The sequence below is a fragment of the Actinomadura sp. NTSP31 genome, from assembly GCF_041951385.1.
Taxonomy (GTDB): domain Bacteria; phylum Actinomycetota; class Actinomycetes; order Streptosporangiales; family Streptosporangiaceae; genus Spirillospora; species Spirillospora napierensis.
Genome location: NZ_JBGNUT010000005.1, coordinates 284,947 through 340,365, shown reverse-complemented (window position 1 = coordinate 340,365; position 55,419 = coordinate 284,947). Strand labels below are relative to the sequence as shown.

Here is a 55,419-nt window from a genome sequence, read left to right as displayed (position 1 = left end):
CTTCGGCCTGCTGGCGTCGATCGCGCTGCACGAGCTCGGGCACTTCAGCTTCGCCAAGCTCTTCCGGGTCCGCACGACGCAGTTCATGGTCGGGTTCGGCCCGACGATGTGGTCCAGGCGCAAGGGCGAGACCGAGTACGGCGTCAAGTGGATCCCGCTCGGCGGCTACATCCGCATGATCGGGATGCTGCCGCCGCGCAAGGGCGACGCCCCCGGCACCGTCCGGCAGATCAGCACCGGCCCCTGGCAGGGCCTCATCGAGTCCGCGCGCGGCGCGGCGCTGGAGGAGGTGCGGCCGGACGACGGCGACCGCGTGTTCTACGCCAAGCCGTGGTGGCAGAAGCTGATCATCATGTTCGCCGGCCCGGCGATGAACCTGGTGCTGGCCGTGGTCTTCTTCTCGATCCTGCTGATGGGCATCGGGCAGCAGACCCCGCAGCCGGTCATCCAGCAGGTGTCGGCGTGCATCGTCCCGGCGAGCCAGTCCGACCTGACCACGTGCCCGGCGGGCGCCGTGCCGACGCCCGCGCACCAGGCCGGGCTGCGGCCCGGCGACCGGATCGTGTCCTACCAGGGGCACGAGATCGGCGACTACGACCGGCTGCAGAAGCTGATCCGCGACTCCGGCGGGCAGACCGTCGCCATGACGGTCCGGCGCGACGGCCGCGACATGACGCTGAACGTCCCGATCGTCCGCAACCAGATGCACGACCTCCAGGACGACAAGAAGATCGTCAACGTGGGCTTCCTCGGCATCACGCCCACCGAGGCGATGGAGCGGCAGGGCCCCGGCGCCGTCGCCGACGCGATGGCGTCCATGACCAAGCACACCGCGGGCGCGCTCGTCCGGATGCCGCAGAAGATGGTCGGCGTCTGGAACGCCGCGTTCGGCGGCGACGAGCGCGACCCGAACGGACCGGTCGGCGTGGTCGGCGTCAGCCGCATCGGCGGCGACGTCGCGGCCTCCAAGGCCCTCTCGACCAGCGAGAAGGTCTGGTACTTCGTGATGCTGCTCGGCTCGCTGAACCTCGCGGTCGGGCTGTTCAACCTCATCCCGCTGCTCCCGCTGGACGGCGGCCACATGGCCGGCGCGCTGCTGGAGGCGCTGAAGAAGGCGTTCGCCCGGGTGTTCCGCAAGCCCGACCCCGGCTACGTCGACGTCGCCAAGGCACTGCCCGTCACCTACGTGATGGCGGCCGTCCTGATCGTCATGGGCGGACTGCTCATCTACGCCGACGTCTTCAACCCGATCCGCTTCAAGGGCTGATCAGACGGCGACCGGCATCTCGCCGGTCTTGAGGAACGCCTCCAGCGCCGCCTCGTAGGGGGCGATGTCCAGGCCCTGCGCCGCCAGCCACACGTCGGACCCGTAGGTGCCCGCGTAGCGCTCGCCGCCGTCGCAGATCAGCGTCACCACGCTGCCGCGCTCCCCGCGCGCCCGCATCCGCGCGATCAGCTCCGCCGCGCCCCACATGTTGGTGCCGGTCGAGCCGCCCACGTCCCGGCCGCTGACCCGGCTCGTCCAGCGCATCGCCGCGACGGACGCCGCGTCCGGCACCTGGATCATCCGGTCGATCACGGTCGGCAGGAAGGACGGCTCGACCCGCGGCCGGCCGATGCCCTCGATCCGCGAGCCCGCCGCGGTCCGCTCCGGGTCGCCGTCGGCGAACGAGCCGAAGAACGCCGAGCCCTCCGGGTCGACCACCGCGAGCCGCGTCTGGAACCGCCGGTACCGGACGTACCGGCCGATCGTCGCGGACGTCCCGCCGGTGCCCGCGCCGACCACGACCCAGGCCGGCTCGGGGAACCGCTCCAGCCGCATCTGCTCGAAGATCGACTCGGCGATGTTGTTGTTGCCGCGCCAGTCCGTCGCCCGCTCGGCGTAGGTGAACTGGTCCATGAAGTGGCCGCCGCACTCGGCGGCGAGCCGCCGCGACTCGTCGTAGATCGAGGACGGGTCGTCCACCAGGTGGCACCGGCCGCCGTGGAACTCGATGAGGCCGATCTTCTCGGGGCTGGTGGAGGCCGGCATCACCGCGACGAACGGCAGCCCGAGCAGCCGCGCGAAGTACGCCTCCGACACCGCAGTCGACCCGCTGGACGCCTCGATGATCGCGGTGCCCTCGCGGATCCAGCCGTTCGCCAGCCCGTACAGGAACAGCGACCGCGCCAGCCGGTGCTTCAGCGACCCGGTCGGGTGCACCGACTCGTCCTTCAGGTACAGGTCGATGCCCCATTCGGGCGGCAGCGGGAACACGTGCAGGTGCGTGTCGGCGCTGCGGTTGGCGTCGGCCTCGACCTTGCGGATCGCCTCGGCGATCCAGGCCCGGCACCCCGGGTCGCAGCGGTCTGCGGTGCGGCTCACTGTGACCTTCCCCCCGATCGTCGTCGATCGTCCGGGTCCCACGATATCCCCGCATGTCACCGGGCATTATGGTGCACGGCAGGGGGACACATGATCGACCTTTTCCGGCAGCGCGTCGTGGAGACCGGACGGCTGCCGCTGTTCGGCTTCTTCACCGCGTTCATCGTCACGTTCGTGCTGACGCGGGTGGTCGTGCGGCTGATCCGGGCGAACGTGAGCGGGTGGTTCGGCAACGTGCGGGCCGGCGACACCCACGTCCACCACGTCGTGTTCGGCGTGGTGCTGATGCTGGTCGGCGGCATCGCGAGCCTCGCCACCCCGGACGCCTACGTCGCGCTCGACTGCGTCGCGGCCGTCGTGTTCGGGGCCGGCTCCGCGCTCGTCCTGGACGAGTTCGCGCTGCTGCTGCACCTCAGCGACGTCTACTGGACGGAGAAGGGCCGCGCGTCCGTCGACGCCGTGTTCGTCGCGATCGCCGTCAGCGGGCTGCTGCTGCTCGGCATCCGCCCGTTCGGGTTCGCCGACGCCGTCCCCGACCCGGCCGGCAGCGTGCTCGCCCGGACGTACTTCGCCTCGACCGTCGCCAACCTCCTCCTCGCCGTGATCACCCTGCTGAAGGGCAAGATCTGGACCGGCCTGATCGGGCTGTTCCTGCCCGTCCTGCTGGTGGTGGGCGCGATCCGGGTGGCGCGTCCGGGCTCGCCGTGGTCGCGCTGGCGCTACGATCCGGACTCGCGCAAGTACCAGCGGGCCGTCCGCCGCGAGGTCCGCTTCCGGCGCCCGCTGATCCGGGCGAAGATCTGGGTGCAGGAGTTCATCGCGGGCCGGCACGACCTCATCCCGCCCGAGTTGCTGCAGCGCAGCGCGGACGCCGCCGAGCGCGCCCACCGGCGCAGGCTGGCGCGCGCCGCCCGCAGGGCGGCCGCCCGTGACCGCCGCCGCGCCGTGGCCCGTGACCGCCGCCGCGCCGTCGCCCGTGACCAGCGCCGTGCCGCCGCGCGGGACGAGCGCCGCGCAGCGGCTCGCGGTGGCCGGGGCGTCGCCGACCGGCTCCAGCGCCGCGCCTTCGCGCGCGGCCTCGCGGTGTCCCGTCTGCGCACGAGCGCGGCCGCTCGCCGGCTGGCCCGCCGCCTCGGTCCCGAAGAGCCCCCGCAGTCGCCCTCGCCGCCCCGCCGCAAGCTCCCCACCACCCGCCGCTGACCTCCTGCGCGACAGGCCCGGCCGCCGCCCCGGCCCCGCGCTGACCGGAGCCGTCGCGATCGCGAGCGAAGCCGGATGCGAGCGGAGCGAGAATCCGATCGCGCAGCGAGCCCCTGGGCGAGTCGGAGCGATGCAGCGATCGCACGCAGTGCCCGTTGAAGGGAGGGCGTCCAACGCCCGACCGCCGAGGGCACTGCTAATAAACAGGAGCGACGGCGCGGACGGTGTCGATGGTGTCGGCTTCCGAGGCGGTCTTGTCGGGGCGGTAGCGCAGGACGCGGGCGAAGCGCAGGGCGATGCCGCCGGGGTAGCGGGGGCTCCGCTGGACGCCGTCGAAGGCGAGCTCGACGACGAGCTCGGGCCGGACGTGCACCGTCCAGCCGTCCTCGCGGACGGCGAGCTCGCGGAGCTTCCCGGTCTGCCAGGCGAGCAGCTCGTCGGTGAGGCCCTTGAACGTCTTGCCGAGCATCACGAAGCCGCCGGTCTCGGGGTCGCGGGCGCCGAGGTGCAGGTTGGACAGCAGGCCCTGGCGGCGGCCGTGGCCCCACTCGGCGGCGAGGACGACGAGGTCGAGGGTGTGCCGCGGCTTCACCTTGATCCAGCCGGCGCCGCGGCGGCCGGCGGTGTAGGGGGTGTCGAGGGACTTGACCAGGACGCCCTCGTGGCCGCGGGCGACGGCGTCGTCGAAGAAGTCCTTGGCGGCGGCGGGGTCGGCGGTGACGACGCGCGGTATCCGCAGCTTCTCCGGGACGACCCGCACGAGCGCCGCGTTGCGCTCGGCGCCGGGCGCGTCGAGCAGGTCGCCGCCGGTGTCCCCCGGGAGGGGACGACCTCCCGGGGCGCCTTCGGCCTCCTCGAGGTGCATGACGTCGAACAGGAACACCGTCAGCGGCACGGGTTCGGCGGTCCTGGCGGTGCGGGTCGCGGTGCGGGCGGCGGTGACCTGGAACGGGTGCGGCGCGCCGTCGGGACGCAGCGCGATCACCTCGCCGTCGAACACGGCCTCGCGGACGGGCAGGCCGCGCACGGCCGCGACGACCTCGGGCAGCCGCGCGGTGATGTCGTCGAGGGTGCGGGTGAACACCCGCACCTCGCCGTCGCGGACGTGGATCTGGGCGCGGACGCCGTCGAGCTTCCACTCCACGGCGGCCTCGGCCTTCAGCTTGGCGAACGCCTCCTCCACCGACGGCGCGGACGCGGCGAGCATCGGCTTGACGGGGCGGCCGACCTCCAGCGTGAACTCGCGCAGGGCGCCGGCGCCGCCGGCGAGGGCGCCGGCGCCGCCGGCGAGGGCGGCGGTGGCGACGGGGCCGAGGGAGCCGCGCAGCATGAAGGCGCGCCGCACCTCCGCCGCCGGCACCCCGGCCGCTGCGGCGATCGCCTCGGCCATCACCCCGTCGAGGGCGCCCTGGCGCAGCTCGCCGGACAGCAGCCGGATCAGGAAGCCCTGCTCGTCGCGGGTGGCGCGGCCGAGCAGCGCGGCGACGAGGTCGCGGCGGCGGGCGACGGACCCGGCGCCCGCGACGGCGCCGATCCCGGTGAACGCGGCGTCCACCTCGGGGACGGTCAGCGACGGCTCGGCGGCGGGCGGCGGGACGTCGCGCAGCGCCGCGTACCCCACGCCGATCTGCCGCTGCGGCAGTTCCCCGGACAGGTAGGCGACCACGGTCGCGGCCTCGCCGGGCTCGGCGGCGCGCAGGCACTCGGCGAGCGCCGCGACCTTGGCCTTGCGGCCGGACGTGCCCGCCACCGCCCGCGACGTCCGCGCGATCTCCGCTATCAGCATCGTCCCATTGTGACCAGCGGGTCCGACGATCGGTCGGGGCGGGACCCCTGGTCAGCGACGGCGGCCCTGACTACCTTGACGAGTGGCGGGTCGAAGACGCGCGGGGGAGTGAGGAGCGGGGCGTGGGGCTGCAGCGCGAGCCGTTCCACCGGGTGTACTCGGCGCCGGAGCCGCCGTCGCCGTCGCGCCGGCCGCGGCTGCTGGCGCTGCTGGTCGCGCTGGTGGCGTTCGGGAGTGCCGCGGTGGCGGTGTTCCTGCTGGTGCCGGGGCACGGCGAGGACGAGGCGGGTCGAAAGTCGCCGCCGCGCGGCGCGAGCACGCCGGCGGGGACGCCCGGCCGGTCGTCGGGGCCGGTCAGCCCGTCCACCACGCCCATGCAGGAGCAGACGATCGCGTCGCTGCCCAGGCCGTGCGCGATGGTGTCGGACCGCACCGTCCGCCGGACGATCCCGGCGGCCAAAGAGGCGGAGAGCGCCAACTCGACGTTCACCACGTGCACCTACACGGCGCGGGGGCCGCGGTTCCGCTGGCTGCGCGTCGAGGTGAACCTGCACGCGCCCGCGAAGACGCCGACGCCGGTGCAGGACGCGGAGGGCGACTACCGGGCGTCGTGGACGCAGGCGCACAACGCGCCCCTGGTGCGGACGATCAGCCTGCGGCGGCAGGGGGGCATCGGCGACGAGGCGTACCGGTGGTTCAAGGCCGACGACGGGCAGCCGACGGTCGTCGGCGAGGTGACGGCGCGGCTGCGGAACGTGCTGGTGACGGTCAGCTACAGCGAGCAGGCGGCCGCGGGCCGCGCGGACGCCCGGGAGGAGGCGTGCCTCGGCACGGCCGAGGGCGTCGCCCGCGAAGTGCTGAGCACGTTGACGCATTTCTGACCTGAATCGGCCGATCATGGCTTATTTTCTGTCAGGACCTTCTAAGGTGTTTCCGGTAAAGGGGAGGAAGTGCACCGGTCGTGCTCCCACTCGCATCCGGCGGCCGGCGTGCTTTGCGGTGCATGGGGAGGAGGAGGTCGACGACGTGATCGTGCAAGCGGTTGGAGTGTCCTGGGTGAGGTGATCTCCAGGTCAGCAGCCCGTCCCCGTCGAGTGGGCCGTGGAGTGGACCCCACTCCGCGGCCCTTCGCGTTCCGTTCCCGGGACCACTGGAAAACCGTGCGGTATTCGGTCGTGGCCATTGTGCGGGAATTCGTTTCGGCGCCGAGCTGAAAGGCCTCGATGTAGAACCGGTTATGGTTTCAGTAGTCCCGCACGAACCCACACGTCACGGGCCCGTCCGTCCAGGAATCCGACCTCGTCGAAGAACGCGGTGCACTTGCGGAACGCCCACGTCATGGTCTCCCGGCGGTGCTCGCTGCGCGCGGCGACCCGGCGGGCGAGCTTCGGGTCCAGCCCGACCGCCGTGTAGCACGACGGGTGGATCACCTGCGCGGCCATCAGCCGGGTGGCCTGCGCCAGCGCGTACGCCGCCGCCCGCCGCCGCACCGGGGAGGCGTGCGCGACGAGCCGCTTCAGCTCCTCGCGCGCGTACTTGATGTGCCGCGCCTCCTCGATGACGTGGATCCGGGTGACCTGCCGGATCACCGGCTGCACGCCCTCGTCGGGGAACGTCAGCCGCTGGAACGCGTCGGTGAACTCCTCCACCACCAGCGTCCCCGCGAACATCGGCATCGGGTCGTACACGGCGCCGAACAGCTTGGCGAAGTGGTACTCCAGGGCCCGCGGGCGGTGCGTCCGCAGCCCGCACGTCCGCACCATCCGGCCGAACATCTTCGAGTGCCGGCACTCGTCGGCGATCTCCGTCAGCGCGTAGGCGACGTGCTCGCTGTCGTAGCGGCGCCGGTAGGCGTGCTGCACGAGCGCCTGCATCAGCAGCATCTCCGACCAGATGCCGAAGGAGGCGATGCTGCACATCTCCCGCTTGGTCAGCTCGACCCGCTGCCGGTGCGTCAGGCCGTCCCACAGCGGCGTCTCGTAGACCGACACCAGCTGCGGCGGGGCGTACCAGACGTCGGGGTCCTGCGGCGCGTCCCAGTCGACGTCCACGTCCGGGTCGAAGGAGTGCTTGCGGGACGTGCGCAGCAGCCGCTCGGCGACGACCTCCCGGTCGGTGAGCTCCAGCGCGTGGTCGCCGTCCTTGCAGCGGATCCGCGCCGTCCACGTCGTCGGACGGCCGGTGAGCAGTTCGGGGGGCATCGGTCCTTCTCCTCTCCTGGGGAGTCGAGGAGGGCGGCGCGCGGCCGTGCACCGCACGGCGGGGCCCGCCCCTATCGCACGGGGATTCTGGCGAGCAGGCGCGTCGACGCGGGGGAGACCCGGGACAGGGCGTGCAGCAGGTGGCCCTCGAAGTTGACCGGGACGACGGCCTTGTTCTTGATGATGGCGTTGACGACCCGCTCGGCGACCTTCTCCGGCGGGTAGTTGCGGAGCTTGAGCGCCTTCTGGCCCCGCGTGCGGATCCGCTCGCGGTCCGCCGCGTCGCCGCCGACGAACGTGCCGTTCTTGACGATGTTGGTGTTGGCGAAGCCGGGGCACACGGCGGTGACGCCGATGCGCGAGGACGCCAGCTCGGCGCGGAGGCACTCGCTGAGCATCAGCACGCCGGCCTTGGTGGTGCAGTAGGCGGGCAGCGAGCGGGTCGGCGCGTACGCGGCGGCGGACGCGATGTTGACGATGTGCCCGCCGAAGTTCGGCTTGTCGGGCTTGTTCGGCAGCGCGTTGACGCGCTCGACCATCTGCTTGCCGAACAGCCGGGACCCGTGGATGACGCCCCACAGGTTCACGCCGATGATGCGGTTCCAGTCGTCGACGCCGTGGTCGAGGAACGGGCCGCTGACGGCGATCCCGGCGTTGTTGACGACGATGTCGGGGACGCGGTGGGCCTGCTTCACCTCGGCGGCGAACGCCTCCATCGCCGCGGCGTCCGCGACGTCCACCTCGTAGGCGGCGCCGCCCGGGCCGAGGGTCTTGGCGAGCGTCACGGTGCGCTCGGCGGACGGCAGGTCGATGTCGGCCGCCAGGACGGTCGCGCCGCGTTCGGCGAGGGCCAGCGCGATGGCGCGGCCGAACCCGCTGCCGGCTCCGGTGACGACGGCGAGGGCCCCGTCGAAGTGCGCGAGTGGCATGCAGACCTCCGAGATGTCCCGAGCGGAATGATCCCCAACCGTACTCAGCCCGCCGCGGCGTCCGCGATGACGGCGTCGACCTCCGCCTTCCGCTCGGCCTCCTCGGCGGCGAACCGCTCGGTGTCGAGCTTCTCGGCGATGTCCTCGTCCTGGTTCATCAGGGCGTCGAGGTCGGCCTTGGACATGTCGAGGACGCCCATGTCGTCGTAGGTCCGCTGGATGCGCTCGCTCCACAGGCCGATGTCCTTGACGCACGGGACGATCCGGCTGAACAGCAGGCTCTGGAACATCTTCATGTAGGGGGAGTTCTCCACCATCTCGTCGACCTCCTTGGGGTCGATGCCGAAGTTGGTCCAGATCTCCCGGCCGCGGATGCGGTCGCGCATCAGGTAGCAGCCCTCGATGACGAACTCCTCGCGCTCCTTCAGTTCGGACGTGGAGAGCTGCTTGTAGTAGTCGCGCAGGGCGAGCCGCCCGAACGCGACGTGCCGCGCCTCGTCCTGCATGACGTAGGCGAGGATCTGCTTGGGCAGCGGCTTGGTCGTGATGTCGCGGATGACGCCGAACGCGGCGAGCGCGAGCCCCTCGATGAGCACCTGCATGCCGAGGTAGGGCATGTCCCAGCGGGAGTCGGTGAGCGTCTCGTTCAGCAGGTCCTGCAGCTTGGTGTTGATCGGGTAGACCATCCCGACCTTGTCGTGCAGGAACTTCGTGAAGACCTCGACGTGCCGGGCCTCGTCCATGGCCTGGGTGGCGGAGTAGAACTTGGAGTCGAGGTCGGGCACCGACTCCACGATCCGCGCGGCGGTGATCATCGCGCCCTGCTCGCCGTGCATGAACTGGGAGAACTGCCAGGACGTGGAGTGCTGACGCAGTTCGCCGCGCTGCTTCTCGGTCAGCTTGTCCCAGTACTTGGTGCCGTAGATGGCGAGGGACTGGTCCGGGACGCCGAGGACGTCGTGCGGATCGACCTCCAGGTCCCAGTCGATCCGCTTGACCGAGTCCCACTGCTTGTCCTTGCCCTTCTGGTACAGGGCGAGGAGGCGGTCGCGGCCGTCGTCGTACTCCCAGGTGAACCGGGCGTCGCCGGTCATCGGGACGTCCCAGGTGGACGTGGCGGCGGGGTCGGTGTAAAGGTCATGGGTCGACACGGGCGTTCCTCCCCGGGGGCGTTCACGTACGATGTACGTAAGACGTACGTTGTACGTACCGTGTCACGGTGCACTTACAGGTGTCAACGGCCGGAAGGGGCGGGACCGATGGACGGCGACGTGACGTCCGACACGCCGGCGCCGCGCCCCGTGCTGACCCGGGCGCGGATCGTGCAGGCGGCGGTCGGGCTGATCGAGCGGGAGGGCGCGGACGCGCTGTCCATGCGCCGCGTGGCGGCCGAGCTGGGCGTCGCGGTGATGTCGCTCTACAACCACGTGCCGAACAAGGGGGCGCTGCTGGAGGGCGTCGCCGAGCACGTCGTCGCCGGCCTGGAGCTGGAGGACGACCCCGGCGAGCCGTGGCAGGACCGGGCGCGCGCCCTCGTCCGCGCCTTCCGGAAGGTCGCGCACGACTACCCCCGCTGCATGACGATCGTCCTCACCCACAAGATCGACACCCAGCTCGGGCTGCGGCCGGCCGAGCGGGCGCTCGCGCTCGCCGACGCCGCCGGGTTCGACGGCCCCACCTCGGTGCGGATCATGCGGGCGCTGATGGCGTACGCGCTGGGCGCGCAGCTGCGCGAGACCGGCGTCGTGAAGACGCTGGACAACCTGGTGGAGACGCAGGCCGAGTCGTGGGCGAAGCTGGACGCCGCCGAGTTCCCGCACGTCGTCGCGCTCGCTCCGGAGCTCGCCAGCCACGACCCGGAGACCGACTTCGAGTTCGGCCTCGACCTGCTCATCGGCGCGCTGGACGCGCTGCCCCGCGCGTCCCGGTCGTGAGGGTTGCCGGGGTCGTAGGGGTCACGCCAGGTAGGGGCTGAGTCCCTTCCAGCAGAAGTCGGTCATGTGCCGCGCCGCGTCCTCGACGCTCACCTCCGGATGCCACGTCCGCCACTGGGCGAGCCGCTCGCTCGCGCCGATGATGATCTCGGTGAACGCGGCGATCGCCTGCTCGCCGGCGGACGGGGCGAACGTCGCGAGCACCCCGGAGATCAGCTCGCTCTGCTGGCGGCGGGTCGCCTCCACCGCGTCGACCGCCTCCTGGGACGCGGCGGCCGGCTCGCGCAGCAGCATCGCGAACGACTTGCTGTGCGCGTCGATGAAGGAGAAGTAGGCGACCATCCCGCGCCAGAGGATGTCCTCGGGGGTCGCGGCGCCCGCCATGGCCTTCTGGGTGACGTCCAGCAGCTCGGCCTTGGACCGGCCGACGCACGCGACGAGCAGGCCGTCCTTGGAGCCGAAGTACTCGTACAGCATCGGCTTGGACACGCCGCAGCGCTCGGCGATCTCGTCCATCGAGGTGCCCTGGTAGCCGCGCTCGCCGAACACCGCCTCCGCCACGTCCAGCATCTGCCGTTCGCGGTCCGCGCGCGACATCCGGCGGCGGCGCGGCGGGGGCTGCGGTGTGGCGGCACTCACAGGAGAATCCTCTCTGTTGGACCTACCGTCAGTAATCTACTCATAGTAACTTACTCCGAGTAGGTTACCGTGAGAGGACGGCTAATGAGCGAGCGTGCCCCGGCGATCGTCATCATCGGGTCCGGCTTCGCCGGGCTCGGCATGGCGATCCGGCTGAAGCAGTCCGGCTTCGACGACTTCGTGATCCTGGAGAAGAGCGGCGCCCTCGGCGGGACGTGGCACGACAACACCTATCCCGGGTGCGCCTGCGACGTCCCCTCGCACATGTACTCCTTCTCCTTCGAGCTCAACCCGGGCTGGACGCGGATGTTCGCGCCGCAGCCCGAGATCCGCGCCTACATGGAGCGCACCGCCGACAAGTACCGCGTCCGCGAGCACATCCGGTTCCGCAGCACCGTGGACCGCATGGAGTACCAGGACGACGCCCGCCGCTGGAACGTCACCCTCGCCGACGGCACCGTCCTCACCCCCAAGGCCGTCGTCTCCGGCATCGGCGCCCTGCACATCCCCTCCTTCCCCGACCTGCCGGGCATCGAGCGGTTCCAGGGCACCGCGTTCCACTCCGCCGAGTGGGACCACTCCTACGACCTCGCCGGCAAGCGCGTCGCCGTCATCGGGACGGGCGCGTCCGCCATCCAGTTCGTCCCGCGGATCGCGGAGAAGGCCGGCGAGCTGGTGCTGTTCCAGCGGACGCCGCCGTGGATCCAGCCGAAGCCCGACTTCACCTTCCCCAAGCCCGTCCGCACCGCCTTCGGCAAGGTGCCCGGCGTGGCCCGCGCGTTCCGCAACGGCATCTACTGGGCGCTGGAGGCCCGCGCGGTCGGCTTCACCATCGACCCGCGGCTGTCGCTCCCGCAGGAGGCGCTCGCCCGCCGCCACCTGGAGAAGCAGATCCCCGACCCGGAGCTGCGCGCCAAGGTCACGCCGGACTACACCATCGGCTGCAAGCGCGTCCTGCTGTCCAACGACTACTACCCGGCGCTCACCCGGCCCAATGTGACCGTCGAGACGTCCGGGATCGCCGAGGTGCGGGAGAACTCCGTCGTCACGAAGGACGGCGAGGAATACGAGGTCGACTGCATCGTCTACGGCACCGGCTTCAAGGTCGTCGACGCGCTGAACGAGCTGCGCGTCACCGGCCGGAACGGCGTCAAGCTCCAGGAGATCTGGGCGGACGGCATCGAGGCGCACCGCGGCACCACCATCCCCGGCATGCCGAACTTCTTCATGCTGCTCGGCCCGAACACCGGCCTCGGCCACAACTCGGTCGTCTTCATGATCGAGGTGCAGATCCAGCAGGTGCTCAGCTGCCTGCGGCTGCTCCAGGAGTCCGGCGCCGACGCGATCGAGCCGAAGCCCGAGGCCTCCCGCCGGTTCAACGACCGGATGCAGCGCCGGCTGCGCCGCGCCGTCTGGAACGAGGGCGGCTGCAACAGCTGGTACCTCGACGACCAGGGCGTCAACCGCACGCTGTGGCCCGGCCACACCTTCGAGTTCTGGGCCGGCAACCGCAAGGCCAAGCCCGAGGAGTACCTCCTCACGCGGTGAAGCGGGACGTCCGGGGCGCGCCCGCGTCCCGGACGTGTTAGGCAGGGGGCATGCCGAAACCACTGATGCCCCGGCGGCTGCGCCGGATCAACAAGGCGTTCACGAACCGCGTGCAGGGCGTCTACGCGCCCTACCTGCCGCCGCTCGCCGTCGTCGTGCACAAGGGGCGGACGTCCGGACGCGAGTACCGCACGCCCGTCACCGCCTTCCGCAGCGGCGGCCGGCTCATCGTCGGGCTGCCGTACGGCGCCGACACCGACTGGGTGCGCAACCTGCTCGCCGAGGGGCACGGCGGCGTGGAGCGGCTCGGCCGCGTCCACCGGATCGGCAACCCGCGCGTGCTGTCGGCCGCCGACACCGGAGACCTGCCGGCGCCCGCCCGCTACGCCGCGCGCCGCATGGACCTGCTCGTCGCCGACCTGGACGCCTGACGGGCTACTTCTCCGGGGCGAACATCGGGCGGAAGCCCGCGACGAGCTGCCGGACCACCGGGCGCTGCTCGTCGGGCGTGCGGCCGCGCAGGTCGTGGATGGGGTCGAGGCCGTCGTAGTAGGGGGCCAGCGCCAGGAACGGCAGCAACGTCAGGATCAACGTGGCGAGGACCTCCAGGTCGGCGTCCTCCCGGATGCCGCCCTGCGCCCTCCACAGCTCCAGCGTCGGGTGGATGACCTGCAGGTAGTGCTGGTTCGCGGTGTCGCGGACGACGGACCGCACGCTGTTGTCCAGCTCGAAGTTCGTCGCCGCGGTGACCGCGCGCTCCAGCGGGTGGTCGGCCATGTACTCGGTCCAGTCGCACAGCACGTCGAACAGCCACTCGTCGAAGGACTGGTCGAAGTCGACGCGCGCGATGCGCCGCTCCATCTCCTCCCGGATCCGGCGGGACGCCTCGTCGCAGACGAAGGCGAAGAACTCCAGCTTGTCGCTGAAGTACTGGAAGAGCGAGCCCTTGGCGATGCCGGCCTCGCGGGCGATGGTGTTCAGGCTGCCGGTCGAGTACCCGTGCTCCCCGAACTCGCGCATCGCCACTTCGAGGACCCGTTCCCGCTTGGCGACGTTGAGGCGGAACCACGTGGACGTTGGCATGGACCCCTTCGACTTTCCGTCAGGAACCGGTAACCCGGAGGTCAGGATAACGGTCCGTCGCATCCCGTGTGAACCAAATGTCACTCTCGCGCGTCGTCGGTCCGCCCGGCGGCGGGCTCCAGGTACCGGAGGGTGAACTCGGGGCTGGCGAAGTCGCCGCCCTGGGGAGTGCCGGGCCCCACGAAGGTGTCCGGGACGCCGTAGGCCGCGGCGTCGTCCAGCGGCCGGTACCCGAGGCGGTCGTCCAGTTCCCAGAACCGGCGCGCGTTCGCCGACACCGCGTACGCGGCGAGGAACCCCGGCGACGGGACGGTCAGCGCCGCCAGCACGAACCCGGCGCAGTCGCGGTGGCTGAGCCACGTCGCCAGATGGCGCGGCTCGTCCGGGCGCGCGTCCAGGCTGCCAATGCGCAGGCACACCACGTCCAGCCCGAACTTGTCGACGTACAGCCGGGCGAGCGCCTCGACCGCGACCTTGCTGACGCCGTACAGGCCGTCCGGGCGCGCCGGCATCTCCGGCGACACCGTCCGCGTGGACGGGTAGAGGCCGGTCACCCGGTTGCTGCTGGCCAGCACCACCCGCCGGACGCCGGTCACCCGCGCCGCCTCCAGCATCCGCTGCGCGCCCAGGATGTTGCCCTCGACCAGGTCGGGGAACGGCGCCTCGTCCCGCACCCCGGCGAGGTGGACGACCGCGTCCGCGCCCGCGACGACCTCCGCCGCGTCCGACAGGTCGGTGCGGCGCACCTCCTCGTTCGGCGCCTCGGCGGACAGCGGCGCCCGGTCGGCCAGCACCAGCGTCCCCGCCGCCTCGCGCAGCGGCGCGCGCACGGCGCTGCCGACCCGCCCCGCCGCACCCGTCAGCACGATCCTTCCGAGAGTCATGCGAGCAGTCTCGCACCAGGCGGCGTCCACATGATCAGCAGGTTCGCCGCCGCACCCCGTCCGTGAGGGGCCGGGCCGGTGCCGCGCCCGAAGCACGCAATCTCCGATAACCCGGCTCAATGTCCGGAGGCGGTAATTCGTCGCTCGCTGACAAGCTTTCCCGGACGCCTTGAAGCGCCATTCGCGACCTGATTCGATCGCAGCACCAACGGGTCTCGGAGGGTGGAGGTGGGGGACAGGTGCGCTCCCGGTCGGCCGGCGGTGCGGTGTTCGCGGGGCTCGGCGTGGCGGCGGTGCTCGCCGTCTCCGGCGCGGCCCCGGTGATCGCGGAGCCGACGCCCACCCCGACGGGCGGGTCGCCGTCTCCCACGGACAGCCCCACCCCGACCCCGACGCCCACTCCCACCCCGACGCCCACCCCGACTCCGACACCGACGCCCACTCCGACCCCCACACCCACGCCCACGCCGACTCCGACGCCCACCCCGACTCCGACCCCTACGCCGACTCCGACGCCCACGCCCACGACTCCGGACGATCCGGGCCGGCCGGCGAAGCCGGTGCTGTCGCTCGGGGCCACGGTGTCGTCGGCGACGGTGCGTCCCGGCGGATCGATCACCGCGACCGTCCGGGTGTCGGCGTCCGGCGCGACGGCCTCCGGCACCGTGCTGCGGGCGTCGGTGACCGGCGGCGCCACCGTCGCGCCGTCCGAGCAGGGCCTCGGCAGTGTCGGCTCCGGCGGGGCGGCGGCGACGGTGACGGTCCGGGTTCCGGACGGCGCCGCGTCCGGCACCGTCCGGCTCACCGTCCGCGCCTCGGCGTCGCACGCGGCCACCCGATCCCGGACGTACACGCTCGTGGTCACCGAACCTTCCGGCGCGCTGCCGCCCGGGATCACGCCGGGCGCGCTGCCGCCCGGCGTCCCGCCCGTCACCGCCGCGGGCGTGCCGGGCCTGCCGGGCGGGCCGGGCGGCGCCGACGTCGTGCTGCCGCCGGTCGTCGGCCCGCAGACCGCGCCCGCGCCGATCGCACCGGTCCCGATGTCCAACCTGCGGACGCTGCCCGGCGGCGGCTCCGGCCTCGACGACCTGACCGCGCTGCAGGCCGGCGTGCTGGCGGCGATGGCCTCCTCGGTGGCATTGCTGCTGCTCAGACTGCGGCTGGCCCGCCGGGAGCGCGTCTCGCCCCGGCGGTCCGGCCGCTTCCACCTCCGCCGCGCCCGGCTCCATGGCGCGGGCCTCGGCGCCGCCGGGCGGCCGGTGCGGCCCGTCCCGCCGCAGCCGGTGCGGCCGAGGCCGGCGCCCGCCGCGCCGAGGCCCGCGGTGGCGTGGACGGCCGCGTCATGGGCGGCGCCGCCCGCCGAGGGCGTCCCGAGGCTGGAGTGGCGGGAGCCCGAGCCGGCGCGCCCGGCCCGCCGGAGCCGCAGGAGGCGCGCCCGGCGCGGCCCGCGCCTGGCGCTGCTGCCCGCCCGGGCCCGCTGAGGACCGGGCGGGACCGTGTCAGCGCGCGAGCCGGATCAGGATGCGGCACACCTCGTCGATGATCTCGGCGGCCTCCGCCTCGCCCTCGGCGGTGGCGATCTCCCGCCCGGCCTCGCCGATCACGGTGGTCAGCACCAGGCTGAGCACCTGGCCGGGGCGGCCCGCCGGGGTGCCGGACGTGCCGCGCAGCAGCTTGGTGTTCTGCGCGATCCAGTGCTGCGCCCGGCTGCGCCGCATCAGCGACGAGCCGGACGGCCCCTCGCCGCCGTGGAACAGCCGGGCCGCCTCCCGCCGCTCCCAGCACACCTGCAGGTAGGCGCGGGCGCCCGCGATGAACAGCGCGATCGGGTCGTCCTCGCCGGCCTTGCGGGCGGCCGACACCGCCCGCGCGGCGCTCTGCTCCTGCTCGCCGGTGAGCTCCTCCCACAGCGCCACGTACAGCCCGGCCTTGCCGCCGTAGTGGTGGTACAGGCTGCCGACGCTGATCCCGGACCGCTCGACGATCTCGGCGATGCCCGCGTCGGCGTAGCCGCGGTCGGCGAAGACCTGCTGCGCGGCCGCCAGCAGCGCCTGCCGGGTCGCGTCCGCGCGCGCCCACTGCCGTCCGGCGCCGCCGGCCTCACCCGCGCCGCCCGCCGGGCGCGCCCTGCTCGTGGTCATCCCCACATCGTGCCCGGATCGCGGCCGGGCCACCAGCACGCGGCGCCGGCGGCGCGCTCGCCACGGGCCGTCCGCTCAGTACCAGTGGTGGGCGGACCACCAGGACCACGCGCCGCACGGGTCGTGGTAGCGGGCCTTGATGTAGCCGAGGCCCCAGGCGATCTGCGTGGGGGAGCTGGTGCGCCAGTCGGAGCCCGCGCTGGCCAGCTTGGAGCCGGGCAGCGCCTGCGGGATGCCGTACGCGCCGCTGCCGGGGTTGGTGGCCCGCTCGTTCCAGCCGCTCTCGTGGTTCCAGAGCGTCAGCAGCGAGGACCAGCAGTTGCCCCAGCCCTTGGCCGCGTTCATCTTCTTGCCGTACGCCTTGTTCTGCGCGGCGCTCGGGTTGGACTTGGCGAGCCGCTCCTTCTCCTGCTCGGCCTTCAGCTTCGCGCGGGCCGCCGCGTCCTTCTCGGCCTGCACCTTGAGCTTCTTCATGTACGCCTGGTGCTCCTTGTAGGCGCGCTCCTTGGCCGCCGCGACGGAGTCGGCGGTGACGGCGTCCATGTCGAAGCCCTGGAGGTGGGCGAGCATGTCGTTGGTGGAGATCGGCCCGCCCGCGGCGGCCTTCGGCGGATCGGCCTCGCCGAGCACCTTGTCCCAGTCGACGAACACCACGCCGCCGGCGAGCACGGCGATGGCCGCGACGGTGATGGTGACGTTGTGGGTGAGCAGCCGCCAGGCGCGGCGCCGCTTCCCGGGGCGGTAGCGGTCGGGCGGCGCCGGCCCGTCGCCTCCGTACGGGCCGGACGGCCCGTACGGACCGGGCGCGCCGAGCGCCTCCAGCTCCTCGGGGGACTGCCTGGGCGCGGGGACGCGGGCCGCCCGGCGGCTCCCGGCGCCCCGCTCGCCGTCCCGCCGCCGTCCGCCGCGCCGCTGCTCGGAGCGGGCGCGGGCGGAGGCGGAAGCGGTACGTCTGCGCGTGCCGTGACTCTGTGGCATAGGAGAAGACTGCCTTATCGCCCGGGTCCTGTGGTGCCTATGACGATGTACGCGGGTGACATCACGCCCGGTTCACCGCCGCCCCGCCGGTTCCGCCGCGGCTCAGAGCTCGAGGTCGCCGGCCGCGAGCCGGGCCGGCTGCAGCGCCTCGAACAGGTCGCGGTGCATCCCCTCGAACGGCGCGAGGGCGCCCGCCGGGTCCTCCAGCGCGAGGTTCGCGGCGTTCACCTGCTCGCGCCCCGCCGCGGTGATCTGGACGAGCGTGGCGCGCCGGTCGCGCGGATGCCGGGCCCGCTCGACCAGCCCGCCGGCCTCCAGCTGGTCGACGGTCAGCTTCACCGTCGTCGGGTGCATCATCAGGATCCGGCCGAGGGTGCTCAGCCGGGCGTTGCCGTTGCCGATGAGCGCCAGCGTGGTCAGCAGGAAGTAGCCGGTACGGCTCAGCCCGAACCGTTTCAGCTCGGTGTCCAGCGCCTTCTTGAGCATCTGGTGCAGCCGCTCGATCGAGCTGATCGCCATGAACGGCCACGGCCCGCCGGCCATGCCCTGCCCGGCCCAGCGGTCCCTGATGCCGGTGACCAGCGGGTCCACGCCGTCCTCCCGGGCTTGTTCCGCGCCTCGTCGCGCCTCGGTTCGCACCCGGGAGATCGTAGCTTCGGACAAATCCTGATGTAAGTACTCGCTTCTTAGAACTTCTTCCAATAGAGTGCTCCAGATCACAAGCGGGACGAGAGTGTCCGTGTGACCCTGGTGGTCCCGTGAGTGATACCGGTCTCGACCGAGACCATGGTGGCGCGGAACACCAGCAGGACAGCAGCGGCGCCCCCGTGGTAGGGCAGGGAACCGGAGTATCGGATGGGCGCCGACGTCCGAGAACGAAGGAGGCTGGAGTGACCCTTCACGCACCCCCCGCGGGGGAGGGCACCGGCTGATGGCCCTGAGCCTGACGAAGGCCCCGGACCTGGCACGCAGACGGGTCGAGCGCGCGCTCGACGAGACCGGGCTGCTGTGCGTGACCCTCCTGGAGGGGCTGCGCCGCACCTGGGACCTGCGGCAGTGGTGGGGCGAGTTCGTCGAGCAGTGCTGGTTCCTCGCCCGGGTGACCAGCGTGCCCGTGATGCTGATCGCGGTGCCGCTCGGCGCGACCATCTCGCTGCAGGTGGGCGACATCGCCCGGCAGCTCGGCGCCCAGTCGGGCACCGGCGCGCTGCTGACCGCCGCGATGATCCAGCAGGTGGCCCCGCTGGCCGCCGCGCTGCTGGTCTCCGGCGTCGGCGGGTCCGCCATCACCTCCGACATGGGCGCCCGCAACATCCGCGACGAACTCGCGGCCATGGAGGTCATGGGCATCAACCCGATCCACCGGCTGGTCACCCCCCGGCTGTGGGCGGCGAGCACCGTGTCCGGCCTGCTCTGCTCGGTGGTGATCCTGGCGGGCGTGCTCGGCGGCTACTACTTCAACGTCATCCAGCAGGGCGTCAGCCCGGGCGCGTTCTTCGACGGCGCGACGACCCTGCTGCAGTTCTCGGACCTGATGATCACCCTGTTCAAGGCGTGGATCTTCGGATTCATCGCCGCCGCGGTCGCCTGCTACATGGGCATGAACTGCGACTACGGCCCGGTCGGCGTCGGCCGGGCGGTGAACAGGGCGGTGGTGGTCACCTCGATCGTGGTGTTCGCGACGAACTACATCCTCACCATGATCTACCAGGTTCTCTTCCCCCCGAGGTTCTGATGGTCGCCATTTCCCCCGTACGCAGGCTGGGCCGGGCCTTCAAGGGCCGCACGGCCGGGCTGTCGGCCTCGGCCAACCTGCCGATCTTCCTCGGCCGGGTGCTGTACCACCTGCTCTTCGACATCATCATCCGGCGCAAGTACGGCAAGACGCTGGCCAAGCAGGTCAGCGACATCACCGTGGGCGTCGGCGCGCTGGTGATCGGCGGCGGCATGATCTTCGTCATCGCGACGATGTCGCTGGCCACCGGCGCGATGGTCGGCCTGCAGGGCTATCCCGGGCTGGAGCGCATCGGCGCGGAGGCGTTCACCGGGCTGGTCGCGAGCTACTCCAACGTCCGCGAGGTCACCCCGATCATCGCGGGCGTGGCGCTGGTCGCGCAGGTCGGCACCGGCTTCACCGCGGAGATCGGCGCGATGCGGATCTCCGAGGAGATCGACGCGCTGGAGGTCATGGGCATCAACTCGCTGGCCTACCTGGTGTGCACCCGGGTCGCCGCCGGCGTCATCGCCCTGGTCCCGCTCTACCTGGTGTCGCTGTTCATGGCGTTCTTCGCCACCCGGTTCATCACGATCCAGTACTTCGGGCTGTCGCCCGGCATCTACGACTACTACTTCCACCTCTACCTGCCGCCGATCGACGTGTTCTACAGCGTCATCAAGGTCGCGATCTTCGCGTTCATCGTGATGTTCATCCACTGCTACCGCGGCTACTACGCCTCGGGCGGCCCGGTCGGCGTCGGCGTCGCCGCGGGCCGTGCCATCCGGGAGTCCACCATCCTGATGATCCTGATGAACCTGGTCCTGTCGTACATCTTCTGGGGCCACGGCAGCACCGTGAGGCTGACCGGATGAGCGACGAGAGCCTCTCCAGCCGGTCCCGGACGGTGTTCGGGCTGGTCGGCGCCGGTGTGATCGCGGCCGCCGCGATCGGCGTCGCGATCGGGAGCACCCCGTCCCACGCGGGCTCGACGTACTACGACGCGACGTTCGGGACCGCCGGCCAGGGCCTGGACCCGGGCAAGTCCGACGTGAAGATCCGCGGCATCGCGGTCGGCACCGTCGAGCACCTCAAGCTCGACCGCAACGGCCGGGTCACCGTCCGGATCCGCGTCGACAAGGGCGTCCGGGTCGCCGACACGGCCAGCGCGACGATCGAGCCGGTCTCGGTGTTCGGGCCGAAGGACCTGGTGCTGAACCCCGGCGCGCACGAGGTGGGCGGCCCGTACCTGAAGGACGGCGGGACGGTCGAGAAGACCACCGACCCGCAGGACCTGTCGCAGACGGCGTGGCCCGCCTACAACCTCACCAAGGCGATCAACCCCGACGAGGTGGAGACGATCCTGCACACCCTCGGCGCCGGGCTGTCGGGTGAGGGGCCGGCGGCGCGCCGGCTGATCCAGAACGGGGCGACGGTCGTGGACGCCACGTACAAGGACCGGGCGTACATCCGGGCGCTGCTGAACGACATCAACGGGCTGTCGGGCACGCTCGCCGCGCACGGCGACAACGTCACCCGCTTCACCGGCGACTTCAACACGCTGTCGAAGGTGATCAACGAGAAGCCGGACAAGATCAACCAGCTGCTGGCGCAGGCGAGCGAGCTGGGCGACACGGTCGGCACCACGATGCGCGGGCACGGCGCGAACCTCGGCAAGATCATCGACAACGTCGGCGGGGTCGCCGCGACGGTGCGCTCCGAGAACGACAAGCTGCCGGTGCTGATGGACAGCCTGAACGGGTTCTTCGCCCTGCTCTCCAAGATCATCCGGATCCCGGGCCCGGAGGGCACCACGATCGCGCAGGCCAAGGAGGCCCTCTCCCTCGACCTGTGCCAGATCTTCATCGACGTGTGCACCACCGACCCGTTCCTGCCGAAGGGCAAGACGAAGACGACGGCGGGAGGGCGGCCATGAGCCCGCTGCTCGGCAGGACCGCCCGCGGCCCCGACTACGCCACGATCCTGAAGTTCCTGGTCTTCCTCATCGTGACCGTGCTGCTGACCTTCTACATCGGGCAGCAGATCCTCGGCACCAGCTTCGCCTCCCGCTACAAGCTGACCGCGACGTTCGACGACGTCACCGGCCTGCTCACCGGCGACGAGGTGAAGGTGGCGGGGACGCCGGTCGGCCAGGTGAAGAGCATCAAGGTGGTGCGCGGCAAGGCCGTCGTCGGGATGGCGGTCGACAAGGACGTCCGGCTGCCCGCCGACTCCACCGCCGCCGTCCGCTGGCGCAACGTGATGGGCCAGCGCGTCATCTACCTGGAGCCGGGCACCGAGTCCGCGAAGCTCGGCAACGGCGACCGGGTGCCGCACACCCGGTCGGTGGTGGACCTCGGCGAGATCCTCAACAACCTCGGCCCGCTCACCCAGAGCCTGGACCCGAACCAGATCAACAAGATCCTCTTCGCCTTCTCGCAGGCGCTGGACGGCAACGAGCAGAACATCTCGCTGCTGACCGACAACCTCGACGTGCTGCTGAAGACCTTCGAGGCCCGCCGCGACACCATCAAGGGAATGATCGACAACTACGAGACGGTCAGCGACGCGCTCGCCAAGCGGGACTCGCAGATCTCCGCGAGCGTCGACAACCTGGCCTCGCTGACCGGCGTGTTCGCCGCCAACCGCAAGCTGCTGGAGAACGCGGTCGTGCAGATCTCGGGCGTCACCACCAACCTGAACGCGGTGCTCGGCGGCAACGACGCGCAGCTCGCCCGCATCATCGACAACCTCGGCAAGTTCAGCGAGACCTTCCAGCTGAACGTCGACCAGCTGGAGAAGATGGTGCAGCAGCTGCCGCTGACCCTCCGCGAGCTGTTCGCCGCCGCCAACGGCGGGCACTTCCTGCGCACCAACGCGCTGTGCCTGAACATCGTGCAGGGGCCGTGCCCCTTCCCGATGCAGCTGCCGAAGGCGCCCGGCACCAAGGAGCCGTCCAAGCAGGACCTGTCCAAGCTCAAGGCGATGCTGACGGGGAGTGGCGGCTGATGGCGCTCAAGTCCCTGCGGGACGTCAACCAGAAGGTCGTCGCGATCGGCACGCTCGCGGTGCTCGCCGTCGCGCTGATCTTCGCGTTCGCGATCGGCCAGCTGCACCTGTTCGACCAGGGCTACACGATGAGCGGCTACTTCTCCGACCAGGCCGGCCTGAAGAAGGGCGACGACGTGCGCGTCGCCGGGGTGAAGGCGGGCCGGGTCACCGCGGTGGAGCCGGACTTCGCGCACGGCCGGGTCGTCATCAGCTGGCACGTCAACGCCGGCATCGACCTCGGCCGCGACACCCGCGCGGAGATCGAGACGACGACGCTGCTCGGCGGCCGCTACCTGAAGCTGTCCGGGCCGGTCGCCAAGCCGTACCTGGCGAGCCTGCCGGAGTCGCGGCGGCGGGTGCCGCTGGAGCACACCGGCGTCCCGTTCACCGTGCCGGAGGCGCTGGAGAACACCCAGAACATCGTCGGCAAGCTCGACGAGAAGAGCATGACGAAGCTGCTCACGGAGGTGTCGGCGATCAAGTCGCCGGGCGCGGCGAAGCTGCACCGGATCCTGGCGAACATCCAGGACCTGTCGCGCACGCTCAACGACTCCTACCCGCAGATCCAGAACCTGATCGAGGCGAGCAAGACCATCACCGGCACGCTCGCGGCCAAGGACGACAAGCTCCGGCAGATCATCGACGCGAGCCAGGTGCTGCTGCAGTCGCTGGTGAACCGGCGCAACGAGCTGGCCGCCACGATCGGGCAGGGCAGCCGGACCGTGCGCACCCTCGACAACGTCATCTCCAGGAACCAGAAGAAGCTGGACACGCTGCTGGACAACCTGCACCTGCTGACGACCCGGCTGGCCCCCAACATGGACGCGCTGAACACCGACTTCTCGCTGCTCGGCCCGACGTTCCAGCAGGTCGCCAACCTCAAGGGCAACGGGCCCTGGATCGAGGGCGTGCTCACCGGGCTCGGGCCGATCCAGCCGCCCGGCCCGATCTCCACGCGGCGGTCCCCCGCCGGAGAGGGAGGCAACTGATGGGCCGGCTCACCCGGGTCCCCCGGACGACCAGGCCGGTCGCCGCCGCGGTCGCGCTGGTGCTGGCCGCCGCGCTCGGCGGCTGCTCGCTCGGCCCGTCCGGCGGGAAGCGCGAGATGACCGTCTACGTGCCGAAGGCGCGCTCGTTCTACCCCGAGTCGAAGGTCCTGGTGATGGGCACCGACGTCGGCCGGGTCGACACGGTCGAGAAGCAGGGTGACAGGATCAAGGTGACGTTCCACATCGACCGGGACGTCCCGCTGCCGCAGGGCGTGCAGGCCTCGATCGTCCCGCTGAACCTGGTGGGGGAGCGCAACCTGGTGCTGCACCCGGCGTGGAAGCCGGGGCAGCCGAAGGAGACCTCGAACACGATCCCGGAGAACCGGACCTCGGTCCCGGTCGAGGTGGACGACGCGCTGAACTCCTTCACCAACCTGGCGAACGCGCTGGACCCGTCGAAGATGCACACCGCGCTCGGCAAGGCCGCCGACTCGGTCAATGGCAACGGCAAGGAGTTCAACGCCACGCTGGAGCAGAGCGCCCGGCTGGTCGAGAACGTCGCCGGGCAGGACAAGGACCTGATCGAGGTCGCGCAGAACCTCAGCAGGATGGCCGGGGTGGTGCGGGGCCGCGAGCAGGTGCTCGGCACCATGATCCAGGACTTCGGGCAGGCGACGCAGGTGCTCAGCTCCGAGCGCGGCGACCTCCAGGAGCTGATCAGCGCGGTGCTGGACCTGTCGAAGAACGGCAACAAGCTGATCCAGAAGTACAAGGGGCAGCTGCCCGACGACCTCGCCGTCCTGACCCGCGTCGCGCTGGTGCTGAAGGGCAACGCCAAGCAGCTCGCGCAGCTGCTGAACGTGCTGCCGGGCGTCAGCGACGCCCTCATCGGCGGCTACGGCAAGAAGGACAAGTCGCTGCACATCCGGTTCGCCACCGACGCGTTCGTGCGGACCTGGCTGAAGGGCCTGATGGACTCCGACGAGGTCGCCTGCCCGCTGCCCGAGCCCAACTCCAACTGTCCGTGGCAGAACGGAGGCAAATGATGGGCAGGAAGGTCGTCTTGCTCGTCCTCGCCGTGGTCCTGGCCGTCTCCGGCTGCAACTACAAGACGGTCGGCGCGCCGAAGGGGCACCTCACGCTCACGGCCGACTTCAGCGACGTGCAGGGCCTCGTCGCCGGCCACAGCGTGAAGATGTCCGACATCACGGTCGGCAGCGTCACCAAGGTGGAGCTGGACGGCTACCGCGCCAAGGTGACGCTGTCCATCAAGGACGGGATCCGGATCCCGCAGGGCACCAGCGCCGAGATCAAGGTGACGTCGCTGCTCGGCGAGAACTTCGTCGAACTGCGGATGCCGCCGGGCGGCAGCATGGACCGCGGCCCGTTCCTGGCGAACCACGCGGCGATCGGGCAGACCAGCGTGCAGCCGGCGTTCGAGCAGGTCGTCGGGCAGGCCGGCCCGCTGGTGCAGGCGCTCGCCGGCAACGACGTGGCGACGGTGGTCAACGCCGGCGCCACCGCGCTCGACGGCAACGGCACCAGGCTCAACACCACGATCGCCAAGGCGACGAGCCTGCTGAAGCTGGTCGCCGACCAGCGCGTCCAGCTCGGCGAGTCGGTCGACCACCTCGCGAGGCTCGGCCGGTCGCTGGCCGCCGGGGACGACGCGCTGAGCGAGGCGCCGGTCCAGCTGGAGCGCACCACCCGGCTGCTCGACGAGGACAAGCACAAGATCCTCAAGACGGTCGCCACGCTGACCGAGGCCGCCCGCCAGCTGAACGACAAGGTGCTGGAGGGGCGGGTCGCCCGGTTCCGCAAGCTGCTGGACGACCTCGACCCCGTCCTCGCGCAGCTCGGCAACAACCGGACCCGGCTGACGAACCTGGTCAACGGGCTGGTCACCTTCAGCGACAAGCTGCCGAAGGCCAGCTACGACGGCCAGCTGCTGCTGTACCCGCTGCTGAACATCGTCTGGCCGGACGGGACGCCCGTGCTCGGCGGCGACCAGCCCGCGAAGAAGAAGACCAAGGCGTCGGGCGGCGCGGGCGGAACCGGCGGCACGGGCGGCACCGAGCTGCCCAAGCAGTTCAGGACCGCGTTCCCGGACCTCGACAAGATCCTGCAGGGGCGGCAATGACCAGGCGAATCACGATCAACCTGGCGGTGTTCGGCGCCCTGGCCGTGATCATGGCCCTGTGGGCGTTCCGGAACGTGGTGCACTTCGACTTCATCGAGCGGCCGTACCACATCACGGTCGAGTTCGAGTCGTCGCCGGGCCTGCACCCGGGCTTCGAGGTCGACTACCTCGGCCTGCGGGTCGGCAAGATCGACTCGGTGAAGCTGCGCAAGACCAAGGTCGTCGTCCGGCTCGACATGGAGCGCGGGGTGAAGATCCCGCGCGGCGTCACCGCGGCGGCGGCCCGCAAGTCCGCGGTCGGCGAGCCGGTGGTCGAGCTGACCCCCGGCCCCGGGCAGGCGAGCGCGGCGCCGATGCGGCCCGGCACCGTCATCCCGGTGTCGCAGACGAAGGTCCCGCCGAAGTACAGCGACCTGTTCGGCGCGGTCATCAAATCCCTGGACGCCATCAACCCCGACGACGCGAAGGTGCTCACCCACGAGCTGTCGGAGGGGCTGGCGGGCCGCGAGGACTCCATCCGCCAGATCGTCAACGGCGGCGACCAGCTCACCCAGACGTTCGCGCAGAACACCGAGCTGCTGGACGGGCTGACCAAGGACCTCGGCAAGATCACCAGCGTGCTGAACGACAACCGCGGGGCGCTCGGCGCCGGCATCGACAACGTCGCGGCCCTGACCTCGGCGCTCGCCCAGATGCGCGGCCAGCTCGCCGAGCTGCGCGACACCGGCCCCGGCCTGCTGTCCACGGTGAACGGCCTGCTGGACGAGATGGGCCCGAACTTCGAGTGCACGGTGGACACGCTCGGCAACTGGGGCATCTCCGCCTACAACCCGAACTACCTGTCGGACCTGAAGACCACGCTGGCGGTCGCGCCGCAGCTGAAGACCGTCCTGGACAACGTGATCGGGCTGGACCAGGGCAAGCCCGTGCTGAACGTCATCTTCGAGATCACGCTGAAGCACCAGGCGGCGCTGGAGTACAAGTACCCGCTGCCGCAGCCGCAGCTGGCCAAGGTGCCGACCTGCGCCGGGGGCCGGACGCCCGCGCTGGGCGTCAAGCAGAACACCTACCGGGCGAAGAACCCGGGCGACGTGATCCCCACCCACGATCCCGCGCTCGACAAGCCGCTGAAGGCCCGCAACGCCGCGAACGGCGGCAAGGACTCTTCTGGTGGGCCGCCGGTTTGGCTAGTGTACATTCCCCCGGTTCTGGCACTGATGGTGCTGATCAGGGTCATGATGGGCTCGGTGCCCGTGGTGTCCCGCCTGTCCCGGCTTCGCCGCCGCGGCAAGGACTGACCCCAATCCCCGTAGGAGTACCGAAGTGACAGCCAAGACCACCAAGGAAGCCGCGGACGCCGCCCGGGACCGCGACCCGGCCGACGAGGCCGACGAGGTCGAGGCGGTCGCGTCCGCGCAGGACGAGGCGGTCGACGAGGCGGTCGAGGAGGAGGCGGCCCCGGCGGTCGATGAGTCCGAGGCGTCCGGGCCGGAGGAGGCGTCCGGGGCCGCGGAACGGCCGGCCGCCGCCAAGCCCAAGCGCAAGCGGCGGGTCCGGGTCATCGAGGTCATCGACGACGATGACGACCTCGAGGACGTCCTGGAGGCGATCGAGGCCGAGGAGGACGCGGACGAGGACGAGGAGCCCCCGGCCCGCCCGGCCAAGGCGGTCAAGACGGCCAAGCCCGCGGCGAAGGCGTCCCCGGCCCGGCCCGCCGCGGCGGCGAAGCCCCGTCCCGAGCGGCTGGAGCCCCCGGCGAAGGCCGCCGCGGAGGTCCCGGCCGGACCCGTCCGCAAGGTGGGCCCGTTCTCCTACACCCCCGTCCGGTCGCCGAAGGAGCGCGCCGAGGGGCCCGCCCTCGGCCGCGTCATCGCGACGGTCCTCGTGGTGGCGCTGCTGGCGAGCCTCGCGATCTGGCAGTGGAGGCGGGCGAGCGGCCTGGCGTCGGACAAGGACGACCGGGCCGCGGTGTCCAAGGTCGCGCTCCAGTACGGCGACGTGGCGTTCAACTACAACGCGACGAACTACCAGGCGCAGGCGGCCAAGGCCGAGAAGCTGATGGCGGGCGACCTGCTCGACAGCTTCAAGCAGTCCACGCTGCCGGGCCTCACCGCCGCGTTCAAGGCCGACGCGAAGGTCGGGATGTCGTCCAAGAGCAGCGACGCCTTCGTCGGCAGCGTGAGCAACAAGTTCGCCACGGTGGTCGTCATGGTCGACATCGGCCTGCAGACCAAGGACGGGCAGGTGAGCCAGCCGGCCACGCTGCTGCGCCTCGCCCTCGCCAAGATCGGCGGCAAGTGGAAGGTCACCAAGCAGTACCCGTCCGGCGTCAACGACGACAACCAGAACCAGACCGGCAACGGCCTGGTCCCCGGCAGCAGTGCCGCGTCGCCGTCGCCGAGCACGAGCCCGAGCAAGACCGGCAAGCCGTAGGTCCGGCGCTCGCCGCGATCCGCGCCCCGCACGGTGGAAGCCGTGCGGGGCGCGGCGCGTTGTGCGGAAGTGTCGGAGGGGGCGGGCAGAATGTCGACGGTGACGGAGCGTACGGTCTCGGGCGGCGGCACGCGGGTGCCCGACGAGGTGATCCACGAGTTCGGCGCGCTGCTGTCCGCCGCGGCCCTGCTGGAGCGCATCGCGGGCCGCGAGCTGGAGCGCCGCTGCGGCATCCGGCACGCGGTGTTCGAGGTGCTGCTGCGGCTGTCGGACGCCGGCGCCGACTGCCCCGACATGGGCGGGCTGGCCGGTGAGCTGATCCTCACCAGCGGCGGCATGACCCGGCTGGTCGACCGGATGCAGGAGGCCGGCCTCGTGCGGCGCCGCGCCGCCGCCGGCGACCGCCGCCGGCATCTCGTGGAGCTGACCGACGCGGGCCGCGCCAAGCTCGACGAGGCGCTGCGCGTGCACGCCGAGACGCTGCGCGCGCACTTCGCCGCGCCCCTCACCGACGACCAGCGCCACCACCTGGTCGCGGCCCTCCGCACCCTCCGCACCACCGCCCGCAAAGAACTGGGCGACCTCCGCTGAGTCTCCCAGGGGGTCGGCCCCCGGGAGTCACCGTGAGTAGTGCTCGACGACCAGTTGTTCATCGCAGACGACGGGGATCTCGGGGCGTTCGGGGAGGCGGGTGAGCCGCGCGGCGAGGGCGTCGTGGCGGACCTCGAGGTAGGGCGGCACGGAGTCGGTGTGGCCGCCGGCGGCGGCGATCCGGAAGGCGTCCATCGCGCGGCTGCGCTCGGCGACCGTGATGACGTCGCCGGGGCGCAGGCGGAAGGACGGGCGGTCGACGCGGCGGCCGTTCACCAGGATGTGGCGGTGCACGACGAACTGGCGGGCCTGGTAGATGGTGCGGGCGAAGCCGGCGCGCAGGACGAGCGCGTCCAGCCGGCGTTCGAGGTCGACGAGGAGGGCCTCGCCGGTCTTGCCGCCGGCCTTGGCGGCCTTGGCGAAGGCGTTGCTGAGCTGGGCCTCGCGGATGTTGTACTGCGCGCGCAGCCGCTGCTTCTCGCGGAGCCGGACCTTGTAGTCGGTCTCCTGCTTGCGGGCGCGGCCGTGCATGCCGGGCGGGTAGGGGCGGGCCTCGAAGTACTTGACGGACTTGGGCGTCAGGGGGATGCCGAGGGCCCGGGAGAGGCGGACCTTGGGGCGGGGGTTGTTCATCGCGCTCCTCAGTGGTTAGGTAAGCCTTAGTTAGGCAAGCCTAACCTAGTACGTCAAGGAGGCCATGGTGGGGCGAGCGGACACGACGGGGACGCGGGTGGACGGGCCCACGGCGGCGGAACGGGCGCGGACGCTCGCCTACGGCACGGGCGACGGCGGCCTCGCCGTGCCGGGCGTCCCGCACACGCCCGTCCCGGCGTACACCGCGGACCTCGACGGGCGCCCGCTGCTGCTCCTGCCGAAGGGGTCGGCGCTGGTCAAGGCGCTGGAGGGGGAGGAGGACCTGCCCGCCACGCTGCGGATCTGCGACGTCGCGCCGGTCCCGCTCGCCGACCGGGTGCGCGGCCGGGCCTGGCTGCACGGCTGGCTGTCCGAGCTCCCGCCGGCCGGGCTGCGGGACGCCGCGCTGCGGCTCGCGCGCCCCCACCCGCGTCCGGAACTGCTCGACCTCGCCGCCGGGCAGCCGGCGGGCGACGGCGCGTGGACGGTGCTCACACTGGACGTCGCGCAGGTCGAGATCGAGGACGCCTGGGGCGGCGCGACGCTCGAACCCGAGGAGTACGCCGCCGCCGCGCCGGACCCGTTCGTCGCCATCGGCGCGGGCATCCTGACCCATCTGGACTCCTGCCACCGCGACGAACTGAAGGGCCTGCTGCCGGTGTCGGCGTCCCCGTCCGGCGATCCGGACGCCCTGCCGGAGGTCCGGCCGCTCGGGCTGGACCGGTACGGAATGTGGCTGCGCTGCTCCGCGCCGTCGCCGGAGGAGGGCGGCACGTTCGACCTGCGGCTGGCGTTCGGCGAGCCTGTCAGTGATCTCCCCGGCCTGCGCCGGGTGTACCGGCACCTGTTCGCGCACGCGACCCCGTAGCCCGTACGGGACGAATGCGAAATCTCCGGCGAGTTGGCAGTGATCCCCCGGATGGCGCGGACCCGCCCCGCCGGGACATGCTCGGGTCTCCGGCCGCGGGACGCCGGCCGTCGCCCGTCCGGGACGCCTCGGCCGCCGGCTCACCCTCGCGGGGTGGGTGAGCCGGCGGACGGGAAACGCACCGGACGGCGGGACGCCGGCGGCCCCGGCCGGGCCGGTGGTCCGGCGCCGCGGAGCGCAGGCCGGGGGCGTGGTCCGGACCACTGGTCGAAACCGGCACCAGGCCACTGCCCGCGATTGGCTCTGCCGCCGGCCGCCGCCGCACCGCAGGCTGGAACCATGACCGGACACGACCCGCAGACCCGCGCCGTCCACCCGCCCGTCGTCACGCCGGCCGGCAGCCGCCCGCTCGGCCAGCCGATCTTCCAGGGCCACCTGTTCGCCTTCGACGGGGCCGCCGACCTCGCCGCCGCCTTCGAGGGCCCCGGCCAGGCGTTCCTGTACGGGCGGATGAGCAACCCGACCGTCCGCTCCCTCGAGCAGTCCCTCGCCGAACTGGAGGGCGGCGCCGGAGCCCTCGCCACCGCCGCCGGGATGGGCGCGATCAACGCCGTCCTGATGGCGCTGCTGAAGTCCGGCGACCACGTGATCGCGCAGTCGTCGCTGTACGGCGGGACCTACGCGCTGCTGCACGACCTGGCCGACCGGTGGGGCGTCGAGCTGACCCACATCCCCGGCGACGACCCGGAGGAGGTGCGGCGGGCGCTGCGCCCGAACACCCGCCTGCTCTACCTCGAGACGATCGCGAACCCGACCACGCACGTCACCGCCATCCCGGCCTTCACCGGGGCCGTCCGGGGCACGGGCGTGCTCACCGTCGTCGACAACACCTTCGCGCCGCTGCTGTGCAGGCCCGTCGAGCACGGCGCGGACATCGTCGTCCACTCCGTCACCAAGTACATCAGCGGGCACGGCGACGTCATGGGCGGCGCCGCGGTGTTCGCCGACCCGGACGTGCACCGCCGCGTCTGGGACCACGCCGTCGAACTCGGCTCCATCGCCGACCCGTTCGCCGCCTGGCTGACGCTGCGCGGGCTCGCGACCCTGCCGATGCGGATCGCCCGGCACAGCGCGACCGCCCTCGACATCGCGCGCCGCCTCGCCGCGCACCCGTCCGTCGACCGCGTCCACTACCCGGGCCTCATCGACCACCCGCAGCACGAGACCGCCCGCCGGCTGCTGCCGGACGGCGCCGGCGGCGTCCTGTCGTTCGAGCTGGCCGGCGGACGCGAGGCCGGGCGCGTGTTCAGCGAGACGGTGCGGCTGGTGTCGCTCAGCCCGTCGCTCGGCGACACCGGCACGCTCGTCATGCACCCCGCGAGCACGTCCCACCGCCAGATGGACGCGGCGTCCCTCGCCGCCGCGGGCATCGGCGAGGGCACCGTCCGCCTGGCCGTCGGCCTCGAACACCCCGACGACCTCTGGCAGGACATCGAGCAGGCCCTCGCCAAGGCCACCTGACCGGCGGGAGGCGTCAGAGGTAGAAGCCGGTGGCCGTGGCGGGCGCGGCGTGGGTCTCGAGGCGGCGCTCGCCCTTGCGGAGCGCGACGAGCTCGGCGAGGGTGGCGCCGTCCGGGCCGATCTCGGCCGCGGCGTCCGCGCCGTCCAGCCACGCCACCGACTCCTCGCGGGTCAGCCGGCCCACCTCGATCTGCGCGAGGCAGCGGCCCGGCCGCACCACCGCCGGGTGCAGCATCGCCAGGTCCTCGTTGGTGGTGATGGCCACCAGCACGTCCCGGCCCTGCCCGAGCATCCCGTCGGTGAGGTTCAGCAGCCGCGACAGGCCCTGGCCCGTCGACTGCTTGGCCTCGCCGCGGATCAGCTCGTCGCAGTCCTCCAGGATGAGCAGCCGCCAGCGGCGGTTCTCGTCCTCGTCGTCGCCGACCGCGACCTCCATCAGGTAGCTGGGCGTGCCGAACAGCGCCTCCGGGTCGAGCACGCAGTCGGCCTGGCACCACTCGCCCCACGCCCGCGCCAGCGCGCGCAGCGCCGTCGTCTTGCCGGTGCCGGGCGGGCCGTGCAGCAGCAGGAGCCGGCCCGCCACCTGCTCGCGGGTCAGGCCCATCACCTGGTCGAGCGCCTCGGCGACCGCGCCGGTGTAGTTGCCGCGGATGTCCTCCCACGCGTCGGCGGAGATCGCGCGCTCGTCGCGGGACGGGCCGTGCATGCCCATGTGCCAGAAGCCCATCTCGACGCTGGTCTCGTCGGTCTTCGGCGGGTCCGTCGCGTCCTTCACCGACGCGTCCAGGACCGACTCGGCCAGTTCGTCGGAGACCGCCGACACCGCGAGGTAGGCGCTGCCGTTCTTCCACCGGTTCGTCAGCAGCGTCCAGCCGTCGCCCTCGGCCAGCACCGACTCCTTGCCCTTCTCGCGGGCGACCCGCACGAGGCGCGCGCCGTCCGGGCGCAGCGGCGCCTCCGGGCGGACGTGGTCCAGCCGCGCCGACCGCGACCAGGGCTGCTCGCCGGACGCGAACGGGCGCAGCGACAGCACGTCCATCACGTCGGCGGGGGAGTTGTTGTCGCTGAGGTTGAAGACCACGGGCAGCGTCGACTCGGGCCCCGGATCGGTCGCGTTCTCGCCGGGCCCGACGAGGTGCAGGACGTCCTGCGCGCTCTCCTGCGACATGGTCATGTCATTGATCATCGGACGTGTCGGGCGGACGCGTCCACCGATTTAGGAACGCGGCCTGCTCCTGCGGCCTGCTCAGGCGTCGCCGCCCTCGCGCGCCTCGCGCTCCAGCCGGGCCGCCCTGCGGGCCTCCGCCTCCTGGAAGTCGAGCTTCTCGGCCTCCTCCGGCGTCGGCGCGGTGCCGCCCAGGTAGGCGGGCTGCCACCACTTCTCGCCCGGCTTCGGGGCGTCCGGGTACTCGCGCTGCGCCTTCTCCAGCAGCTCCGAGATGCGGGCGCGCAGCTCCTCGGTGACCTGGTCGTAGTCGTCGCCGCGCTTGGGGTGCATGGGCTCGCCGATGAGGATCGTCACCGGGACGTTGCGCTGCAGCAGCCGGCGCTTGCGGCCCTTGGTCCACATCCGCTGCGGGCCCCAGATCGCGACCGGGATCAGCGGGGTCTTGGACGCCACCGCCATCCGCACCGCGCCGCTCTTGATGTCCTTCACGGTGAACGACCGGCTGATCGTCGCCTCCGCGAACACCCCGACGATCTCGCCGCCGCGCAGCGCCTTCAGCGCCGCCGCGTACGAGGAGGCGCCCGCCTCCCGGTCGACCGGGATGTGCTTCATGCCGCGCATCAGCGGCCCGGCGATCCGGTTGTCGAAGATCTCCTTCTTCGCCATGAACCGCACCAGCCGCCCGGCCGGGTGCGCGGCCACGCCGGCGAAGATGAAGTCGAGGTAGCTGACGTGGTTGCTGACGAGCACGGCACCGCCGGTGCCGGGGATGTGCTCGGTCCCCTCCAGCCGGAACTTGATGTTCAGGGCCTTGAACACGCCGAGGGCCGTCTTGATCACTGGCGGGTACACGCGTTCGGACATGTCAGCACCGTACTTGAGGGACGCCATGATCAGCGAGTGCGGCGCCGGGATCGCGATGGATCCCACAAGCGGCCGGAACTCTGAGAAGGTGGGGTGTGACGTGATCCGCCGATGGTGAAGGGGGATGAGCATGGAACCGTTGGACACGGCGGCGGACGTGCACGCGCTCATCCGCGACGTGCTCCCGGCGCTGGCGCCCAGCGCCTGGTTCGACTCCGGGACGTCGGAGGTGGTGCTGCCGCTCGGCCGGTCCGAGGCGCGCGCCTCCAGCTGGACGGTGCTGGAGCGCTGCTCCCGCGCGCCGCGCTCGGTATGGCCGCAGGTGGTGGGCGAGTGGGTCCGCGAGGTCGGTGACCGCGCGTTCCTCGCCGTGGGCGAGATGGAGCTGTTCGGCGACGTCCGCGAGCTGCTGCGGCTGCGGATCGTGCCGAAGCTCGCGCCGCGCGACCGCGAGGGCCTCGTCGTCGTCCCCGCCGGGGACCACTTCGACGCGATGGTGATGATCGAGCACCCGCGCTACGGCGGCCCGCTGACCAAGGCCCGCGCCGGCCTGCTCGGGCTGCACAAGCTCGGCTACGTGATGACGAACACCCACGACCGCGAGCTGTCGGACGTCGCCGTGCACGACCAGCCGCTGCTGCCCGGACGCGACGTCCGGGTGGTGACCAAGCCCGGCAGCCGGTACGTGTCGGCGCTGCTCAGCGAGGTCGACCAGTTCCTCCCGGGGCCGAACGAGCACGGCGCGCTGGTCGGCGTCCCGTGCCACAGCACGCTGCTGCTGTACCCGATCACCTCCACGGCCGTCCGCGAGGTGCTCCCCGTCTTCGCCGACGTCGTCCGCGAGATGCACGCCGCCGCCGACGACCCGTGCGCGCCCGGCGTCTACTGGAGCCACGGCGAGCGCCGCCTGACCCCCCTGCCCGCCGACGCCCCCACCGAGGGCACCGGCGAGTTCGCGACCCTCCTGCGCCGGCTGGATTAGGGGAGTTTCCAGTCGACGGGGGCGGCGCCCTGCCGCTCCAGGAGCTGGTTGGCGCGGGAGAAGGGGCGGGAGCCGAAGAAGCCGCCGTTGGCCGAGTACGGGCTCGGGTGCGGCGACTCGATGCACGGGACGTCGCCGAGCAGGGGCTTGAGGCTCTGCGCCTGGCGTCCCCACAGGATGGCGACCAGCGGGCCGCCGCGGGCGGCGAGGGCGCGGATGGCCTGGTCGGTGACCTGCTCCCAGCCCTTGTCGCGGTGCGAGTTCGGCTTTCCCGGCATGACGGTGAGGGACCTGTTGAGCAGCAGGACGCCGCGCTCGGCCCAGGGGGTCAGGTCGCCGTTGGACGGTTCGGGGTGGCCGAGGTCGTCGCAGTACTCGCGGAAGATGTTGACGAGGCTGGCGGGCAGCGGCCGGACGTCGGGCGCGACGGAGAAGCTGAGGCCGACCGGGTGGCCCGGGGTAGGGTAGGGGTCCTGACCGACGATCAGCACGCGGACCTCGTCGAACGGCTGGGTGAAGGCGCGCAGGATCAGGTTCCCGGCGGGCAGGTAGCGGCGGCCCGCGGCGACCTCGGCGCGCAGCCAGTCGCCGGCCGCCGCGATCGTCCCGGCGACGGGGGCGAGGGCCTGCGCCCAGCCGGCTTCGACGATCTCGGTGAGGGGGCGTGCCGTCATGGCGCATCAGCCTAGTGCGATGATCGAAGGGGCGGAGGCCGAACGGTTTCTTGATCAGGCTTGTCACATTCCCTGACCACATCAGGACGGAAGATCGGGAAAAGTTTTCTCGGTTGCCCCGAATCGGCAGATGAACCGGGTGAAACGTCCCGTTAAGTCGGTGTTACTTTCTGACGCGGTGCGTTGACCTACCGCGTCCACCGCCGAAACCTGGGAGGGCAGGCAAACGCAGGACGAGCGGACGGGACGCGAGATGACCCAGCTGACCAGCGTGGACGCCACATTCCTCAACGCCGAGACGGGCAACGTCCATGCCCACATCGCGGGGCTGGGGGTGCTCGACCCCGCGTCGTGCCCCGGCGGCCGGCTCACGGTCGAGATGGTCGCGGGCCTGGTCCGCGACCGCGCGCACCTGGCGGCGCCGCTGCGGCGCCGGCTCGTCCCGGTGCCGTTCGGCCTGGACTTCCCGTACTGGGAGGACGACCCGGACTTCGCGCCGGAGAAGCACATCGTCGAGGTCGGGCTGCCCGCGCCGGGCGACGACCGGCAGCTCGCCGACGCGGTGGCGATGCTGCACGAGCAGCCGCTCGACCGGTCCCGCCCGCTCTGGGAGATCGCCCTCATCCAGGGCCTCCAGGGCGGCCGCGTCGCCGTCTACATCAAGGTCCACCACGCGGCGATCGACGGCGTGATGGCCGCCGAGACGCTCGCCGCGCTGCTCGACCTGTCGCCCGAGCCGCGCGAGCTGCCGCCCGACGACGCCGCCCCCGTGCGGGCCCCGAGCACGGCGAGCATGGTCGGGACCGGGCTGCTGCGGGCGGCGGCGCATCCGGTCCGGTCCGCGCTGTCGGTCGCGCGCACCGCCCCGTACCTGGACGAGATCCCCGGCCTGGCGGCCGTCCCGGGCGTCGGGCTCGTGTCGTCGATGGTGCAGGGCGCGCTGGGCCGCCCCGGCACGCCGCGGCTGCCCCGGGTCGCCGCGCCGGCCACCCCGTTCAACCGGCCCGTCGGGCGGCGCCGCTCGGTCGCCTGCGGCGAGCTGCCGCTCGCGGACGTCAAGGAGATCCGCCGCGGGCTCGGCGGCAGCGTCAACGACGTGGTCATGGCGCTGTGCGCGACCGCGCTGCGGCAGTGGCTGGACAAGCGCGGCGACCTGCCGGACGGCCCGCTGGTCGCGGGCGTGCCGGTGTCGCTGCGGCGGCCGGGCCACGGCGGCGCCGGCGGCAACCAGGTGTCGATCCTGAGCGCGCCGCTGGCCACGCACGTCCCCGACCCGGCCGACCGGTACGCCGCCGTCCGCCGCGACATGGACCTGGTCAAGCGGCGGTTCACCGCGTCGGCGGGCGGCTGGGTGCGGGAGATGAGCGGGCTGCTGCCCGCGCCGGTCGCGGGCGCCGTCACCCGGTTCGCGCTGCAGGCCGCGTCGGCGGCCTCGCTGCGCCCGGTGAACCTCGTGGTGTCGAACGTGCCGGGCCCGCAGTTCCCGCTGTACCTGTGCGGCGCGCGGGTGCTCGGCTACTACCCGATCTCCGTCGTCACGGACGTCAGCGGCGGCCTGAACATCACGGTCTTCTCCTACGACGGCAAGGTGAACGTCGGCATCGTCGCCTGCCGCGACCTCGTGCCCGACCCGTCCGAGATCATCGACCACCTCGACGACGCGCTGGACGAGCTGCGGGCGCTCAGCCGGCAGGCGCTCGGCAAGGGCTGACCTCAGGCGCCGATGCCGAGCGCGGCCCGGTGCCGCCACGCCAGCGCGAGCGCGGCGGCCCCGGCCGGCTGCATCGGCTCCGGGACCGTCCCGTCGAACGCCGCCGTCGACACGCGGCCCTCGTCGTTGACCGCGACGAGCCCGCCGAACAGGTCGCCGAAGGCCGCGTCGTCCATCACGACGACGGTCAGCAGGTCCAGCGCGAACGTGAGCGGGTCGACGCCGAGGCCGAGGAAATGGGCCCGTATCCGGCGCTCGTTCCGCGCCCGCGTCATCGTGCGGTGGAAAGGCCATTCCTCCTGGACGAAGCCGTCGCCGTAGTCCTCGTCCATTCCGAGCAGTTCCTCGGCGTATTCGCGGACCATGCACCGCCACAGGTCGAGGTCCTCGCGCTCGTCGGTGAGGGGCTGGAAGACGCCGACCGGCATGACCTGGTGGAGGCCGCCGGCGTGCGCGACCTTCGCCGGGTCCCGCCAGTGCAGGACGTACGAGCCGGACGCGGTGACGGTCAGCGTCGTGATCGCGCACAGCGCCGTCCGGCGGCGCAGGTCGCACGGGTCGCCGACGCGTCCGCGCAGGTCGGCGCGGCCGGCGGCCAGTTCGTGCGCCACCGCCTCGCCGACGTTCACGCCGTCGAAGTACCGGGCCGGCCCGAACCGCAGCACCGGCGGACCGGCGGCGCCTGCGGCGAGCAGGCGGTAGCTCGGCCGGTCGTCGAGGATCCGCGGCGCGGCGAGCGCCGCCATGGCGCCGGCGTAGGTGCGGTATCCGTCCGGCAGGCCCTCGGCGGGGTCGGCCACGGCGGGCGGCGCCGGCGCGGCGTCCCATTCCAGCCGGACGTCCTCCAGCGGGACGGGCGCCCGCGGAATCCATTCGTCCCGGCACATCAGCCGGGTCCCCGCGACGCGCGGAACGCCGGGGTAAAGGTCGCTCGCGAGCCGCCCGAGCCGGTCGCGCTCCGCGTTCAGCAGCGCCCGTTCGTCCCGCCACCGCGTTTCGTCGGGATCCATCGCCACCGACCGTAGCCGACCCGGCCGGCCCGCCGGCTGGGACGCCGGATACGTGACCTAAAATAGCTTTACGTGCAGATCGCCCAAAGTACCGAAAACCCCCTGGAACCCCTGGAACGGCGGAGCGCGCCGCCCCTCGCCTGGGCGCTGTGGGGAGTCGGCGTCCTCGCCTACGTCGCGGCGGTCCTGCACCGGACGTCCTTCGGCGTCGCCGGCCTCGACGCCGTGCACCGCTTCGACGCGTCCGCCGGCATCCTCGCCACCTTCACCGTCCTGCAACTGCTCGTCTACGCGGGCCTGCAGATCCCCGTCGGCCTGCTGCTGGACCGCGTCGGCCCGCGCCGGATGATCGCCGGCGGCGCGCTGCTGATGGCCGCCGGGCAGGCGCTGATGGCCGTCTCCACCGGCGTCGGCACCGCCGTGGCCGCCCGCGTCCTGGTCGGCGCCGGCGACGCGATGACCTTCATCAGCGTGCTGTCCATCGTCGCCACCTGGTTCCCCGGCCGGCAGGCGCCGCTGGTCACCCAGCTCACCGGCCTGCTCGGGCAGCTCGGCCAGGTGCTCAGCGCCGTCCCGCTCGTCGCGCTGCTGCACGGCCCCGGCTGGACCACCGCGTTCGGCTCCGCCGCCGCCCTCGGCGTCCTGGTCGGCGTGCTCGCGATCGCCGTCCTGCGCGACCGCGCGCCCGGCGCCGTCCGCACCGCCGCGCCGCCGCTCGGCCAGGTGGGCCGCGACCTCGCCGCCGCGTTCCGGCATCCCGGCACCCGGCTCGGCCTGTGGACGCACTTCGTCACCCAGTTCTCCTCCAGCACCTTCGCGCTGATGTGGGGCTACCCGTACCTGGTGTCGGGCCAGGGGATGCGGCCCGCCGCCGCGTCCACCCTGCTCACCCTGCTGGTGCTGGCCAACGTGATGTCCGGGCCGTTCGTCGGGCGGTTCGTCGGCCGGCACCCGGCGCACCGCTCCCGGCTCGTCCTCGGCATCGTCGCGATCAACGCCGGCGCGTGGGCCGCCGTGCTCGGCTGCCCGCCGCCCGCGCCGTCCTGGCTGCTGGCCCTGCTGGTGGTGTGCATCGCGCTCGGCGGCCCCGGCTCGATGATCGGGTTCGACTTCGCCCGCACGTTCAACCCGCCCGGCCGGCAGGGCACCGCCACCGGCATCGTCAACGTCGGCGGCTTCGCCGCCTCGCTGGTCACGATCCTGCTGATCGGGCTGCTGCTGGACGCCCTGTCGCCCGGCAAGGACTTCACCCCGTCCGCCTTCCGCGCCGCCTGGACCGTCCAGGCCCTCATCTGGACGATCGGCATCGCGGGCGTCCTGCGCACCCGCCGCCTGACCCGCCGCCACCTCGCCCTCACCGAGAACCCGTGAGTCAGGGGCGCAGCTCCAGGGTGCAGCATTTGGGGCCGCCGCCGGCCTTGCGGAGCTCGGACAGGTCCACGGGGACGGGGTCGTACCCGCGTTCGCGCAGCGCGGCGATCAGGGCGGTGGCCTCGGCGTTGATGACGACGTTGCGGCCGTCGCACACGGCGTTCAGGCCGAGGACGGCCGCGTCCGCCTCACCGGCGATGACGGCGTCGGGGAAGAGCCGTTCGAGCACGGCGCGGCTGCCGGGGGAGAAGGCGCCCGGGTAGTAGGCGACGTTCGCGCCGCCGAGCGGGAACAGCGCGGTGTCCAGGTGGTAGAAGCGCGGGTCGACCAGCCGCAGCGTCACCACGGGGCGTCCGAGGAACTCCTGCGCCTCCTGGTGGGCGGCGATGTCGGTGCGGAATCCCGTGCCCGCGAGGATGACGCCGTCCAGGGTGAGGAAGTCGCCCTCGCCCTCGTTGGTGTGCTCCGGGATCAGGACGTCGGGGAAGCCGTTCTTGCGGAGCCAGTCGGCGTACGCGGGGCCTTCGGCGGAGCGTTCGGGGAAGGTGAACTTCGCGCCGTAGACGCGCCCGCCCACGACGAGCGCGCCGTTCGCGGCGAAGACCATGTCGGGAAGGCCCTCGATCGGGTCGACGAGGTCGACCTCGTGCCCGAGCGAGACGTAGGCGGCGCGCAGCGCCTCCCATTGCTCGACGGCCCGTCCCGCGTCCGCTCCCGCCGCCGGGTCCATCCACGGGTTGATGGCGTACGTCACGGCGAAATGCTCGGGACGGCACATCAGGTAGCGGCGCCGCGTCGCGGTCCGCAGGGGCGTGCTCGGCTCCGTTGCCGGCATCACGGTCATGCTCGTCTCCTGGCTTCCAAAGGACATCGACTGAGCGAAAGCCTAGGAAGGAAAGCCCCGCGTTCCAATGCGCCGATCTTGCGCTGACCTGCGGATTCGTTGCGTCTTCGGGGTCGGCGACGGCGATTCGTTGCGGCCGGTCGGCCGGTCGGCGGCGCCGGGAGGGCGGGCGCGGTCAGGGGGCGTGAACATGGGGCCGAGCATGGTGTGCGGGCCAGAGACGGACTATAGTCCGGTTATGCCTCGAGACGGTGCCGGACCGCAGTCCAACTCTGTGACGCCGCTGGAACTGCTGCGCACGCCGCCGGCCAGGGAGCGCTCGGACGCGGCGCGCAACCGGGCGGCGGTGCTGGAGGCGGCCGCCCGGCTGTTCGCCGAGCGGGGCGTCGACGCGGTGTCGATGGACCAGGTCGCGACGGAGGCCGGCGTCGGCAAGGGGACGCTGTTCCGGCGCTTCGGCGACAAGGCGGGGCTCGCCGCCGCGCTGCTGGACGCGCGGGAACGCGTGCTGCAGGAGGCGATCCTGCACGGGCCGCCGCCGCTGGGCCCGGGAGCGGGGGAGGAGGAGCGCCTGGTCGCCTTCGTCGAGGCGTACCTGGACTACCTGCTGGAGCACCTGGCGCTCGTGCGGATGTCGGAGACCGCCGCGCCCGGCGCCCGGTACCGGATCGGCGCGTACCGGTTCTGGCACCGCCACGTGGCGATCCTCGCGCCCGGCGCGCCCGACCCCGAGTACGCGGCGCACGCCGTGCTCGCGGCGCTGTCGGCCGAGCACGTGACGGCGCTCCTGCCCGAACTGGGGGAGGAGCGCATCAGAGCGGGCATCGTCCGGCTCGCCCGGTGCGCGGTGCGGTGACCGGGCGGCGGGACGCGGCGCGCCCGTCCGCGGGGACGGGCACGCCGGAACCGGTCTAGAGGTTGATCATGTGGCCGGCGAGGCCGTGCACGGCCTCCTTGACGGCCTCGCCCAGGGACGGGTGGGCGTGCACGTTGCGGGCGACCTCGTGGACGGTCAGGTCCCACTGCTGCGCGAGGGTCAGCTCGGGCAGCAGCTCGGTCACCTCGGGGCCGATCAGGTGCGCACCGAGGATCTCGCCGTACCTGGCGTCGCTGATCACCTTGACGAAGCCGTCGCCCTCGCCCATGCCGAGCGCCTTGCCGTTGGCGCTGTAGGGGAACTTGGCGACCTTGACGTCGAAGCCCTGCTCCCTCGCCTGCGCCTCCGTCCAGCCGAACGAGGCGATCTGCGGCTGGCAGTAGGTGGCGCGGGGGATCATCACGTAGTCGAGCTCCATCGTCTCCGCGCCCGCGATGGTCTCGGCGGCGACGATGCCCATCGCCTCGGCGGCGTGCGCGAGCATCAGCTTGGCGGTGACGTCGCCGATCGCGTAGATGTGCGGGACGGAGGTGCGGCAGCGGCCGTCCACGTCGATCGCGCCGCGCTCGGTGAGCTGCACGCCGGTCTTGTCCAGGCCGTAGCCGTCCACGTTCGGCTGGAAGCCGATCGCCTGCAGCACCTTGTCGGCCTCGATGACCTGCTGGGCGCCGTCCTTGCCGGTGACGGTGACCTTGACCTTCTCGCCGGAGTCGTCGATGCCGTCGACCCGGGTGGAGGTCAGCACGTCGATGCCGAGCTTGCGGTACCGCTTGGCCAGCTCCTTGGACACGTCGGCGTCCTCGTTCGGCGCGACCCGGTCGAGGAACTCGACGATCGTGACCTTCACGCCGTAGTTGTGCAGGACGTAGGCGAACTCGACGCCGATGGCGCCCGCGCCGGCGATGACGATGCTCCCCGGCAGCTCGGAGCTGAGGATCTGCTCCTCGTAGGTGACGACCCGCTCCGACAGGGACGTGCCCGGCAGCAGCTTGGTGTGCGCGCCCGCCGCGATGATGCAGCTGTCGAAGGTGACGGTCTCGGTGGAGCCGTCGCCCTTGGCGACCTGGAGAGTGTTCGGGTCGGTGAACGTCCCGCGCCCGTCATAGGAGGTGATCTTGTTCTTCTTCATCAGGAACTGGACGCCCTTGACGAGCTTGTCCGACACCTGGCGGCTGCGCTGGTAGGCGACGCCGTAGTCGAAGGTGACGTTGCCCTCGACGTTGATCCCGTAGGTCTTCTGCTCCTGGGTGAAGATGTGCGCCAGCTCGGCGTTGCGCAGCAGCGCCTTCGAGGGGATGCAGCCGACGTTGAGGCACACGCCGCCCCAGTACCGCTCCTCGATGATCGCCGTCTTCAGCCCGAGCTGTGCCGACCGGATCGCGGCGACATATCCACCCGGACCCGAGCCCAGGACCACGACGTCAAAATGTTCGCTCATATTCACCGACGATATTCGGCGCGGGGCCGTGCTCGCATCCCGGACGGCGGCGCGGTGACCCCGGCCACGCCGCGGACCGCGGCGGGCGGCCTCCCCGGCCACGCCGCGTGACCGCGGGGCGCCCGTACGGGTCCGTCGTCACATGCTGTTAGGGTTTTCAGCGTCCCCCGCCGTGCACCTTCGCGGGGGCGTGCGGCGCGCGAGCGGCGCGGCCGCGCCGCTCCGGAGGCGCGCCCGTGCCGTCCGGTCGCGCGAGCCATGGCGGCGTCCTGGAACCGGCGCCCGCGGACGGCGCCGCTCCGCAGGCCGCGGTGCCGCTGGAACACGGCGGCGGCGGCCGATCGTTGCCCTCAGATGGCCTGCCCCCGGGCGCAACGGCCCGTCCCGAGCCGAGTGGAGGAGAAGCCGAGTGAGGATTCCCAAGCGCGTCAACGCCGTCCTCGACTGGATGGAGCAGCACTTTGGCGCACTTGCGGTCGTCGTCGCGCTCGTCATCGTGGCACTGGTGGCCACGCTCGCGCCGCCGCTGGTCGGGCTTCCCATCGCCGGTTTCGTCCTCGGGCTCGCCGCCGGCGGCTTCCTCGTGCACGTCCGGTTGAGCCGGCGGATCGCGCGGGCGCGCTCGGAGGTGGACGACCTGCTGCGGGAGAACGGCGCGCTGCGGCACCGCAACACCGTCCTCGCCAGCGGCGTGATCAGCCGGGGCGCGCAGGAGACGCAGGCGCTGGTGGCCATCCCGGAGGACGACGAGGACCTGGTGGAGGACGACCCGTCGCGCACCGCGGCGCTCCCGGAGCTCACCGACGAGCTGCTCGGCGGCGACCCGGGCGACACCCTCGGCGACGGCTCCGCCGGTATCCCGGCCGAGAAGCCCGCCGAGAAGCCCACCGAAGAAGCGGACGCGGCGGGAACGGCCGCCGAGGGCGACGAGGACACCGACGGGAACATCCGGAAGGCGTGACCGCGCCCCTCCGCCGAGTCACCGGACCGCAAAACCGCGCGCGTTATCTTCGCTGATCTTCGGGCAGGGGAAGCCCGGGAGGTGCGGATGAACGCAGAGTCCGGTCCGGAGTCCGCCGACCCGGCGGCGACGGCGGGGACGGCGGGGACGGCCCACGGCGGCGACCACGCCGCCGACGAGGGCGTCGACATCGGGGCGGTGCACAAGGCCGTCATCGCCTCGGCGATGGGCAACTGCATCGAGTGGTTCGACTTCGGCGTGTTCAGCGCCGGGGTCATGACCTCGATCATCGGGACGCGGTTCTTCCCCGAGGACATCTCCGGCAGCGCGACGCTGCGCTCGTTCGCACTGATCGCCGCGGCGTTCCTGGCCCGCCCGTTCGGCGGGCTGTTCTTCGGCCCGATGGGCGACCGGCTCGGCCGCAAGCGGGTGCTCGCCACCACGATCATCCTCATGTCGGGCTCCACGTTCGTGATCGGCATCCTGCCGGGTTACGGGACGATCGGGATCGCGGCCCCGCTGCTGCTGCTGGCGGTGCGCCTCACCCAGGGCTTCTCGACGGGCGGCGAGTACGGCGGCGCCGCCACGATGATCGCCGAGTACGCGCCGACGAACCGCCGCGGGTACTTCGGCAGCTTCCTGGAGTTCGGCACGCTGACCGGCTACATCCTGGGCGCCGGGCTCGTCCTGCTGGTGAACCTGGCGGTCGGGGACGCGGCGATGCACGACTGGGGCTGGCGGATCCCGTTCCTGATCGCGCTGCCGCTCGGGATCGTCGGGCTCTACGTGCGGACCCGGATCGAGGACACCCCGACGTTCCAGGCGATGGAGCAGTCCGGCAAGAAGGCCCGCTCGCCGCTGAAGGAGACCCTGGAGCACTACTGGAAGATCATCCTGATGCTGATCGGGATCGTCTTCCTGCTGAACGTCGCCGACTACACGCTGCTCACCTTCATGCCGTCGTACCTGGTCGACTTCCTGCACATGGGCAGCGTGAAGTCGCAGCTGGTCACGATCGGGGTGGAGGCCGCGATGATGGCGGTGATCCTGCCGACCGGCCACCTGTCGGACCGGATCGGCCGCAGGCCGGTGCTGCTGATGGCGGCGATCGGGTTCATCCTGCTGAGCTGGCCCGCGTTCGCGCTGATGCAGACCAACAACTGGTTCGGCATCGCGTTCGGCTACGCGATCATCGGCGGGCTGCTGGTGCTGATGCTCGCGGTGATCGGCGCGACGTTCCCGGCGATGTTCCCGACGAAGGTGCGGTACGGGGCGTTCGCGATCGGCTACAACATCTCGACGTCGCTGTTCGGCGGCACGGCCGCGGTGCTGGTGGGCTCGCTGATCGACGCGACGGGCAGCAACTACGTCCCGGCGTACTACATCATGATCGCGGCGGCGGTGGCCCTCGTCCCGATCCTGATGATCAAGGAGACGGCGAACGTGCCGATCGAGCGGGTCGGAATGGAGAACGCCCCGGAACCGGTGGGTTCCGGGGCGGAACGCTGACCTCCCGCCGCGCGGGCGGGGGACGGCGTGCGGCGCGTCAGCGGGTGAAGTGCCGGCGGGACCAGCCCACCAGCGATCCCGCGATCACGAGTGCGCCGGTCGTCTCGAGCGCCAGTGCGGTCCAGACCATGGTCACCGGGGGCCTCCCTCCGTCGTCGCCGGACGCGTTCCGTTCCGCGTCCGATGCTCATCATGAGTAACACCAGGATGCGGTCCCGGTTTCCCTGCCAGGGCCGTTCCGCAGCGTGATTCGGGTCACGCAGCACCTCTCTGACCTGCGACGAAACCTCTATGGACGGTAAAAACGCAGGTCGACGGCGGGCGGCCCCGCGCCGCCCCCGCGCACCGGGTTCCGGTACCGGCCGGAATCGTGTCCGGCGGGCCCGCGCGGGCTATCGCTCAGCGGTGTGACTTCTGTGGCGGCCAGGCGAACATATAGCTCGTTGCGCCCGTCTGATTACCGTCGGTAGCGTCTCCGTTGGTTCATCCATGGCAGACCTACGACGAATCGGTGGTGTGGACGTGACGGAAGAGCAGTTGAGCCTCAGTACCTCTGCGGCGCGGAACCTGGCGACCACGACCAAGTCCGTCCCCCAGATGCAGGGGATCACCTCCCGGTGGCTGCTGAAGCTGCTGCCGTGGGTGGAGGCGCACGGCGGCGCCTACCGCGTCAACCGGCGGCTCACCTACACGGTCGGCGACGGGCGGGTGACGTTCGTGACGACCGGCGCGGACGTCCGGGTCATCCCGCGCGAGCTGGGCGAGCTTCCCCCGCTGCGCGGCTACGAGGACGACCTGGCCCTGGACGCGCTGGCCGGCCGGTTCACCCAGCAGGAGTACGAACCAGGCGACGTCATCGTGGAGGAGGGCCGGCCGATCGACCGGGTGGTCCTCGTCGTGCACGGCAAGCTCAGCCGGGTCGGGGCCGGCGAGTACGGCGGGGAGGCCGTGCACGGGACGCTCGCCGACGGCGACTTCTTCGGCGAGCAGACCCTCGTCGGCACCGGCGAGGGCGCGGAGCCGGCGACCTGGGACCACACCGTCAAGGCGCTGACCACGGTGACGGTGCTCAGCATGAGCGAGGCCGACTTCCAGGAGACGCTCGGCCAGTCCGCGTCGCTCCAGGCGCACCTGGACGGGTACCGGGCCGACCCCGGGCGGTCGGCGAACGCGCACGGCGAGGCCGCGATCGACCTGGCGTCCGGGCACGACGGCGAGCCGGTGCTGCCCGGCACGTTCGTCGACTACGAGGGCGCCCCGCGCGAGTACGAGCTGAGCGTCGCGCAGACGGTGCTGCGGGTGCACACCCGCGTCGCCGACCTCTACAACGAGCCGATGGACCAGGTGGAGCAGCAGCTCCGGCTGACCATCGAGGCGCTGCGCGAGCGCCAGGAGCACGAGCTGGTCAACAACCGGGACTTCGGGCTGCTGCACAACACCGACCTGGCGCAGCGCGTGCACACCCGGCTCGGGCCGCCCACCCCCGACGACATGGACGAGCTGCTCACCCTCGTCTGGAAGGACCCGGCGTTCTTCCTCGCCCACCCGAAGGCGATCGCGGCGTTCGGCCGCGAGTGCAACGCCCGCGGCGTGTACCCCGACAGCGTGGACGTCGGCGGCCACAAGGTGCCGGGCTGGCGCGGCGTCCCGATCTTCCCCTGCAACAAGATCCCCGTCAGCCGGACCGCGACCAGCTCGATCCTGCTGATGCGCACCGGCGAGGCGACGCAGGGCGTCATCGGCCTGCACCAGACCGGGCTGCCGGACGAGTACCAGCCGGGCCTGTCCGTCCGGTACATGGGCATCGACGACAAGGCGCTCATCAACTACCTGGTCAGCTGCTACTACTCGGCCGCCGTCCTGGTGCCGGACGCGCTCGGCATGCTGGAGTCCGTCGAGATCGCGCACGGCGGTGCGGCCTAGTGCGACCGTTCGAACTCCCCGAGTTCTACCTGCCGCACCCCGCGCGGCTGAACCCCCGCGTCGAGGCGGCCCGCGCGCACTCCGGGCGCTGGGCGCACGACATGGGGATCCTCGGGCCCGACGAGACGGGGCCCGAGGTCTGGAGCGAGGACGAGTACGACGCCCACGACTACGCGCTGCTCACCGCGTACACGCACCCCGAGGCGCCCGGCCCCGTGCTGGATCTGGTGACCGACTGGTACGTGTGGGTCTTCTATTTCGACGACCACTTCCTCGAACGGTACAAGCGGCCCCGCGACCTCGCGGGCGCCGAGGAGTACCTCGCGCGGCTCCCCGCCTTCATGCCCGTGGAGGCGGGGGGCCCGCCCGGGGCGGCCGGCGGCCCGGAGCCGGCGAACCCGGTCGAGCGGGGGCTCGCCGACCTGTGGGAGCGGACCGTCCCGCTGATGTCGCGGGAGTGGCGGGCGCGGTTCGCCGAGAGCACCCGCAACCTGCTGCGGGAATCGGCGTGGGAGCTGGCCGGCATCGCCGAGTCCCGCGTCCCGAACCCGATCGACTACGTGCACATGCGCCGCAGGGTCGGCGGCGCGCCCTGGTCGGCGGACCTGGTGGAGGTCGCGGCCGGGGCGGAGGTGCCGGCGCGGGTCGCCGGGACGCGCCCGCTCCGGGTGCTGAAGGACGCCTTCTCCGACGCCGTCCACCTGCGCAACGACATCTTCTCCTACCAGCGGGAGACCGAGCGGGAGGGCGAGGTCAACAACGGCGTCCTGGTGATGGAGCGGTTCCTCGGCACCGAGCCGCAGCGCGCCGCCGAGATCACCAACGACCTGCTGACGTCGCGGATGCAGCAGTTCGAGAACACCGCCCTCACCGAGCTGCCGATGCTGTTCGAGGAGCACGGGCTCGACGCGCGGGAACGCCTCGACGTGCTGCGCTACGCGCGGGGCCTGCAGGACTGGCAGTCCGGCGGGCACGCCTGGCACCTGCGCTCCAGCCGCTACATGAACGAGGGCGCGGTGCGGCGGCGCGGGCTCGCGGGCCTGCCGGAGATCGCCGGGCTGCTCGGCTTCGGCACCTCGGCGGTGCGGATCCGGTCGCTGACCAACCCGCCTTTCGGGCGCAGGCTCTGGGGTTCCGAGGGGGCGCCGTCGGCAGCGACGCCGCCGCCCGGCCCGCCGCCCGCCTCCGGCGGGTTCCGGATGCCGGCGTTGACGCTGCCGTACGACACGCTGGTGAACCCGCGCGTCGCCGGGCTCCGCACGCATGTGGCGGCATGGGCGCGGGAGATGGGGATGGTGGACGGCGCCGTCCCCGATACGCCGTCGCCGGCCGCGGGTTCCGCCGTCCCGTGGACGCCCGATGCGTTCGACGCCGCCGACTACGCGATGTTCGCGGCGCTCACCCACCCCGACGCGCCCGGCCCCGAGCTGGAACTGATCGCCGACTGGCATGTGTGGCGGTTCTACTTCGACGACTTCTTCGCCGGACGGTTCAAGCGGCCCCGCGACCTGCCCGGCGCCAAGGCGTACACGGCCCGGCTGCTCGCGCCGCCGGCGGGCGCCGAGCCGTCCGACCCCGTCGAGCGGGGGCTCGCCGACCTGCGGGCCCGCACCGCCGCCGCCATGTCCGAGGACGAGCGGGCCGGGCTCGCCGAGGCGCTGCGGCGGCTCACCGACAGCTGGCTGTGGGAGCTGGCGGGGCTGCTGCAGAACCGCGTCCCCGACCCGGTCGACTACGTCGAGATGCGCCGCAGGACGAGCGGCGCCGCGTTCACCGCCGGGCTCCTGCGGCACGCCCTCGCGGGCGGGCTGCCGGAGGACGTCCTGTCGTCCACGCCGATGCAGGCGCTGCGCGACACGTTCGCCGACGTCCACGGGCTCCGCAACGACCTGCTCTCCTTCCACAAGGAGACCGAGGTCGAGGGCGAGCACAACAACGGCGTGGTGGCCGTCCAGCGGTTCCTCGGCTGCGGGACGCAGCGCGCCGCCGACATCGTCGCCGACCTGGTCGAGGCGCGTGTCCGGCAGTTCGAGCGGACCGCCGCGACCGGGCTGCCGGTCCTCGCCGCCGAGCACGGGCTGGACGCCGCGGCCCGCGCCGGCCTGGCCCGCTACGTCGAGGCGATGCGCCGCTGGATGGCCGGCGACCTGCACTGGTCCACGACCACCGGCCGCTACGCCCGGCCCGTAGGCGACGCGGCGCCCGCCGGCGGGGCAGCGGCGCCCGTCGGCGGTGACGGGGCGTCCGCCGGGCTCCCGGCGGCCGGCGTCCCGGCGGGCCCGTCCGGGCTCGGCACCGCGGCGGCCCGCGCGCCGGCCCGTCCGGCGGCGGCGCGGACCGCGCCGCCCCAGCACAGCCAGATCCGACCAGCGATCCCCGGAGGTAGCGGCACATGACCGACCCGCAGCTGGCCCTGAGCACGCGGGCAGCGCGCAATCTCGCGACGACGACCAAGTCCGTGCCGCAGATGCAGGGCATCACCCCGCGGTGGCTGCTGACCCTGCTGCCGTGGGTGCGGGCGGACGCCGGCGTCTACCGGGTGAACCGCCGGCTCACCTACGAGCTGGGCGACGGGCGGGTGACGTTCGTCAACGACGGCGCCAACGTCCGCGTCATCCCCGGCGAGCTGGTGGAGCTGCCGCAGCTCAGCGGCCTGGACGCGATGGTGCTGGACGCGCTCGCCGGCCGGTTCACGCAGGCCGAGTACGCCCCCGGCGACACGATCGCCACCGCCGGCGACCCGATGGACCGCGTCCACCTGATCGCGCACGGCAAGATCGCCGAGGTCGGGACCGGCGAGTACGGCGGCGAGACGCAGGTCGGCATCCGCGACGGCGGCGACTTCTTCGGCGACCGGGCCCTGGCCGGCGACGCCGGCGAATGGCCGCACACGTTCCGGGCCATCACCCCGGCCATCGTGCTGACCCTCTCCCCGGCCGCGATCGAGGAGGCCACCGACCGGTCGGAGGCGCTGCGCGCGCGCCTGGAGGAGTACCGCAACGCGCCCAAGCCGCCGCAGACCCGGCACGGCGAGGCCGCCATCGACCTGTCGTCCGGGCACGACGGCGAGCCCGCCCTGCCCGGCACGTTCGTCGACTACGAGACCTCGCCGCGCGAGTACGAGATGGCCGTGACGCAAACGCTGCTGCGCGTCCATACCCGCGTCGCCGACCTCTACAACAAGCCGATGAACCAGATCGAGCAGCAGCTGCGGCTCACCATCGAGGAGATCCGGGAGCGGCAGGAGGACGAGCTGGTCAACAACCGGGACTTCGGCCTGCTGCACAACGCCGACCTGCGGCACCGCATCCAGACCCGCGGCGGCCCGCCCACCCCCGACGACATGGACGAGCTGCTCGCCCGGCGCCGCAAGACCCGCTTCTACCTCGCCCACCCGAAGGCGATCGCCGCGTTCGGCCGCGAGTGCACCCGCCGCGGCGTGTACCCGGGCACCGCCGAGGTGGACGGCGGGCGGCGCGTCCAGGCCTGGCGCGGCGTCCCGATCTACCCGTGCGACAAGATCCCCGTCAGCGACACCGGCACCACCTCGATCCTGGCGATGCGGACCGGCGAGGACGACCAGGGCGTCATCGGGCTGCACCGCACCGGCATCCCCGACGAGGTGCAGCCCGGCCTGTCGGTGCGCTTCACCGGCATCGACGACAAGGCGATCCTGTCGTACCTGGTCAGCGCCTACTACACCGCCGCGGTGCTGGTGCCCGACGCGCTCGGCGTGCTGGAGAACGTCGAGATCGGCCGCTAGCCCGGCCCGCCGGGACCGGGGCGCCCCCCGGAAGGGAACGAGGGAGACGAGATGTCGGTGGAGACCTCCGCCCGATCCGCCGCCGAGATCCTGGCGTGGAGCCGGGAGCTGGTGGAGCCCGCGCTGCGCGCCGTCGTCGAGGCGATGCCCGGCTCGATGCGCGGCATCGCCGAGTTCCACTTCGGGTGGCGCGACGAGGCGGGCCGGCCGGCGGCGGGGGCGGGCGGCAAGGCCGTCCGCCCGGCGCTGACGCTGCTGGCGGCCGAGGCGGCCGGCGGGACGGCGGCCGCCGCCCTGCCGGCCGCCGTCGCGGTCGAGCTGACGCACAACTTCTCGCTGCTGCACGACGACGTCATGGACGGCGACCGCACCCGCCGGCACCGGCCCACCGCGTGGACGGTGTTCGGGGTCAGCGCCGCGATCCTCGCCGGGGACGGGCTGCTCGCCGGCGCCTACGAGGCGCTCGCGGACGCGCCGTCCCCGGACCCGGCGGGCGCGGCCCGGGTGCTCAGCCGCGCGGTCCTGGAGCTGGTGGAGGGGCAGAGCGCCGACACCTCGTTCGAGGACCGCACCGACGTCACGCTCGCCGAATGCCTGGCGATGGCGGGCGGGAAGACCGGCGCGCTGCTCGGCGGCGCGTGCGCGCTCGGCGCCCTGTACGGGGGCGGCGCCGGGCGCGCGTCCCGGTTCCGGGTGTTCGGCGAGCGGCTCGGGCTGGCGTTCCAGCTCGTGGACGACCTGCTCGGCATCTGGGGCGACCCGGCCGTCACCGGCAAGCCCGTCCACTCCGACCTGCGCAACCGGAAGAAGTCGCTGCCGGTGGTGGCGGCGCTGACGTCGGGCACGGCGGCGGGGGCGGAGCTGGCGGCGCTGTACCTGCGGCCCGGCGCGCTCGCCGGCGACGAGCCGGCCCGCGCCGCCGCGCTGATCGAGGCGGCCGGCGGCCGGGACTGGGCGGCGGCGGAGGCGGACGCCCTGGTCGCGAGCGCCCTCGCCGAACTGGACGCCGCCGATCCCGTCCCGGCCGCCGCCGCGGAGCTGCGGGCGGTGGCGCACCTGCTCACCCACCGGGACCACTGACCCGCCCGCCGGACGGGCGCTGCCGGCCCCTGCCGCTGCACGACGAGCCCGTCTCCTAGCAGCGGCCGCGCGCGGCGGTGCGGCCCAGGCCCGCGATCAGGACGGCGCCGACGACCAGGTGCATCGCCGTCAGCGCGGCGTAGGTGCCCGCGCCCTCGGAGTCCATCGGCCCGGTCATCGACAGGCCGAGGGCGATGCCGGCGGTGATCCCCCAGGTGCGGCCGGGGCGCTTCGCGCGGCGCTCCATGACGGCCAGCAGCCCCCAGCCGGCCAGGCCGATCAGCAGCGTGGACACCAGCACGGCGGCGGGGCCGACGTGCTGTCCGCGGGCGTGCATGCCGGCCCCGGCGATCGGGTCGGCGATCACCCAGACCAGCAGCGCGGCGGCGGCCGCGGCGAGCACGGTGAGGGCGCGCCGGACGGCGGTGCCGGCGGGGACGGGGCGGGTTGCGGTGGTCTCGTTCATGCCACCACGATCGCCGCCGGTCGGGGCGCGGCGCATCGGGCGCGCGGCCGCGCCGGGTCCGCCCGCGGGCCGGGGCACCCCCTACTTCGGTAGGTGTCGCGGCCGTCGGGCCCCGCCTTACGCTGGCCCGGTGAACAGCGAGAACGTCTGCGAAGCCGAACGGCCCGGGCCGCGGTTCGCCGTCGGCGCGGCCATGGCCGTCGCCGCCGTCGGGGCGCTGGGCGCGGTGACGCTCTGGGGCCGGCCCGCGGAGGATCCGGTGCCGCTCGGCCTCGACATCGCGGCCGGGGTGCTGGCCTGCGTGCTGTCGCCGCTCGTCCTGCGGCGCCCGGTGCCCGGCACGGTCGCGCTGACCGTGCTGGCCGCGCTGTCCCCGGCGGTGACGCCGGCGGCCACGTTCGGCGCGTTGCACGTCGCGCAACGGCGCCGGTTCCCGGTCGCGGTCGCGGTCGGCGCGGCAGGGATCGCCGCGCACGCGGCGCGCGGGATCTGGCGGCCCATGGGCGGCATCACCTACGCCTGGTGGCTGCTGCTGGTCGCCCTCGCCTACGCCGCGCTCGTCGGCTGGGGCGCGCTGTCGCAGGCGCGCCGCGCGCTGCTGGCGTCGCTGCGCGAGCGGGCCCGCCGCGCCGAGGCCGAGCAGGGCCGCCGCGTCGCCGAGGCGCGGATGCTGGAGCGCACCCGCATGGCCCGCGAGATGCACGACGTCCTCGCGCACCGGCTGTCGCTGCTCGCCACGTACGCGGGCGCGCTGGAGTACCGCCCGGACGCGCCGCCGGAGAAGCTCGCGCAGGCCGCCGGCGTCGTCCGCGCCGGGGTGCACCAGGCCCTCGACGAGCTGCGCGAGGTGATCAGCGTCCTGCGGGACGAGGACGCCGGCGGCGACGACCGCCCGCAGCCCGTCCTCACCGACCTGCCGGACCTGGTGGCCGAGTCCCTCGACGCGGGCGGCAGCGTGCAGCTGCGGGACGCGGTGGTCGAGCCCGCCGCGCTGCCCGCCGCCGCCGGGCGCACCGCGTACCGGGTTGTGCAGGAGGGGCTGACGAACGCCCGCAAGCACGCGGCGGGCCGGCCGGTGCGGGTGGCGATCGAGGGCCGCCCCGGCACCCGGCTGGTGATCGACATCCGCAACCCGCTGCCGCCGGACGGCACCGCGCCGCTCGCCCCCGGCACCGGGACGGGCCTGGTCGGGCTGACCGAGCGGGTGCAGCTGGCGGGCGGCCGGCTGGACCACGAGGTCGCCGCCGGCGAGTTCCGGCTGCACGCCTGGCTACCATGGCCGGCGTGACGTCCGCCGAGGCGGCGGGGGACCGCCCCCTGCGCGTGCTGATCGTGGACGACGACGCGCTCGTCCGCGCCGGCCTGTCGATGATGCTGGACGGCGTCCACGGCATCTCGGTCGTCGGGGAGGCGGCGGACGGCGGCGAGGTGCCCGCGGCCGCCGACCGGCACGCGCCCGACGTCGTCCTGATGGACCTGCGGATGCCGCGGGTGGACGGCATCGCCGCCACCCGCGCCCTGCGCCGCCGGGAACCGGCGCCGGAGGTCATCGTCCTCACGACGTTCGACACCGACGAGAACATCCTGCAGGCGCTGCGCGCCGGCGCGAGCGGGTTCCTGCTGAAGGACACCCCGCCCGCGCAGATCGTCGACGCCGTCCGGCACGTCGCGGCCGGCGATCCGATCCTCTCGCCGCGGATCACCCGCCGCCTGATGGACCGCGCCGCCACTCAGGCGGGCGCCTACGAGCGCGCCCGCGCGGCGCTCGCCAGGCTCAGCCCGCGCGAGAACGACGTGGTCGCCGCGATCGGCGCGGGCCGCTCCAACGCCGAGATCGGCGCCGAGCTGTTCATGAGCGTGGCGACCGTCAAGGCCCACGTGTCCAGCATCTTCACCAAGCTGAGCCTGGACAACCGCACCCAGATCGCCCTGCTCGCCCACGACGCCGGCCTCGCCTGATCCGGCCTCGGCGGGCCCGGGGGCGTCAGGCCAGGGCCACGCGCAGGGTCGCGGCGGTCAGCACGACGCAGACCGGGGTGTAGACGGCCAGGTTGAGCTTGTAGAAGGCGGAGTCTCTGCGGGCGCCGACGCCCAGGGCCCAGACGACGCCCGCGCCGGTGCGCAGGCCGAGCCCGGCGGCGACGGCGACGGTTCCGGCCGCCGGTAGCCACCCCGGCAGGCCGGGCAGGATCACGTCGGCCCGGGCCAGCACGGCGACCGCCCCCGCCGACAGGACGAGAACGAGCGGGGCCAGGACACGCGGCGTGAAGGGGACGTCCGCGTTCAGCAGGCCGCGGGACAGGGCGGTCACGTCGCGTGCGGGCCAGGTGCGGCCGGTCATCCAGTACACGTGCAGCAGCGCGTCCAGGACGAGGACCGCGGCCGTCAGGACGGCGGCCGTTTCGTAGGTTTCCATGTCTGGAAGAGGAGCCGGGACGGCCGTGGCACTCCCGTGACGTGCGTCACTCCGGCGGCGTGAACCGCCTGACGAACCGGCGCAGGACGACGGGGCCGAGCAGCCGCCGCAGCGGCGGGCCCGCGATGCGCATGCCCGGGGCACGGATCCCGGCCATGTAGGCGAAGCGGGTGGCGTCCCCGGCCGGGACGGCGGCCATGCCGAACACCAGCAGCCGGCTCTGCATCAGGCACCGGCCGGGGCGCAGCACCATGTCGAAGCGCGCGCGCATTCCCGAACGGCCGTGGACCATCGCGCGCATCCGCTCGCCCTCGCGCTCGGTGACGCGCAGGGACCGGACGTCGGGCACCAGGCCGGGGAAGCCGCGTTCCGGGTCGCCGAGCACCGTCCACACGTCCTCGAACGCGGCCGGCAGCACCGCCTCCTCCACCAGGGCGCCGGGGAACGCGGCGGCCAGCGCGCGGAGCCGGCGCACGTCGTCCAGCTCTCCGACGGGCCAGGTCACGATGGGCTCCCTTCGTCGCGCCAGCTCAGCCGGAAGCGCGCCCGCGCCCGGAACAGCCGGCTCCGGACCGTCCCGGCCGGGACCCGCAGCATCCGCGCCGCGGTCTCCTCGTCCAGCCCCTCCAGGTCGCGGAGCGTGAGCACGGCGCGGTGCTCGGGCGACAGCCGGTCGAGGACGTCGCGGACGTCGGCGGCCAGCGACGGGTCGCCGGGCGCGGGCAGGTCGACCG

53 protein-coding genes (2 of these 53 cut by a window edge) are annotated in these 55,419 nt (G+C 72.7%); 31 read left to right on the top strand and 22 right to left on the bottom strand.

What is annotated here, in order from left to right:
* Window positions 1-1,267, top strand: partial view of an RIP metalloprotease gene (locus ACA514_RS11245; RefSeq protein WP_375040999.1) — the 3' portion only. Its footprint begins 32 nt before the window's first position; only the last 1,267 of its 1,299 coding nucleotides appear in the window; its start codon lies off the left edge, out of view; its stop codon occupies window positions 1,265-1,267.
* Here the strand turns inward: ACA514_RS11245 and ACA514_RS11240 are convergent, their stop codons facing one another.
* Entirely contained in the window at window positions 1,268-2,365 is a 1,098-nt protein-coding gene (locus ACA514_RS11240) for a PLP-dependent cysteine synthase family protein (RefSeq protein WP_375040998.1), read from the bottom strand.
* Between the two features lie 90 nt (window positions 2,366-2,455).
* On the opposite strand from ACA514_RS11240, the gene ACA514_RS11235 reads away from it, so the two are divergent.
* Window positions 2,456-3,565, top strand: coding sequence for a hypothetical protein (locus tag ACA514_RS11235; protein WP_375040997.1), 1,110 nt, complete (start codon window positions 2,456-2,458; stop codon window positions 3,563-3,565).
* A gap of 196 nt (window positions 3,566-3,761) precedes the next feature.
* On the opposite strand, the gene ACA514_RS11230 is transcribed toward ACA514_RS11235, so the two are convergent.
* Window positions 3,762-5,351 (bottom strand): ATP-dependent DNA ligase, encoded by a 1,590-nt coding sequence (locus tag ACA514_RS11230; protein ID WP_375040996.1) that lies wholly within the window; start codon window positions 5,349-5,351, stop codon window positions 3,762-3,764.
* Between the two features lie 122 nt (window positions 5,352-5,473).
* Between ACA514_RS11230 and ACA514_RS11225 the strand changes: the two genes are divergently transcribed.
* Window positions 5,474-6,232, top strand: coding sequence for a hypothetical protein (locus ACA514_RS11225; protein ID WP_375040995.1), 759 nt, complete (start codon window positions 5,474-5,476; stop codon window positions 6,230-6,232).
* A 354-nt stretch (window positions 6,233-6,586) separates the two neighbouring features.
* Here ACA514_RS11225 and ACA514_RS11220 read toward each other — a convergent pair whose 3' ends face one another.
* The 3 genes from ACA514_RS11220 to ACA514_RS11210 form a co-directional block, all read right to left on the bottom strand.
* Window positions 6,587-7,552, bottom strand: a complete 966-nt coding sequence (locus ACA514_RS11220; protein ID WP_375040994.1) for a diiron oxygenase — start codon at window positions 7,550-7,552, stop codon at window positions 6,587-6,589.
* A 71-nt stretch (window positions 7,553-7,623) separates the two neighbouring features.
* On the bottom strand, window positions 7,624-8,481 hold the full coding sequence (locus ACA514_RS11215) for an SDR family NAD(P)-dependent oxidoreductase (RefSeq protein WP_375040993.1): 858 nt from the start codon (window positions 8,479-8,481) through the stop codon (window positions 7,624-7,626).
* A 44-nt stretch (window positions 8,482-8,525) separates the two neighbouring features.
* Window positions 8,526-9,632 (bottom strand): ferritin-like domain-containing protein, encoded by a 1,107-nt coding sequence (locus tag ACA514_RS11210; RefSeq protein WP_375040992.1) that lies wholly within the window; start codon window positions 9,630-9,632, stop codon window positions 8,526-8,528.
* Between the two features lie 108 nt (window positions 9,633-9,740).
* On the opposite strand from ACA514_RS11210, the gene ACA514_RS11205 reads away from it, so the two are divergent.
* Window positions 9,741-10,415 (top strand): TetR/AcrR family transcriptional regulator, encoded by a 675-nt coding sequence (locus ACA514_RS11205; RefSeq protein ID WP_375040991.1) that lies wholly within the window; start codon window positions 9,741-9,743, stop codon window positions 10,413-10,415.
* A gap of 21 nt (window positions 10,416-10,436) precedes the next feature.
* On the opposite strand, the gene ACA514_RS11200 is transcribed toward ACA514_RS11205, so the two are convergent.
* Window positions 10,437-11,054: a TetR/AcrR family transcriptional regulator gene (locus tag ACA514_RS11200; RefSeq protein ID WP_375040990.1), complete on the bottom strand. Its 618-nt coding sequence runs from the start codon at window positions 11,052-11,054 to the stop codon at window positions 10,437-10,439.
* Window positions 11,055-11,138: 84 nt separating this feature from the next.
* On the opposite strand from ACA514_RS11200, the gene ACA514_RS11195 reads away from it, so the two are divergent.
* The gene (locus tag ACA514_RS11195) at window positions 11,139-12,602 is read left to right on the top strand and encodes a flavin-containing monooxygenase (protein ID WP_375040989.1); all 1,464 of its coding nucleotides are present in this window, start codon (window positions 11,139-11,141) and stop codon (window positions 12,600-12,602) included.
* A gap of 50 nt (window positions 12,603-12,652) precedes the next feature.
* Window positions 12,653-13,033, top strand: coding sequence for a nitroreductase family deazaflavin-dependent oxidoreductase (locus tag ACA514_RS11190; protein ID WP_375040988.1), 381 nt, complete (start codon window positions 12,653-12,655; stop codon window positions 13,031-13,033).
* A 4-nt stretch (window positions 13,034-13,037) separates the two neighbouring features.
* Here the strand turns inward: ACA514_RS11190 and ACA514_RS11185 are convergent, their stop codons facing one another.
* Together ACA514_RS11185 and ACA514_RS11180 are read right to left on the bottom strand one after the other, a co-directional pair.
* Window positions 13,038-13,685 carry a TetR/AcrR family transcriptional regulator gene (locus ACA514_RS11185; protein WP_375040987.1) on the bottom strand — a complete coding sequence of 216 codons (648 nt, stop codon included), beginning with the start codon at window positions 13,683-13,685 and terminating at the stop codon, window positions 13,038-13,040.
* Between the two features lie 80 nt (window positions 13,686-13,765).
* The gene (locus tag ACA514_RS11180; RefSeq protein WP_375040986.1) at window positions 13,766-14,569 is read right to left on the bottom strand and encodes an NAD-dependent epimerase/dehydratase family protein; all 804 of its coding nucleotides are present in this window, start codon (window positions 14,567-14,569) and stop codon (window positions 13,766-13,768) included.
* Between the two features lie 560 nt (window positions 14,570-15,129).
* On the opposite strand from ACA514_RS11180, the gene ACA514_RS11175 reads away from it, so the two are divergent.
* Window positions 15,130-16,050, top strand: a complete 921-nt coding sequence (locus ACA514_RS11175; RefSeq protein WP_375040985.1) for a hypothetical protein — start codon at window positions 15,130-15,132, stop codon at window positions 16,048-16,050.
* Between the two features lie 18 nt (window positions 16,051-16,068).
* Here the strand turns inward: ACA514_RS11175 and ACA514_RS11170 are convergent, their stop codons facing one another.
* The 3 genes from ACA514_RS11170 to ACA514_RS11160 all read right to left on the bottom strand — a co-directional run bounded on the left by ACA514_RS11170 (window position 16,069) and on the right by ACA514_RS11160 (window position 18,327).
* Window positions 16,069-16,710 carry a TetR/AcrR family transcriptional regulator gene (locus ACA514_RS11170; RefSeq protein WP_375040984.1) on the bottom strand — a complete coding sequence of 214 codons (642 nt, stop codon included), beginning with the start codon at window positions 16,708-16,710 and terminating at the stop codon, window positions 16,069-16,071.
* Window positions 16,711-16,785: 75 nt separating this feature from the next.
* Complete coding sequence (locus ACA514_RS11165; RefSeq protein WP_375040983.1) at window positions 16,786-17,688, bottom strand: lytic transglycosylase domain-containing protein; 903 nt, start codon at window positions 17,686-17,688, stop codon at window positions 16,786-16,788.
* Between the two features lie 102 nt (window positions 17,689-17,790).
* Window positions 17,791-18,327 carry a MarR family winged helix-turn-helix transcriptional regulator gene (locus ACA514_RS11160; protein WP_375040982.1) on the bottom strand — a complete coding sequence of 179 codons (537 nt, stop codon included), beginning with the start codon at window positions 18,325-18,327 and terminating at the stop codon, window positions 17,791-17,793.
* A 292-nt stretch (window positions 18,328-18,619) separates the two neighbouring features.
* Between ACA514_RS11160 and ACA514_RS11155 the strand changes: the two genes are divergently transcribed.
* The 10 genes from ACA514_RS11155 (at window position 18,620) to ACA514_RS11110 (ending at window position 28,606) form a co-directional block, all read left to right on the top strand.
* On the top strand, window positions 18,620-19,423 hold the full coding sequence (locus ACA514_RS11155) for an MlaE family ABC transporter permease (protein WP_375040981.1): 804 nt from the start codon (window positions 18,620-18,622) through the stop codon (window positions 19,421-19,423).
* Window positions 19,423-20,277 (top strand): ABC transporter permease, encoded by an 855-nt coding sequence (locus tag ACA514_RS11150; protein WP_375040980.1) that lies wholly within the window; start codon window positions 19,423-19,425, stop codon window positions 20,275-20,277. The genes ACA514_RS11155 and ACA514_RS11150 overlap by 1 nt, the downstream gene beginning before the upstream one ends.
* Window positions 20,274-21,338 carry an MCE family protein gene (locus ACA514_RS11145; protein WP_375040979.1) on the top strand — a complete coding sequence of 355 codons (1,065 nt, stop codon included), beginning with the start codon at window positions 20,274-20,276 and terminating at the stop codon, window positions 21,336-21,338. The genes ACA514_RS11150 and ACA514_RS11145 overlap by 4 nt, the downstream gene beginning before the upstream one ends.
* Window positions 21,335-22,411 (top strand): MCE family protein, encoded by a 1,077-nt coding sequence (locus ACA514_RS11140; protein WP_375040978.1) that lies wholly within the window; start codon window positions 21,335-21,337, stop codon window positions 22,409-22,411. Before ACA514_RS11145 ends, ACA514_RS11140 begins: the two co-directional genes overlap by 4 nt.
* Window positions 22,411-23,442, top strand: a complete 1,032-nt coding sequence (locus ACA514_RS11135) for an MlaD family protein (RefSeq protein ID WP_375040977.1) — start codon at window positions 22,411-22,413, stop codon at window positions 23,440-23,442. Before ACA514_RS11140 ends, ACA514_RS11135 begins: the two co-directional genes overlap by 1 nt.
* Window positions 23,442-24,488, top strand: coding sequence for an MCE family protein (locus tag ACA514_RS11130; protein WP_375040976.1), 1,047 nt, complete (start codon window positions 23,442-23,444; stop codon window positions 24,486-24,488). The genes ACA514_RS11135 and ACA514_RS11130 overlap by 1 nt, the downstream gene beginning before the upstream one ends.
* The gene (locus tag ACA514_RS11125; RefSeq protein WP_375040975.1) at window positions 24,488-25,582 is read left to right on the top strand and encodes an MCE family protein; all 1,095 of its coding nucleotides are present in this window, start codon (window positions 24,488-24,490) and stop codon (window positions 25,580-25,582) included. The genes ACA514_RS11130 and ACA514_RS11125 overlap by 1 nt, the downstream gene beginning before the upstream one ends.
* On the top strand, window positions 25,579-26,880 hold the full coding sequence (locus tag ACA514_RS11120; protein ID WP_375040974.1) for an MCE family protein: 1,302 nt from the start codon (window positions 25,579-25,581) through the stop codon (window positions 26,878-26,880). Before ACA514_RS11125 ends, ACA514_RS11120 begins: the two co-directional genes overlap by 4 nt.
* 25 nt (window positions 26,881-26,905) lie before the next feature.
* Complete coding sequence (locus tag ACA514_RS11115; protein ID WP_375040973.1) at window positions 26,906-28,015, top strand: hypothetical protein; 1,110 nt, start codon at window positions 26,906-26,908, stop codon at window positions 28,013-28,015.
* 99 nt (window positions 28,016-28,114) lie between these two features.
* Complete coding sequence (locus ACA514_RS11110) at window positions 28,115-28,606, top strand: MarR family winged helix-turn-helix transcriptional regulator (protein WP_344278549.1); 492 nt, start codon at window positions 28,115-28,117, stop codon at window positions 28,604-28,606.
* Between the two features lie 27 nt (window positions 28,607-28,633).
* Here ACA514_RS11110 and rpsD read toward each other — a convergent pair whose 3' ends face one another.
* Entirely contained in the window at window positions 28,634-29,239 is a 606-nt protein-coding gene (gene rpsD, locus ACA514_RS11105) for a 30S ribosomal protein S4 (RefSeq protein WP_375040972.1), read from the bottom strand.
* A gap of 64 nt (window positions 29,240-29,303) precedes the next feature.
* On the opposite strand from rpsD, the gene ACA514_RS11100 reads away from it, so the two are divergent.
* Window positions 29,304-30,107 (top strand): DUF2470 domain-containing protein, encoded by an 804-nt coding sequence (locus ACA514_RS11100; protein ID WP_375040971.1) that lies wholly within the window; start codon window positions 29,304-29,306, stop codon window positions 30,105-30,107.
* 339 nt (window positions 30,108-30,446) lie between these two features.
* Window positions 30,447-31,628 carry a trans-sulfuration enzyme family protein gene (locus ACA514_RS11095; RefSeq protein WP_375040970.1) on the top strand — a complete coding sequence of 394 codons (1,182 nt, stop codon included), beginning with the start codon at window positions 30,447-30,449 and terminating at the stop codon, window positions 31,626-31,628.
* A 13-nt stretch (window positions 31,629-31,641) separates the two neighbouring features.
* On the opposite strand, the gene ACA514_RS11090 is transcribed toward ACA514_RS11095, so the two are convergent.
* Window positions 31,642-32,802 carry a DUF5925 domain-containing protein gene (locus ACA514_RS11090; protein WP_375040969.1) on the bottom strand — a complete coding sequence of 387 codons (1,161 nt, stop codon included), beginning with the start codon at window positions 32,800-32,802 and terminating at the stop codon, window positions 31,642-31,644.
* Between the two features lie 72 nt (window positions 32,803-32,874).
* Window positions 32,875-33,660 carry a lysophospholipid acyltransferase family protein gene (locus ACA514_RS11085; RefSeq protein ID WP_375040968.1) on the bottom strand — a complete coding sequence of 262 codons (786 nt, stop codon included), beginning with the start codon at window positions 33,658-33,660 and terminating at the stop codon, window positions 32,875-32,877.
* 130 nt (window positions 33,661-33,790) lie between these two features.
* Here ACA514_RS11085 and ACA514_RS11080 point away from each other — a divergent pair, with 130 nt between their 5' ends.
* On the top strand, window positions 33,791-34,642 hold the full coding sequence (locus ACA514_RS11080; RefSeq protein ID WP_375040967.1) for a hypothetical protein: 852 nt from the start codon (window positions 33,791-33,793) through the stop codon (window positions 34,640-34,642).
* Here the strand turns inward: ACA514_RS11080 and ACA514_RS11075 are convergent.
* Complete coding sequence (locus ACA514_RS11075) at window positions 34,639-35,316, bottom strand: uracil-DNA glycosylase (protein ID WP_375040966.1); 678 nt, start codon at window positions 35,314-35,316, stop codon at window positions 34,639-34,641. The genes ACA514_RS11080 and ACA514_RS11075 overlap by 4 nt on opposite strands.
* Window positions 35,317-35,569: 253 nt before the next feature.
* On the opposite strand from ACA514_RS11075, the gene ACA514_RS11070 reads away from it, so the two are divergent.
* Window positions 35,570-37,027, top strand: a complete 1,458-nt coding sequence (locus ACA514_RS11070) for a wax ester/triacylglycerol synthase family O-acyltransferase (RefSeq protein ID WP_375040965.1) — start codon at window positions 35,570-35,572, stop codon at window positions 37,025-37,027.
* Window positions 37,028-37,029: 2 nt separating this feature from the next.
* Here ACA514_RS11070 and ACA514_RS11065 read toward each other — a convergent pair whose 3' ends face one another.
* Window positions 37,030-38,037 (bottom strand): hypothetical protein, encoded by a 1,008-nt coding sequence (locus ACA514_RS11065; RefSeq protein WP_375040964.1) that lies wholly within the window; start codon window positions 38,035-38,037, stop codon window positions 37,030-37,032.
* A 72-nt stretch (window positions 38,038-38,109) separates the two neighbouring features.
* Between ACA514_RS11065 and ACA514_RS11060 the strand changes: the two genes are divergently transcribed.
* Entirely contained in the window at window positions 38,110-39,408 is a 1,299-nt protein-coding gene (locus ACA514_RS11060; RefSeq protein ID WP_375040963.1) for a nitrate/nitrite transporter, read from the top strand.
* 1 nt (window position 39,409) lies between these two features.
* Here ACA514_RS11060 and ddaH read toward each other — a convergent pair whose 3' ends face one another.
* Window positions 39,410-40,252 carry a dimethylargininase gene (ddaH, locus tag ACA514_RS11055; RefSeq protein WP_375040962.1) on the bottom strand — a complete coding sequence of 281 codons (843 nt, stop codon included), beginning with the start codon at window positions 40,250-40,252 and terminating at the stop codon, window positions 39,410-39,412.
* A gap of 238 nt (window positions 40,253-40,490) precedes the next feature.
* On the opposite strand from ddaH, the gene ACA514_RS11050 reads away from it, so the two are divergent.
* On the top strand, window positions 40,491-41,108 hold the full coding sequence (locus ACA514_RS11050) for a TetR/AcrR family transcriptional regulator (protein ID WP_375040961.1): 618 nt from the start codon (window positions 40,491-40,493) through the stop codon (window positions 41,106-41,108).
* 55 nt (window positions 41,109-41,163) lie between these two features.
* Here the strand turns inward: ACA514_RS11050 and lpdA are convergent, their stop codons facing one another.
* A complete protein-coding gene (gene lpdA / locus ACA514_RS11045) occupies window positions 41,164-42,567 on the bottom strand; it encodes a dihydrolipoyl dehydrogenase (RefSeq protein WP_375040960.1) in 1,404 nt (467 codons plus the stop codon).
* Between the two features lie 409 nt (window positions 42,568-42,976).
* Here lpdA and ACA514_RS11040 point away from each other — a divergent pair, with 409 nt between their 5' ends.
* From ACA514_RS11040 to ACA514_RS11015, 6 genes are all read left to right on the top strand, one after another.
* Window positions 42,977-43,528, top strand: a complete 552-nt coding sequence (locus ACA514_RS11040) for a hypothetical protein (RefSeq protein ID WP_375040959.1) — start codon at window positions 42,977-42,979, stop codon at window positions 43,526-43,528.
* Between the two features lie 87 nt (window positions 43,529-43,615).
* Window positions 43,616-45,037: an MFS transporter gene (locus ACA514_RS11035; protein ID WP_375040958.1), complete on the top strand. Its 1,422-nt coding sequence runs from the start codon at window positions 43,616-43,618 to the stop codon at window positions 45,035-45,037.
* A gap of 489 nt (window positions 45,038-45,526) precedes the next feature.
* Window positions 45,527-46,960, top strand: a complete 1,434-nt coding sequence (locus tag ACA514_RS11030) for a family 2B encapsulin nanocompartment shell protein (protein WP_375040957.1) — start codon at window positions 45,527-45,529, stop codon at window positions 46,958-46,960.
* Window positions 46,960-49,356, top strand: coding sequence for a hypothetical protein (locus tag ACA514_RS11025; protein ID WP_375040956.1), 2,397 nt, complete (start codon window positions 46,960-46,962; stop codon window positions 49,354-49,356). The genes ACA514_RS11030 and ACA514_RS11025 overlap by 1 nt, the downstream gene beginning before the upstream one ends.
* Window positions 49,353-50,723 (top strand): family 2B encapsulin nanocompartment shell protein, encoded by a 1,371-nt coding sequence (locus ACA514_RS11020; RefSeq protein WP_375040955.1) that lies wholly within the window; start codon window positions 49,353-49,355, stop codon window positions 50,721-50,723. Before ACA514_RS11025 ends, ACA514_RS11020 begins: the two co-directional genes overlap by 4 nt.
* Before the next feature lie 51 nt (window positions 50,724-50,774).
* Entirely contained in the window at window positions 50,775-51,803 is a 1,029-nt protein-coding gene (locus tag ACA514_RS11015; RefSeq protein WP_375040954.1) for a family 2 encapsulin nanocompartment cargo protein polyprenyl transferase, read from the top strand.
* Between the two features lie 55 nt (window positions 51,804-51,858).
* On the opposite strand, the gene ACA514_RS11010 is transcribed toward ACA514_RS11015, so the two are convergent.
* On the bottom strand, window positions 51,859-52,269 hold the full coding sequence (locus ACA514_RS11010) for a DUF6069 family protein (RefSeq protein WP_375040953.1): 411 nt from the start codon (window positions 52,267-52,269) through the stop codon (window positions 51,859-51,861).
* Window positions 52,270-52,399: 130 nt separating this feature from the next.
* Here ACA514_RS11010 and ACA514_RS11005 point away from each other — a divergent pair, with 130 nt between their 5' ends.
* Both ACA514_RS11005 and ACA514_RS11000 read left to right on the top strand, forming a co-directional pair.
* A complete protein-coding gene (locus ACA514_RS11005) occupies window positions 52,400-53,557 on the top strand; it encodes a sensor histidine kinase (protein ID WP_375040952.1) in 1,158 nt (385 codons plus the stop codon).
* Window positions 53,545-54,228 (top strand): response regulator, encoded by a 684-nt coding sequence (locus tag ACA514_RS11000; protein WP_375040951.1) that lies wholly within the window; start codon window positions 53,545-53,547, stop codon window positions 54,226-54,228. Before ACA514_RS11005 ends, ACA514_RS11000 begins: the two co-directional genes overlap by 13 nt.
* 25 nt (window positions 54,229-54,253) lie before the next feature.
* Here the strand turns inward: ACA514_RS11000 and ACA514_RS10995 are convergent, their stop codons facing one another.
* The 3 genes in view from ACA514_RS10995 to ACA514_RS10985 are tightly spaced (at most 46 nt apart) and all read right to left on the bottom strand, a layout consistent with a single transcriptional unit that may run on beyond the window.
* On the bottom strand, window positions 54,254-54,685 hold the full coding sequence (locus ACA514_RS10995; RefSeq protein WP_375040950.1) for a DUF3995 domain-containing protein: 432 nt from the start codon (window positions 54,683-54,685) through the stop codon (window positions 54,254-54,256).
* Window positions 54,686-54,731: 46 nt separating this feature from the next.
* Window positions 54,732-55,190, bottom strand: a complete 459-nt coding sequence (locus tag ACA514_RS10990) for a hypothetical protein (protein WP_375040949.1) — start codon at window positions 55,188-55,190, stop codon at window positions 54,732-54,734.
* Window positions 55,187-55,419: the 3' end of an RNA polymerase sigma factor gene (locus ACA514_RS10985; protein WP_375040948.1), read on the bottom strand. Its footprint extends 280 nt past the window's final position; 233 of the gene's 513 nt are visible here — the last part of the coding sequence; its start codon lies beyond the right edge, outside the window; it ends in the stop codon at window positions 55,187-55,189. Before ACA514_RS10985 ends, ACA514_RS10990 begins: the two co-directional genes overlap by 4 nt.

Excerpts from the sequence above, each read along its gene's own strand:
- ACA514_RS11035 (WP_375040958.1), top strand. The coding sequence starts at position 43,616 with ATGAACGCAGAGTCCGGTCCGGAGTCCGCCGACCCGGCGGCGACGGCG.
- ACA514_RS11235 (WP_375040997.1), top strand. The coding sequence starts at position 2,456 with ATGATCGACCTTTTCCGGCAGCGCGTCGTGGAGACCGGACGGCTGCCG.
- ACA514_RS11140 (WP_375040978.1), top strand. The coding sequence starts at position 21,335 with ATGAGCCCGCTGCTCGGCAGGACCGCCCGCGGCCCCGACTACGCCACG.
- ACA514_RS11165 (WP_375040983.1), bottom strand. The coding sequence starts at position 17,688 with ATGCCACAGAGTCACGGCACGCGCAGACGTACCGCTTCCGCCTCCGCC.
- ACA514_RS11185 (WP_375040987.1), bottom strand. The coding sequence starts at position 13,685 with ATGCCAACGTCCACGTGGTTCCGCCTCAACGTCGCCAAGCGGGAACGG.
- ACA514_RS11085 (WP_375040968.1), bottom strand. The coding sequence starts at position 33,660 with ATGTCCGAACGCGTGTACCCGCCAGTGATCAAGACGGCCCTCGGCGTG.
- ACA514_RS11000 (WP_375040951.1), top strand. The coding sequence starts at position 53,545 with ATGGCCGGCGTGACGTCCGCCGAGGCGGCGGGGGACCGCCCCCTGCGC.
- ACA514_RS11075 (WP_375040966.1), bottom strand. The coding sequence starts at position 35,316 with ATGACGGCACGCCCCCTCACCGAGATCGTCGAAGCCGGCTGGGCGCAG.
- ACA514_RS11130 (WP_375040976.1), top strand. The coding sequence starts at position 23,442 with ATGGGCCGGCTCACCCGGGTCCCCCGGACGACCAGGCCGGTCGCCGCC.
- ACA514_RS11190 (WP_375040988.1), top strand. The coding sequence starts at position 12,653 with ATGCCGAAACCACTGATGCCCCGGCGGCTGCGCCGGATCAACAAGGCG.
- ACA514_RS11095 (WP_375040970.1), top strand. The coding sequence starts at position 30,447 with ATGACCGGACACGACCCGCAGACCCGCGCCGTCCACCCGCCCGTCGTC.
- rpsD (WP_375040972.1), bottom strand. The coding sequence starts at position 29,239 with ATGAACAACCCCCGCCCCAAGGTCCGCCTCTCCCGGGCCCTCGGCATC.
- ACA514_RS11070 (WP_375040965.1), top strand. The coding sequence starts at position 35,570 with ATGACCCAGCTGACCAGCGTGGACGCCACATTCCTCAACGCCGAGACG.
- ddaH (WP_375040962.1), bottom strand. The coding sequence starts at position 40,252 with ATGACCGTGATGCCGGCAACGGAGCCGAGCACGCCCCTGCGGACCGCG.
- ACA514_RS11090 (WP_375040969.1), bottom strand. The coding sequence starts at position 32,802 with ATGACCATGTCGCAGGAGAGCGCGCAGGACGTCCTGCACCTCGTCGGG.
- ACA514_RS11120 (WP_375040974.1), top strand. The coding sequence starts at position 25,579 with ATGACCAGGCGAATCACGATCAACCTGGCGGTGTTCGGCGCCCTGGCC.
- ACA514_RS11180 (WP_375040986.1), bottom strand. The coding sequence starts at position 14,569 with ATGACTCTCGGAAGGATCGTGCTGACGGGTGCGGCGGGGCGGGTCGGC.
- ACA514_RS11020 (WP_375040955.1), top strand. The coding sequence starts at position 49,353 with ATGACCGACCCGCAGCTGGCCCTGAGCACGCGGGCAGCGCGCAATCTC.
- ACA514_RS11205 (WP_375040991.1), top strand. The coding sequence starts at position 9,741 with ATGGACGGCGACGTGACGTCCGACACGCCGGCGCCGCGCCCCGTGCTG.
- lpdA (WP_375040960.1), bottom strand. The coding sequence starts at position 42,567 with ATGAGCGAACATTTTGACGTCGTGGTCCTGGGCTCGGGTCCGGGTGGA.
- ACA514_RS11155 (WP_375040981.1), top strand. The coding sequence starts at position 18,620 with ATGGCCCTGAGCCTGACGAAGGCCCCGGACCTGGCACGCAGACGGGTC.
- ACA514_RS11145 (WP_375040979.1), top strand. The coding sequence starts at position 20,274 with ATGAGCGACGAGAGCCTCTCCAGCCGGTCCCGGACGGTGTTCGGGCTG.
- ACA514_RS11150 (WP_375040980.1), top strand. The coding sequence starts at position 19,423 with ATGGTCGCCATTTCCCCCGTACGCAGGCTGGGCCGGGCCTTCAAGGGC.
- ACA514_RS11015 (WP_375040954.1), top strand. The coding sequence starts at position 50,775 with ATGTCGGTGGAGACCTCCGCCCGATCCGCCGCCGAGATCCTGGCGTGG.
- ACA514_RS11010 (WP_375040953.1), bottom strand. The coding sequence starts at position 52,269 with ATGAACGAGACCACCGCAACCCGCCCCGTCCCCGCCGGCACCGCCGTC.
- ACA514_RS11230 (WP_375040996.1), bottom strand. The coding sequence starts at position 5,351 with ATGCTGATAGCGGAGATCGCGCGGACGTCGCGGGCGGTGGCGGGCACG.
- ACA514_RS11135 (WP_375040977.1), top strand. The coding sequence starts at position 22,411 with ATGGCGCTCAAGTCCCTGCGGGACGTCAACCAGAAGGTCGTCGCGATC.
- ACA514_RS11050 (WP_375040961.1), top strand. The coding sequence starts at position 40,491 with ATGCCTCGAGACGGTGCCGGACCGCAGTCCAACTCTGTGACGCCGCTG.
- ACA514_RS11220 (WP_375040994.1), bottom strand. The coding sequence starts at position 7,552 with ATGCCCCCCGAACTGCTCACCGGCCGTCCGACGACGTGGACGGCGCGG.
- ACA514_RS11170 (WP_375040984.1), bottom strand. The coding sequence starts at position 16,710 with ATGACCACGAGCAGGGCGCGCCCGGCGGGCGGCGCGGGTGAGGCCGGC.
- ACA514_RS11030 (WP_375040957.1), top strand. The coding sequence starts at position 45,527 with ATGGCAGACCTACGACGAATCGGTGGTGTGGACGTGACGGAAGAGCAG.
- ACA514_RS11215 (WP_375040993.1), bottom strand. The coding sequence starts at position 8,481 with ATGCCACTCGCGCACTTCGACGGGGCCCTCGCCGTCGTCACCGGAGCC.
- ACA514_RS11195 (WP_375040989.1), top strand. The coding sequence starts at position 11,139 with ATGAGCGAGCGTGCCCCGGCGATCGTCATCATCGGGTCCGGCTTCGCC.
- ACA514_RS11100 (WP_375040971.1), top strand. The coding sequence starts at position 29,304 with ATGGTGGGGCGAGCGGACACGACGGGGACGCGGGTGGACGGGCCCACG.
- ACA514_RS11065 (WP_375040964.1), bottom strand. The coding sequence starts at position 38,037 with ATGGATCCCGACGAAACGCGGTGGCGGGACGAACGGGCGCTGCTGAAC.
- ACA514_RS10995 (WP_375040950.1), bottom strand. The coding sequence starts at position 54,685 with ATGGAAACCTACGAAACGGCCGCCGTCCTGACGGCCGCGGTCCTCGTC.
- ACA514_RS11125 (WP_375040975.1), top strand. The coding sequence starts at position 24,488 with ATGGGCAGGAAGGTCGTCTTGCTCGTCCTCGCCGTGGTCCTGGCCGTC.
- ACA514_RS11080 (WP_375040967.1), top strand. The coding sequence starts at position 33,791 with ATGGAACCGTTGGACACGGCGGCGGACGTGCACGCGCTCATCCGCGAC.